General features: G+C 72.6%; 52 protein-coding genes and 1 tRNA gene (1 of these 53 only partly in view). 27 read left to right on the plus strand and 26 right to left on the minus strand.

Features of this window, described 5'->3' with window-relative positions:
• The 3 genes from ACIP4Z_RS01555 to ACIP4Z_RS01565 all read right to left on the minus strand — a co-directional run.
• Positions 1–231 carry the beginning of a 3-oxoacyl-ACP reductase gene (locus tag ACIP4Z_RS01555; protein ID WP_401304179.1) on the minus strand. It extends 708 nt beyond the left edge of the window, so 231 of the gene's 939 nt are visible here — the first part of the coding sequence; the start codon lies at positions 229–231; its stop codon lies off the left edge, out of view.
• Positions 232–245: 14 nt separating this feature from the next.
• Positions 246–1,331, minus strand: coding sequence for a Zn-dependent alcohol dehydrogenase (locus ACIP4Z_RS01560; RefSeq protein WP_355345335.1), 1,086 nt, complete (start codon positions 1,329–1,331; stop codon positions 246–248).
• Positions 1,332–1,451: 120 nt separating this feature from the next.
• Entirely contained in the window at positions 1,452–2,327 is an 876-nt protein-coding gene (locus tag ACIP4Z_RS01565; protein ID WP_401304183.1) for a MaoC/PaaZ C-terminal domain-containing protein, read from the minus strand.
• Positions 2,328–2,628: 301 nt separating this feature from the next.
• Here ACIP4Z_RS01565 and ACIP4Z_RS01570 point away from each other — a divergent pair, with 301 nt between their 5' ends.
• From ACIP4Z_RS01570 to ACIP4Z_RS01580, 3 genes are read left to right on the plus strand one after another with little or no spacing between them, the layout of a single operon-like run.
• On the plus strand, positions 2,629–3,672 hold the full coding sequence (locus ACIP4Z_RS01570; protein WP_401304186.1) for an ATP-binding cassette domain-containing protein: 1,044 nt from the start codon (positions 2,629–2,631) through the stop codon (positions 3,670–3,672).
• The gene (locus tag ACIP4Z_RS01575; RefSeq protein WP_355345344.1) at positions 3,669–4,400 is read left to right on the plus strand and encodes an ABC transporter permease; all 732 of its coding nucleotides are present in this window, start codon (positions 3,669–3,671) and stop codon (positions 4,398–4,400) included. The genes ACIP4Z_RS01570 and ACIP4Z_RS01575 overlap by 4 nt, the downstream gene beginning before the upstream one ends.
• Complete coding sequence (locus ACIP4Z_RS01580; protein WP_401304191.1) at positions 4,397–5,764, plus strand: sensor histidine kinase; 1,368 nt, start codon at positions 4,397–4,399, stop codon at positions 5,762–5,764. Before ACIP4Z_RS01575 ends, ACIP4Z_RS01580 begins: the two co-directional genes overlap by 4 nt.
• A 27-nt stretch (positions 5,765–5,791) precedes the next feature.
• Here ACIP4Z_RS01580 and ACIP4Z_RS01585 read toward each other — a convergent pair whose 3' ends face one another.
• The 3 genes from ACIP4Z_RS01585 to ACIP4Z_RS01595 all read right to left on the minus strand — a co-directional run bounded on the left by ACIP4Z_RS01585 (position 5,792) and on the right by ACIP4Z_RS01595 (position 11,174).
• Complete coding sequence (locus ACIP4Z_RS01585; protein WP_355345350.1) at positions 5,792–9,481, minus strand: LamG-like jellyroll fold domain-containing protein; 3,690 nt, start codon at positions 9,479–9,481, stop codon at positions 5,792–5,794.
• A gap of 361 nt (positions 9,482–9,842) precedes the next feature.
• Positions 9,843–10,511: a PRC-barrel domain-containing protein gene (locus ACIP4Z_RS01590; protein WP_401304195.1), complete on the minus strand. Its 669-nt coding sequence runs from the start codon at positions 10,509–10,511 to the stop codon at positions 9,843–9,845.
• A 297-nt stretch (positions 10,512–10,808) separates the two neighbouring features.
• A complete protein-coding gene (locus tag ACIP4Z_RS01595; RefSeq protein ID WP_355345356.1) occupies positions 10,809–11,174 on the minus strand; it encodes a nuclear transport factor 2 family protein in 366 nt (121 codons plus the stop codon).
• Between the two features lie 203 nt (positions 11,175–11,377).
• Here ACIP4Z_RS01595 and ACIP4Z_RS01600 point away from each other — a divergent pair, with 203 nt between their 5' ends.
• Positions 11,378–11,983 (plus strand): response regulator, encoded by a 606-nt coding sequence (locus ACIP4Z_RS01600; RefSeq protein ID WP_391047638.1) that lies wholly within the window; start codon positions 11,378–11,380, stop codon positions 11,981–11,983.
• Positions 11,984–11,987: 4 nt separating this feature from the next.
• On the opposite strand, the gene ACIP4Z_RS01605 is transcribed toward ACIP4Z_RS01600, so the two are convergent.
• Positions 11,988–12,587, minus strand: coding sequence for a TetR/AcrR family transcriptional regulator (locus ACIP4Z_RS01605; RefSeq protein WP_401304198.1), 600 nt, complete (start codon positions 12,585–12,587; stop codon positions 11,988–11,990).
• A 226-nt stretch (positions 12,588–12,813) separates the two neighbouring features.
• Here ACIP4Z_RS01605 and ACIP4Z_RS01610 point away from each other — a divergent pair, with 226 nt between their 5' ends.
• The 4 genes from ACIP4Z_RS01610 to ACIP4Z_RS01625 all read left to right on the plus strand — a co-directional run bounded on the left by ACIP4Z_RS01610 (position 12,814) and on the right by ACIP4Z_RS01625 (position 16,031).
• On the plus strand, positions 12,814–13,812 hold the full coding sequence (locus tag ACIP4Z_RS01610; RefSeq protein WP_401304201.1) for an SDR family oxidoreductase: 999 nt from the start codon (positions 12,814–12,816) through the stop codon (positions 13,810–13,812).
• An 88-nt stretch (positions 13,813–13,900) separates the two neighbouring features.
• A complete protein-coding gene (locus tag ACIP4Z_RS01615) occupies positions 13,901–14,365 on the plus strand; it encodes an SRPBCC family protein (RefSeq protein ID WP_401305016.1) in 465 nt (154 codons plus the stop codon).
• 86 nt (positions 14,366–14,451) lie between these two features.
• A complete protein-coding gene (locus tag ACIP4Z_RS01620) occupies positions 14,452–15,012 on the plus strand; it encodes a hypothetical protein (RefSeq protein ID WP_401304203.1) in 561 nt (186 codons plus the stop codon).
• Between the two features lie 53 nt (positions 15,013–15,065).
• Positions 15,066–16,031: a helix-turn-helix transcriptional regulator gene (locus tag ACIP4Z_RS01625; RefSeq protein WP_401304206.1), complete on the plus strand. Its 966-nt coding sequence runs from the start codon at positions 15,066–15,068 to the stop codon at positions 16,029–16,031.
• Here the strand turns inward: ACIP4Z_RS01625 and ACIP4Z_RS01630 are convergent.
• Positions 15,982–17,436, minus strand: a complete 1,455-nt coding sequence (locus ACIP4Z_RS01630; RefSeq protein ID WP_401304208.1) for an MFS transporter — start codon at positions 17,434–17,436, stop codon at positions 15,982–15,984. The two genes, ACIP4Z_RS01625 and ACIP4Z_RS01630, sit on opposite strands and share 50 nt — an antisense overlap.
• 137 nt (positions 17,437–17,573) lie before the next feature.
• On the opposite strand from ACIP4Z_RS01630, the gene ACIP4Z_RS01635 reads away from it, so the two are divergent.
• The 5 genes from ACIP4Z_RS01635 to ACIP4Z_RS01655 all read left to right on the plus strand — a co-directional run bounded on the left by ACIP4Z_RS01635 (position 17,574) and on the right by ACIP4Z_RS01655 (position 22,265).
• The gene (locus ACIP4Z_RS01635) at positions 17,574–18,161 is read left to right on the plus strand and encodes a hypothetical protein (RefSeq protein WP_401304210.1); all 588 of its coding nucleotides are present in this window, start codon (positions 17,574–17,576) and stop codon (positions 18,159–18,161) included.
• Between the two features lie 87 nt (positions 18,162–18,248).
• Entirely contained in the window at positions 18,249–18,899 is a 651-nt protein-coding gene (locus ACIP4Z_RS01640; protein ID WP_401304213.1) for a class I SAM-dependent methyltransferase, read from the plus strand.
• 149 nt (positions 18,900–19,048) lie between these two features.
• Positions 19,049–20,032: an N-acetylmuramoyl-L-alanine amidase gene (locus tag ACIP4Z_RS01645; RefSeq protein ID WP_355345388.1), complete on the plus strand. Its 984-nt coding sequence runs from the start codon at positions 19,049–19,051 to the stop codon at positions 20,030–20,032.
• A 138-nt stretch (positions 20,033–20,170) separates the two neighbouring features.
• Entirely contained in the window at positions 20,171–21,010 is an 840-nt protein-coding gene (locus tag ACIP4Z_RS01650; RefSeq protein WP_401304215.1) for a hypothetical protein, read from the plus strand.
• Between the two features lie 244 nt (positions 21,011–21,254).
• Entirely contained in the window at positions 21,255–22,265 is a 1,011-nt protein-coding gene (locus tag ACIP4Z_RS01655) for an LLM class F420-dependent oxidoreductase (RefSeq protein ID WP_401304218.1), read from the plus strand.
• A gap of 110 nt (positions 22,266–22,375) precedes the next feature.
• On the opposite strand, the gene ACIP4Z_RS01660 is transcribed toward ACIP4Z_RS01655, so the two are convergent.
• Positions 22,376–22,930 (minus strand): hypothetical protein, encoded by a 555-nt coding sequence (locus ACIP4Z_RS01660; RefSeq protein ID WP_401304220.1) that lies wholly within the window; start codon positions 22,928–22,930, stop codon positions 22,376–22,378.
• A 184-nt stretch (positions 22,931–23,114) separates the two neighbouring features.
• Here ACIP4Z_RS01660 and ACIP4Z_RS01665 point away from each other — a divergent pair, with 184 nt between their 5' ends.
• Entirely contained in the window at positions 23,115–23,402 is a 288-nt protein-coding gene (locus tag ACIP4Z_RS01665; protein WP_188285062.1) for a hypothetical protein, read from the plus strand.
• Between the two features lie 15 nt (positions 23,403–23,417).
• Here ACIP4Z_RS01665 and ACIP4Z_RS01670 read toward each other — a convergent pair whose 3' ends face one another.
• From ACIP4Z_RS01670 to ACIP4Z_RS01680, 3 genes are read right to left on the minus strand one after another with little or no spacing between them, the layout of a single operon-like run.
• Positions 23,418–24,524 (minus strand): prenyltransferase, encoded by a 1,107-nt coding sequence (locus ACIP4Z_RS01670; protein WP_391160146.1) that lies wholly within the window; start codon positions 24,522–24,524, stop codon positions 23,418–23,420.
• The gene (locus ACIP4Z_RS01675; protein ID WP_355345403.1) at positions 24,521–25,303 is read right to left on the minus strand and encodes a class I SAM-dependent methyltransferase; all 783 of its coding nucleotides are present in this window, start codon (positions 25,301–25,303) and stop codon (positions 24,521–24,523) included. The genes ACIP4Z_RS01670 and ACIP4Z_RS01675 overlap by 4 nt, the downstream gene beginning before the upstream one ends.
• Positions 25,303–26,802, minus strand: coding sequence for a glycosyltransferase (locus ACIP4Z_RS01680; RefSeq protein ID WP_401304225.1), 1,500 nt, complete (start codon positions 26,800–26,802; stop codon positions 25,303–25,305). Before ACIP4Z_RS01680 ends, ACIP4Z_RS01675 begins: the two co-directional genes overlap by 1 nt.
• 276 nt (positions 26,803–27,078) lie before the next feature.
• Here ACIP4Z_RS01680 and ACIP4Z_RS01685 point away from each other — a divergent pair, with 276 nt between their 5' ends.
• The 3 genes from ACIP4Z_RS01685 (at position 27,079) to ACIP4Z_RS01695 (ending at position 29,175) form a co-directional block, all read left to right on the plus strand.
• Complete coding sequence (locus tag ACIP4Z_RS01685) at positions 27,079–27,729, plus strand: TetR family transcriptional regulator (protein WP_188285065.1); 651 nt, start codon at positions 27,079–27,081, stop codon at positions 27,727–27,729.
• A 394-nt stretch (positions 27,730–28,123) separates the two neighbouring features.
• Positions 28,124–28,978 carry a helix-turn-helix transcriptional regulator gene (locus tag ACIP4Z_RS01690; protein WP_188285066.1) on the plus strand — a complete coding sequence of 285 codons (855 nt, stop codon included), beginning with the start codon at positions 28,124–28,126 and terminating at the stop codon, positions 28,976–28,978.
• 11 nt (positions 28,979–28,989) lie between these two features.
• Complete coding sequence (locus ACIP4Z_RS01695) at positions 28,990–29,175, plus strand: DUF397 domain-containing protein (RefSeq protein ID WP_188285067.1); 186 nt, start codon at positions 28,990–28,992, stop codon at positions 29,173–29,175.
• 138 nt (positions 29,176–29,313) lie between these two features.
• Here the strand turns inward: ACIP4Z_RS01695 and ACIP4Z_RS01700 are convergent, their stop codons facing one another.
• Positions 29,314–29,550, minus strand: a complete 237-nt coding sequence (locus ACIP4Z_RS01700; RefSeq protein WP_401304230.1) for a ferredoxin — start codon at positions 29,548–29,550, stop codon at positions 29,314–29,316.
• Positions 29,550–31,079 (minus strand): aldehyde dehydrogenase, encoded by a 1,530-nt coding sequence (locus ACIP4Z_RS01705; protein ID WP_355345414.1) that lies wholly within the window; start codon positions 31,077–31,079, stop codon positions 29,550–29,552. The genes ACIP4Z_RS01700 and ACIP4Z_RS01705 overlap by 1 nt, the downstream gene beginning before the upstream one ends.
• 132 nt (positions 31,080–31,211) lie before the next feature.
• Here ACIP4Z_RS01705 and ACIP4Z_RS01710 point away from each other — a divergent pair, with 132 nt between their 5' ends.
• The gene (locus tag ACIP4Z_RS01710) at positions 31,212–32,252 is read left to right on the plus strand and encodes an MBL fold metallo-hydrolase (RefSeq protein WP_401304233.1); all 1,041 of its coding nucleotides are present in this window, start codon (positions 31,212–31,214) and stop codon (positions 32,250–32,252) included.
• A gap of 29 nt (positions 32,253–32,281) precedes the next feature.
• A complete protein-coding gene (locus ACIP4Z_RS01715; protein ID WP_391047311.1) occupies positions 32,282–32,557 on the plus strand; it encodes a hypothetical protein in 276 nt (91 codons plus the stop codon).
• 30 nt (positions 32,558–32,587) lie between these two features.
• Here ACIP4Z_RS01715 and ACIP4Z_RS01720 read toward each other — a convergent pair whose 3' ends face one another.
• On the minus strand, positions 32,588–33,757 hold the full coding sequence (locus ACIP4Z_RS01720) for a steroid 3-ketoacyl-CoA thiolase (RefSeq protein ID WP_355345423.1): 1,170 nt from the start codon (positions 33,755–33,757) through the stop codon (positions 32,588–32,590).
• A 222-nt stretch (positions 33,758–33,979) separates the two neighbouring features.
• On the opposite strand from ACIP4Z_RS01720, the gene ACIP4Z_RS01725 reads away from it, so the two are divergent.
• A complete protein-coding gene (locus tag ACIP4Z_RS01725; RefSeq protein ID WP_391116527.1) occupies positions 33,980–35,227 on the plus strand; it encodes a cytochrome P450 in 1,248 nt (415 codons plus the stop codon).
• A gap of 76 nt (positions 35,228–35,303) precedes the next feature.
• Here ACIP4Z_RS01725 and ACIP4Z_RS01730 read toward each other — a convergent pair whose 3' ends face one another.
• The 3 genes from ACIP4Z_RS01730 to ACIP4Z_RS01740 form a co-directional block, all read right to left on the minus strand.
• Positions 35,304–36,326 carry a hypothetical protein gene (locus tag ACIP4Z_RS01730; protein ID WP_401304238.1) on the minus strand — a complete coding sequence of 341 codons (1,023 nt, stop codon included), beginning with the start codon at positions 36,324–36,326 and terminating at the stop codon, positions 35,304–35,306.
• A gap of 99 nt (positions 36,327–36,425) precedes the next feature.
• Positions 36,426–37,178 (minus strand): hypothetical protein, encoded by a 753-nt coding sequence (locus ACIP4Z_RS01735; protein ID WP_355345432.1) that lies wholly within the window; start codon positions 37,176–37,178, stop codon positions 36,426–36,428.
• Positions 37,179–37,288: 110 nt separating this feature from the next.
• Positions 37,289–39,355, minus strand: coding sequence for a DHA2 family efflux MFS transporter permease subunit (locus tag ACIP4Z_RS01740; protein WP_401304241.1), 2,067 nt, complete (start codon positions 39,353–39,355; stop codon positions 37,289–37,291).
• Positions 39,356–39,538: 183 nt separating this feature from the next.
• On the opposite strand from ACIP4Z_RS01740, the gene ACIP4Z_RS01745 reads away from it, so the two are divergent.
• The 3 genes from ACIP4Z_RS01745 to ACIP4Z_RS01755 all read left to right on the plus strand — a co-directional run bounded on the left by ACIP4Z_RS01745 (position 39,539) and on the right by ACIP4Z_RS01755 (position 42,793).
• Positions 39,539–40,705 carry a peptidoglycan-binding protein gene (locus ACIP4Z_RS01745; RefSeq protein ID WP_401304244.1) on the plus strand — a complete coding sequence of 389 codons (1,167 nt, stop codon included), beginning with the start codon at positions 39,539–39,541 and terminating at the stop codon, positions 40,703–40,705.
• 749 nt (positions 40,706–41,454) lie between these two features.
• Positions 41,455–42,033, plus strand: coding sequence for a hypothetical protein (locus tag ACIP4Z_RS01750; RefSeq protein WP_355349998.1), 579 nt, complete (start codon positions 41,455–41,457; stop codon positions 42,031–42,033).
• 109 nt (positions 42,034–42,142) lie between these two features.
• A complete protein-coding gene (locus tag ACIP4Z_RS01755; protein WP_355349995.1) occupies positions 42,143–42,793 on the plus strand; it encodes an HAD-IA family hydrolase in 651 nt (216 codons plus the stop codon).
• Between the two features lie 74 nt (positions 42,794–42,867).
• Here the strand turns inward: ACIP4Z_RS01755 and ACIP4Z_RS01760 are convergent, their stop codons facing one another.
• Together ACIP4Z_RS01760 and ACIP4Z_RS01765 are read right to left on the minus strand one after the other, a co-directional pair.
• A complete protein-coding gene (locus tag ACIP4Z_RS01760) occupies positions 42,868–43,449 on the minus strand; it encodes a TMEM165/GDT1 family protein (RefSeq protein WP_355349992.1) in 582 nt (193 codons plus the stop codon).
• 322 nt (positions 43,450–43,771) lie between these two features.
• Positions 43,772–44,545, minus strand: coding sequence for an ABC transporter permease (locus tag ACIP4Z_RS01765; RefSeq protein WP_355350004.1), 774 nt, complete (start codon positions 44,543–44,545; stop codon positions 43,772–43,774).
• Positions 44,546–44,946: 401 nt separating this feature from the next.
• Here ACIP4Z_RS01765 and ACIP4Z_RS01770 point away from each other — a divergent pair, with 401 nt between their 5' ends.
• The gene (locus ACIP4Z_RS01770) at positions 44,947–45,627 is read left to right on the plus strand and encodes a VTT domain-containing protein (protein WP_355349989.1); all 681 of its coding nucleotides are present in this window, start codon (positions 44,947–44,949) and stop codon (positions 45,625–45,627) included.
• Between the two features lie 78 nt (positions 45,628–45,705).
• Here the strand turns inward: ACIP4Z_RS01770 and ACIP4Z_RS01775 are convergent, their stop codons facing one another.
• Positions 45,706–45,891, minus strand: a complete 186-nt coding sequence (locus ACIP4Z_RS01775) for a hypothetical protein (RefSeq protein ID WP_188285091.1) — start codon at positions 45,889–45,891, stop codon at positions 45,706–45,708.
• Positions 45,892–46,158: 267 nt separating this feature from the next.
• Between ACIP4Z_RS01775 and ACIP4Z_RS01780 the strand changes: the two genes are divergently transcribed.
• The gene (locus tag ACIP4Z_RS01780; RefSeq protein ID WP_355349985.1) at positions 46,159–47,580 is read left to right on the plus strand and encodes a family 2B encapsulin nanocompartment shell protein; all 1,422 of its coding nucleotides are present in this window, start codon (positions 46,159–46,161) and stop codon (positions 47,578–47,580) included.
• Between the two features lie 137 nt (positions 47,581–47,717).
• On the opposite strand, the gene ACIP4Z_RS01785 is transcribed toward ACIP4Z_RS01780, so the two are convergent.
• Entirely contained in the window at positions 47,718–48,476 is a 759-nt protein-coding gene (locus tag ACIP4Z_RS01785) for a DUF4239 domain-containing protein (protein ID WP_401304251.1), read from the minus strand.
• 106 nt (positions 48,477–48,582) lie between these two features.
• Here ACIP4Z_RS01785 and ACIP4Z_RS01790 point away from each other — a divergent pair, with 106 nt between their 5' ends.
• Positions 48,583–48,816 carry a hypothetical protein gene (locus tag ACIP4Z_RS01790; protein WP_355349979.1) on the plus strand — a complete coding sequence of 78 codons (234 nt, stop codon included), beginning with the start codon at positions 48,583–48,585 and terminating at the stop codon, positions 48,814–48,816.
• Between the two features lie 1,106 nt (positions 48,817–49,922).
• Here the strand turns inward: ACIP4Z_RS01790 and ACIP4Z_RS01795 are convergent.
• The 3 genes from ACIP4Z_RS01795 to ACIP4Z_RS01805 all read right to left on the minus strand — a co-directional run bounded on the left by ACIP4Z_RS01795 (position 49,923) and on the right by ACIP4Z_RS01805 (position 53,692).
• Positions 49,923–51,197, minus strand: a complete 1,275-nt coding sequence (locus ACIP4Z_RS01795) for a sensor histidine kinase (RefSeq protein WP_401304254.1) — start codon at positions 51,195–51,197, stop codon at positions 49,923–49,925.
• Positions 51,198–51,214: 17 nt separating this feature from the next.
• A complete protein-coding gene (locus tag ACIP4Z_RS01800; RefSeq protein ID WP_401305019.1) occupies positions 51,215–53,218 on the minus strand; it encodes an MMPL family transporter in 2,004 nt (667 codons plus the stop codon).
• Between the two features lie 402 nt (positions 53,219–53,620).
• A tRNA-Val gene (locus ACIP4Z_RS01805) sits at positions 53,621–53,692 on the minus strand.
• A 148-nt stretch (positions 53,693–53,840) separates the two neighbouring features.
• Between ACIP4Z_RS01805 and ACIP4Z_RS01810 the strand changes: the two genes are divergently transcribed.
• On the plus strand, positions 53,841–55,082 hold the full coding sequence (locus ACIP4Z_RS01810; protein ID WP_355349974.1) for a hypothetical protein: 1,242 nt from the start codon (positions 53,841–53,843) through the stop codon (positions 55,080–55,082).
• 138 nt (positions 55,083–55,220) lie between these two features.
• Here the strand turns inward: ACIP4Z_RS01810 and ACIP4Z_RS01815 are convergent, their stop codons facing one another.
• On the minus strand, positions 55,221–55,454 hold the full coding sequence (locus ACIP4Z_RS01815) for an FmdB family zinc ribbon protein (RefSeq protein WP_391047336.1): 234 nt from the start codon (positions 55,452–55,454) through the stop codon (positions 55,221–55,223).
• Between the last annotated feature and the right edge of the window lie 166 nt (positions 55,455–55,620).

Raw genomic sequence — 55,620 nt, forward strand, 5'->3', positions numbered from 1 at the left:
GCCGTGGTGGGCGACGGCGCTGCCGCCGGCGGCGGCGATCTCGGCGACGACCTCCTGCGCCGGGGTGGCGGAGGAGGCGCCGGAGCCGTCACGGCCGGGCTGGCCGAAGTCGTTGACGACGACGTGCGCCCCGAGCCGGGCGAGTTCGAGCGCTTCGGCGCGCCCGAGTCCGCGCCCGGCCCCGGTGACGACGGCGGTCCGCCCGGCGAGCGGGAGTTCACCGTTCGGCATTGGCTGATCCCCCATCAGATCGTGATGCTCGTACGCAGCGCGACGCCCGTCCGCATCTGGTCGATCGCCTCGTTGATGTCCTCCAGGCGCACGCGGTGCGTGATCAGCCCTTCGAGGTCGATGCGCCCGGCGCGCCAGAGCCGGATGACGCGGTCGTAGGAGCGCAGGACATCGCCGCCGCCGTAGAGGGACGGCAGGATGCGCTTCTCGTCGAAGAACAGCTCGAACATGTTGATCTGGAGGTTGTCGTCCATGGCGCCCGCGCCGACGATGCACAGGGTGCCGCCGCGCCGGGTGGCGTCGTACGCGGCGCGCGCGGTCGCGGACTTGCCGACCACCTCGAAGACGTAGTCGAAGCCCTCGCCCGCGGTGAGCCGGTTCTTGGCGTCGGCGAGGCCGTCGGGGTCGACGGACTCGGTGGCGCCGAAGCGGACGGCGGCCTCGCGGCGGGACTCGACCGGGTCGACGGCGACGATCTCGGCGGCGCCCGAGGCCCGCGCGCCCTGGATGACGCTGATCCCGACGCCGCCGCAGCCGATCACGGCGACCGACGAACCCGCCTCCACCTGGGCGGTGTTGAGGGCGGCGCCGATACCGGTGGTGACCCCGCAGCCGATCAGCGCGGCGATCTCGTACGGCACATCGTCGGGGATCGGCACCGCGCATCTGGCGTCGACCACGACCTCCTCGGCGAAGGTGCCGGTCCCGGCGAAACCGAAGACGTCGGGTGAAGCGGCGCCGGGGCGGCGGTAGTTGGCGGTGCCCGCGTTGAGGAATCCGGCGATGCACAGCTCGGTCTGGCCGCGCTTGCAGGACGCGCACTCGCCGCACGCGGGCAGCCAGCAGACCAGGACGCGGTCGCCCGCCGTGACGGACGTGACGCCCTCGCCGACCTCGGCGACCTCGCCCGCGCCCTCGTGGCCCGGCACGAAGGGCGCGGGCTGCGGCAGGACGCCGCTCATCGCGGACAGGTCGGAGTGGCACAGTCCGGTGGCCTTGACGCGGATACGTACCTTGCCGGGCCCGAAGCCCGCGGTCTCGATGTCGTCGACGACTTCGAGCTTGTCCTGGCCGGTCTCCTGCTGGATGGCTGCGCGCACGGTACGGCTCCCCTCGGATGGTGCGAAGACGGTGGTCGCTACGGAGGCCCGGCCGACGACCGGGCCGAAAGCTGCTGAGCCGAGAGCCGCCGGGCGCGCGGCCCGGTGTGCCCCACGGGCTCAGGTGTGCTCGATGACGGTGTCCGCCAGGACCGGCGCCTCGTCCCGCTCCACGGCCGACACCGCGGCCACGATCCGGCCGGAACCCGCGCCGCCGCCGTCCCCGTCCGCCCACATCCGTACCCGCAGCGTCTCGCCGGGGTAGACGACGCCCGCGAAGCGCGTCGCGTACGAACGGATCCGGGCGACGTCGCCGCCGAGCAGCGTGTCGGTGACGGCCTTGAGCGTGGCGCCGTACGAGCACAGTCCGTGCAGGATCGGGCGGTCGAATCCGGCGGTGGCGGCGAATTCGGGGTCGGCGTGCAGCGGGTTCCAGTCGCCCGACAGCCGGTAGAGCAGCGCCTGGTCCTCGCGGACGGGTACGTCAACGGCCTTGTCGGGGGCGCGGGTTGGCGGTTCCGGGCGGCGGGAGGGACCGCGTTCGCCGCCGAAGCCGCCTTCGCCGCGGACGAAGATCTCGTTGTCGGAGGACCACAACGGGCCGTCGTCGTCGGCCACTTCGGAGCGCAGCACGATGACGGCGGCCTTGCCCTTGTCGTAAACGGCGGCGACCGATCCGGTCCGTACGGCACGGCCGCTCACCGGCAACGGCCGGTGGAGTACGAGGCGTTGGCCGCCGTGCAGGACGGCGGCGAGGTCCACGTCGATGCCGGGGCCGATCGAGCCGTCCACCGAACCGGGCCCGCCGCCCGCGACGGTGGCGAAACTCGGCAGGACGTGCAGCCGGCTCTCCAGCGTGTAGCGCAGTTCGTCCGCGTCGGTGGCCGGGCGCCCGGCGCCGATCCCCAGGTGGTAGAGGAGAACGTCCTTGTGGTTCCAGGCGATTTCGGTGCGGCGCGGCTCGGCCGCGAGGGCCTTGGCGACGTCGATGGGCATGGTCCCTCCGGGGCACTTCCGGTGGCGGCTACTTCCGGTGACGGGTACTTCCGGTGACGGGTACTTCCGGGACGCTGGCTAGAACATGTTCTAGAGATGGCCCCTGTATAACGCAAAGCCCAGGAAGTGAGAAGAGCTGACACATCGTCAGCTGGAGGGATTCCCGGCCCTCCCGCCCGCCGACGCGGCGGATTCCCGGCCGCCCCGCCCGCCGGGGCACCGCACCCGTGACATTTGTCCTGCCCCCCTGCGGACATTCCCCTCTGCCCGCCGCCCCTCCCCCCTCCGTAGCGTCGTGGCCATGGAGAAAACCCCGTCCACGCCCCGGCCCGGCACCCCGCCCGACACCTCGTCCGACACCTCGTCCGGCGCCCGGCCCGACACCTCGCCCGCCGTCCGCTTCACCGCCGTCCACAAGAGCTTCGGACCGGTCAGGGCCGTGGCCGGGATCGACCTGGAGATCGCGCGCGGCGGCACGATGGCACTGCTCGGCCGTAACGGAGCCGGGAAGTCGACCACCATCAGCCTGCTGCTCGGCCTGGACCGGCCGGACGCGGGCGAGGTGCGGCTGTTCGGCGGCCCGCCGCAGGAGGCGGTCAGGGCCGGGCGGGTCGGCGCGATGCTCCAGGACGGGCGGCCGATCCCGCGCGCCACCGTCAAGGAGCTGGTGACGTTCGTGGCGGCCACGTATCCGCGGCCGATGCCCGTCGCCGAGGCGCTGTCGCTGGCCGGGATCACGGAGCTGGCGGGCCGCCGCGTGGACAAGCTGTCCGGCGGCCAGACGCAACGGCTGCGCTTCGCTCTGGCCGTCGCGGGCAACCCCGAGCTGATCGTGCTGGACGAGCCGACGGCCGCCCTCGACGTGGAGGCGCGGCGGGTGTTCTGGCGGTCGATGCGCGGTTACGCGGCGCGCGGCAACACCGTGCTGTTCTCCACGCACTACCTGGAGGAGGCCGACGAGCACGCCGACCGCATCCTGGTGATCGACCAGGGCCGTACCGTCGCCGACGGCACCGGCGAGCAGATCAAGCAGGCCGTCGGCGGCACGCTCGTCTCGTTCGACCTCGCCGGGTCCGGCTCCGCGGGCCTGCGCACGCTGCCCGGTGTGACCGCCGTCGAGATCCGCGGCGACCGGGCCCTGCTGCGTACCTCCGACTCCGACGCCACCGTCGTCGCCCTCGCGGCGAGCGACCGCGTCCGCCGTCTGGAGGTCGTCCCGGCCAGCCTGGAGGACGCCTTCCTGACCCTGACCGCACCTCACCCGGCGACCGGGACCCCGGCCGCCGAATCCCCGGCGCCGCGCTCCACCCCCGCCCACCCCCTCACGAAGGAAGCCGTCCGATGACCGAGTACGTGAAGCTCGAAGTCCGGCGCGCCCTGCGCGACCCCGGCTTCATCGTCATGGGCTTCGCCATGCCCGTGCTGATGTACCTGCTCTTCACCAACCTCGGGGTCGGCGGCGACGGCCAGGACAAGATCGACTACGCGCGGTACTACATGGTCGGCATGGCGGCGTACGGCGCGCTCGGCGCGTCGATGGGCATCGGGACCGGCGTCGCCGAGGACAAGGGTCTGGGCTGGCTGCGGCAGCTCCGCGTCACGCCGCTCAGCCCGTTCCGTGTGGTGGTCGGCCGGGCGCTGACCGCCGGGGTGACCGTCCTGCCCGCGATCTGCGCCGTCCTGCTGGCCGGGGCGCTGGTGAACGGCGTGCACCTGGCCGCGTGGCAGTGGGTCGCCACCGCCCTGCTGCTGTGGGTGGGCACGATCCCCTTCACCCTGCTCGGCCTCGGCAACGGCTACGGGCTGACCGCGCAGACCACCGGCGTCACGAGCATGGCCTGCATGATGGGCCTGTCGATCGTCGGCGGCCTGTGGATTCCGGTCGACGCCTTCCCGCGCTGGCTCGCCCGGATCTCCCAGTGGACGCCCGCCCAGCGCTTCGGCCAGCTCGGCTGGAGCGTGCTTGACCGGCACGCGCCCGGCGCGGGTACGGTGGCCGTGCTCGGCGGATGGCTGGTCGTCTTCGCCGGTTACGCCGTCCTCTCCTACCGGCGGGGTGCGCGGACCGCATGACGACGACGCGGCAGGCGACCTCCCGCCGGGACACGTACAGCGCGTACCGAACGGGGACGGTGACCGCCATGACGGCGAACAGCGGCATGGCCGACGGCGTGACCGACCGCCCGGCAGGCGGGGCGGACCACCCGGTCGAGAGCACGGACAAGCCGTGCGGCAGGGCCTGGTGGCGGCGCGGCACACCGCACGACTTCGCCCGCGAGATCGAGCACATCAAGTCTCCCGACGGCAACGCGCTCTACCCCTGGCTGCTGATGGTCATCGGCCCCGGCACCGACATCGCCCAGGGCCAGGTCCCCGCCCCCTGGCTCGCGGGCTGCGGCCTCGCGCTGTTCTGCCTCCTGTACGTGTTCACGGTCCGTTCGGCTTTCCACGAGCGGTGGCGCGGGGGGCCGGTCCCGTACCGTCTGCTGGGTGCGCTGGCCGTCTGTACGGCCACGCTGGCCATCGCCTACGGCGGGAATTTCCTGCTGCTGTACACGCTGGTCTCGCTGAGCGTCGGGGCCGTGGCCTCCACCCGCCGCGGCCTCGGCCTGATGCTGACGCCGCTGAGCGCGACCGCCGGAGTCACCGCGAGCACGCACGGCCAGGGCTTCTGGGGCACGGCGGGCCTGGCGTACGGCACCTTCCTGTCCGGCCTGGTCGTCTCGGTGATCATCACGCTCTCCTACGCCGTCGCCCAGCTCAGGGAGACCCGGCAGGAGCTGGCGCGCAGCGCGGTCGCCCAGGAGCGGATGCGGTTCTCGCGCGACCTGCACGACCTGCTCGGGCACACCCTGTCGGTGGTCGTGGTGAAGTCCGAGGCCGCGCGCCGGATCGCGCCGCGCGACATCGACGCGGCGCTCGCCCAGGTCGCCGACATCGAGGCGGTCGGCCGCCAGGCGCTCACCGAGATCCGCGAGGCCGTCACCGGCTACCGCGAGGGCAGCCTGTCCACCGAACTCGACCGGGCCCGGTCCGTCCTGACCGCCTCCGACATCGAGGTCGTCGTCCAGGAGTCGGGCCCGCCTCTGCCCCCGCAGACCGAGGCGCTGCTCGGCTGGGTCGTCCGCGAGGGCGTCACCAACGTCGTCCGGCACAGCGGCGCGACGCTGACCCGTATCGAACTCGCCACCGGGCGCGGCCGGGCCCATCTGACCATCAGCGACAACGGCCGCGGGTCCTGTCCGCCGCCGTCCGGTCAGGACGGCGACATCAGGACCCGCACCGGTACCGGCCTGCGCGGCCTGACCGAACGCCTCGCCGCCGCTGGCGGCTCCCTCACCTCGGGCCCGGCCGCCGACGGCGGCTTCCGCCTGACGGCCGCCCTCCCGGTGGAGGAGGACGCGACCCCGGCCGGTCACGCCGTGTCGGCGCGCTGACCGGCCGGGGCCGCCGTCCGACCGGGGTCAGCCGTCGATGACCGACGTGATCTGGTCGGAGTCGGTCATCGCGCCCGACCAGACGCGGATGTCCTCGATCTGGCCCGCCAGGTAGTGCCCCCAGGTCGCACCGACGTAGGCGCGGCCGCCGGTGAAGTCGCCCGCTCCCTGGACGGCGGTGAAGGGCTGGGTGTCCTGGAGGTTGTCGCCGAGGTAGAGGCTGACCGTGCCGGACTGGGCGTCGAGGACGCCGGTGACCTGGACGGTGCCGTCGGCGCTGCCGCCGCTGGGGTCGTCGTTGGGCGAGACGGCGCCGGTGAAGGTGCCGTCGGTGGCGACGCGGCCGAAGAGCCACTGGCCCTGGGGGACGGTGATGACGTTGCCGTCGTCGTCCAGTGTGGTGGTGGTGCCGGTGTACTTGAACCACACGCCCCACGAGGAGCCGTCGGCCGAGCGCTGCCCCGCGATCTGTTCGGTGTAGCCGACGGGGTGGGTGACCAGGGCCGCCGCGTCGAGCTGGGTGCGGGTGGTGACCGTGAAGGAGCCGGTGTCGTCCACGACGGAGCCGGGCGTGGAGACCGAACCGGTGGCGCCGTCGAGGGCGATGGTGTCGCCGTCGAGGGTGGCGCCGCCCGAGGTGGTCAGGGTGCGGCCGTAACCGGAGGCGGTGTCGGCGAGGGTGGTGCCGGAGGCGCCCGACGGGTCCCAGGCCGCGGTCAGTTCGACCTGGGCCTTGCCGTCGGTGCCGAGCAGCCGCGCCTCGTCGGAGGCTTCCTGCGAGGTCAGCGTCCGCTGCCAGACCTTCACCTCATCGATGCTGCCGGGGAAGTTGTACTGGTACGTCCCCCACTTGTACCGCCCGATCTGGAAGGCGCCGGTCGCCGACCACGAGCCGGTGGTGGTCGCGGTGCCCTGGAGCACGCCGTTCACGTACAGCGCGCTCTGCGAGGTGGCCGGGTCGTAGCTGCCCAGCAGGTGGGTCCACACCCCGGTCCTGGGCGGGGACTTGGCCGCCACTCCGTAGTACGCGGTGCCGGTGTTGGCGTCCTGCTGCTTGACCCCGAAGAACCAGGTGCCCAGGCCGTGGTCGTAGGCGAGGATGAACGGGCTGTACGTCACCCCGTCCTGGGAGAGCACGATGCCGTTGGGCGTGGTGGTGTCCAGCTTCACCCACGCCGAGACGGTGTACGCCGAGCGGGTCTCCAGTACGGGCCCCGCCGTCGAGGCGTACCCCGACGTCCCGTCCAGGTGCAGGCCCTTGTCCGGGGTGCTGCCGCCGTTGCCGTCCGGCAGGTCGCCGCGGCGGCCGTTGGCGTCGCGGACCGCGCCGGTGCCGGACAGCGTCGCGTTGTGCTGCTGCGCCGCCACGGTGGTCGAGGTGTCGACGGCCTGGCCGCCGCTCTCGTCGAAGCTCCACTGCCCGACCGGGCCCGCACCGGCCGCGACCAGGAAGTCCTTCACCGTCTCCGCGCCCCACCGCCCGACGACGTCCTTGGCGCGGACGTCCAGGTGGTACGTGCCGGAGGCGGGCGGGGTGATCGTCGCGCTGGTGACCCCGGCCGCGAGCGCGATCCACGCGTCGGACGAGGACAGCTTGTACTCGTAGGCGGTGTTGGTGTCACCGGACGCGGGCCCGAAGACGACCTTGCCCTCCACGCCGGGACCGCCCGCCGGAACACAGGTGTTGGGCAGGCACTCGCTGTAGGTTCGCGCGAAGGTGACCGTCGGCGCCTTGGGGGCGGTGGAGTCGACCTTGAAGTAACACCAGCCGGTGGTCGAGCCGTTGGACGGTCCCGCCAGATAGCTGCTCTGGTTGTCGTAGTACGAACGGGTCCATGTGCGGTAGCGGTACAGCGTGCCGTCGGTCAGGGTCGGTGCGGTGGCGACGCCGGGTGAGACGTTGTCGCCGACGAATCCGGTCGCGGGCCGCACGATGTCGCTGAACGCGCTCGACCATGTGGCGCTGGACGCCGTGTACTTGTCCATGCTGAAGACCGAACGCAGCCGCGCGCCCGACTCGCCGCCCGCCGCCGTCTGCGGCACCGACGACAGCGCGGGCGTCGGGTCGGAGATCACCGACGGGTCGGCGCTCTTGGTCGAGCACACCACGCCGCTGCCCGTGACCAGACCGATCTTCGTCGGGAGCGCGGGGTTGGCCACGTAGTTGACGGACAGCGCCGCGTTGTTCTTGAACCGCTTCCACGCGGAGGTGTCGGACTCGTCGTGCGCGCGCAGTTCGAGGGTGAGCTTGGCGAATTTGCCCGCGGCGAAGTCCGCGACCGTGGGCGTCAGATTCTCATTCGTCTCGTCCGGGTTGTCGGCGAATTCGATCGGCGCGTCAGGGGAGTTGGGGTCGCAGGTCGAGCCGCGGCCGGCCGAGAAGGAGCGGTCGACCATCAGGTCGAGTTCCTTGGGGCGTGACGACCAGGTCGTGGACGACGAGAAGTTGTTCGTGCGCTCCAGGTCCGTCCAGCGCGCGTCGCACTGGAACGCCCAGGGCGAGGTGACGCGGAAGGTCGCCTTCAGGACCTTCTTGCCCTTGAGGGCGCCGGGGGTGAACTGGAAGTAGAGCCGCTGCGTGTAGCCGGGACCGCAGTAGTAGCCGTTCCAGGAGCCGCAGTGGCCGTCGCCCTCGCCGTTGGTGCCGTTGCCCCAGCCGTAGCTGCTGTAGCCGTCGCTGCGCAGGAGGGTGCGCTGCGGGGCGCCCGAGGCGAGCGACACGTCGGGGTCGATGTACAGCGGGTACGCGGCGGTGTCCTTGGCCGCGAGGAGGTGGGGGTCGGGGACGACGGCGACGGAGGTGCCGGTGACGTCCAGCGGGGTGGTGGCGGTGGTGGCGCCGGGGGCCGGGCCGTCTTCGGGGGCGAGGGCCTCGGCGGCCTCGGCGCTGGGCGCGGCCTTTGTGGTGGGCGCGGTCTTGGCGGAGGGCGCGGCCTTTGTGGTGGGCGCCGTCTTCGCCGTGGGCGCGGCCGGGTTGTCGACCGGGGCGGACGCCGTACCGAGCGAGTCCCACATCTGGGCGGCCGAGGACGTGAACAGCTCCTGCCCGTCGGGGCCGACCGCGCTCAGGCCGCCGCTCGCGGTGTCGCTGACGTCCAGGCCGGAGGCGCGCATCCCGAACTCGATCCGCTTCAGCGCCGGATTGGCCGCCGCGGTCGGCGTCTTGACCACCAGCACCTCGCGGTAGCCCTGCGTGGTCGCCGTCATGCGCAGGTCCACGCCCGGCAGCACGTCGGCGTACACGGCGCTCTCGCCGTCCAGCGTCGGGGCGGGCAGCGTGCCGGGCCAACTGAAGGCCAGCGTGCGGCCGTTGCGCCCGATCGTCACCAACGGGGCGGTGCCGCCGCCGGAGAACGCCAGGTCGACCACGGCCGCCTTCGGGGCCAGGCTCCCGTCGGCCTTCCTGGCCAGGGTCGCGTCCGGCTCGGCCCAGGAGCCGTCCGCCCGCGCGACCCGTACCGGGGCCGTGAACTGGTCGAGTCGCATGGTGATTCCGTCGGGATTCGCGTACGTCGTCGTGTTCTCCGTACGCGCCCCCACCACCTCCACCGGCTGCCCGGACGCCTGCGCCTGGTCCAGATCCCGCTGCGCCTCGGTCTGCGGCACGGGCGCGGGGTCCGCCGTCGCGTCCAGGGGCGTCAGCCCCGCCCACGCCACCGTGGCCGCCGCCCCCACCGCGACCCCCCGCCACGCCAGCTTCCGCGCTCTGCGCCGCATACGAATATTCACAGTCCGCCCCCACCCCGTTCCACCCGAACTCCCCTATGAGCGAAGTGGATTCTGTGTCCATCTAACGAAGCGCGTCAATCCTTTCAGGAAAAAATTAAGTGGAATCCCGCCTTCTGCACCTGCCGCCACCTGCTCCGATACGCACCTCGGGGTTCACGAACCCCGAGGTACGTACAGCCTTTTCCCGCCACCCTTTGCGTCGGCCGGATTCCGGGACGAATTCCCCCCGCAGCCCCTTTATCCGCTTTTCCTCCGGTCAGTCCGCCGCCACAACCCTCGCCCAGTCCAGCCCACCCCGCGCCCCGACCCCGGACGCGTAGCCGCCGCCGGTGAAGAACGGGGTCGATCTCTAGGACCTGTCGTCGGGGGCGGGAGGGGGCGGAGGGGTGGAGGAGGTCGCCTCGGGTGTCGGGGTGGGGGTCTCGGAGGAGGCGGCGGGCTCCGAGGGGGTGGGGGGCTCGGAGGGGGCGGGGGGCTCCGCAGGGGTGGGGGGCTCGGAGGGGGTGGATGCGGGTGGGGTGGTTTCGGCGGGGGTGGCCTTGCGGAGACGGGAGCGGGTGGGGGCGGGGGCCGGGTCGTCGGAGAGTTCCTGGATGTCGTCCATGCCCTCGTCGTGGCCGGTGAGGGGGGCGGTGGGGCGGTCGGCGCCCACGCCCGGGGCGCCGGACGCCTGGCCCTCCGGCGGGAGGAGCCCGTAGTGGGCGTACAACTCCTGCTCCTGGTCGAGTCCGAGGTGCTGCTCGGCGTCCTCGCGCGGCGCGGCCTTGATCGTGTCGAGGTCGTACGCCACCCGCAGCACGCCGCCGCCCGTGTCGCGCCCGATCTCGTGCTCGGCGCCTGCCAAGGGGACGAACGTCTCCTCGAAGCCGTGCATCCCGGTCCTCACCGTCACCCACTGCGGCCGACGGTCCCAGTCGTCCACGTACACATGGCTGACCCGGCCGATGAATTGCCCGTGCCGGTCGTGGATCGTCAGTTCCCTCAATGCCTCGGAACTCCCGAAGACGTCATCCGTCATACGAATTCACTCCTCTACGACGTGCCTGCGGCCCAACCGGAAAAGGTGCGGCACCGTCCTCCCGCGAACCGCGTGCCCGACGAGGCCACCTTCTCCCATCCCGACCGCTACCCCGTGGCGGGACACCTAGGGCTTTTCTTTCAGATCATCGGATCTGCGCGCGAGGTCGTCCCGCCAAGGCGGCTTCCGGCGAGGCGGCTTCTTCCGGCGAGACGGCCGATCCCGGTGCCCTCCCCTGGCACGACGTCCTCGCCGAGGTCACGTCGTGGGGAACTCGGGGGCGGCGGGGGAATCGGCCTACTTGATCTCTCCGGCGAAGACGATGACCTGGTCGATGAGGCTCCGCCGCAGATGGACGACGTCGGTTCCCGTCAGGCGGGGGCCTCCGTCGGGAGTGGTGAAGACCCACTCGTACCGGGCCCACTCGTCGGGCATGTCCACCGCCGAGCAGCGCTCCATCGTGCCGGCCCCCGCCGGATGGCGCCGGATGTCCAGCACGAAGCGCTCGACCGCCTCGATCCCCTCGCTGCGTCCCAACGGCCCCCAGAAGAGGACATCCGAGGTCAGGGCCTGGGAGAGCAGCCCGGTCACATAGGTGTCGTCCGACGCGTTGAACGCGGAGATGAACGTGTCGATCGCGGACTGCGCGGTCTCTTCATGCATGTACCAGTAGTACCAGCCCACTCGCGGCAATAGTCGCCGTGCGAGCCATGTCCCGGACACGGCGGGCGGACCGCGCGGGCGGGGGCTGTCTAGGGTGGCGGCTGCCTAGGGCGAGGGCTGTCTAGGGTGGGGGGATGACCGACGGGGAGACAGGGCAGGGCGGGGAGCGGGGCGGCGAGCACGGCGACCGGCGGGACGGGGCGCTGACGCGGGTGCTGCTCGCGGAGGACCAGGGGATGATGCGGGGCGCGCTCGCGTTGTTGCTGAATCTGGAGGACGACCTGGAGGTCGTCGCGCAGGTGGCGGCCGGGGACCGGATCGTGGCGGAGGCGCTGGAGGCGCGGCCGGACATCGCGCTGCTGGACATCGAACTGCCGGGGCGCAGCGGGCTCGACGCGGCGGCGGAACTGCGCGAGCGGCTGCCGTCGTGCCAGGTGCTCATCCTCACCACGTTCGGACGGCCGGGGTATCTGCGGCGCGCCATGGAAGCGGGCGCGGCCGGATTCCTGGTCAAGGACGGGCCCGTCGAGGAACTGGCCCACGCCATCCGCCGTGTCCTGCGCGGCGAGCGCGTCATCGACCCGGCGCTGGCCGCGGCAGCGCTCAGCGCGGGGCCCAGCCCGCTCACCCCGCGTGAGCGCGACGTGCTCAACGCCGCCGCGGACGGCTCCACCGTCGCCGACATCGCGGCCCGCGTCTTCCTCTCCGAGTCCACCGTGCGCAATTACCTCTCCGCGGCCATCGGCAAGACCGGCACCCGTAACCGCATCGAAGCCGTACGCCACGCGCGCCAGAACGGCTGGCTCTGACCCCTCACGCCAGCGAGGCGAGGAACGCTTCGGCCGCGTCGTCGACGCGGGCGCGGTCGCCGGTGGCGAGGAGGTCGAGGAGCAGGCCGCGAACGGTGGCGATGACGAGGGTGGCCGTACGCACTGCCGACTCGGGTGATACGTCGGGCCCTTGGGCGGCGCACAGGGCGTTCATCCAGTCGGTGACGACGTGGTCGAGGAAGTCGGAGAACTGCTCGGGCGCCTGGAGCGCCCGCCCGTAGACGGCGAAGAAGAGCCGGAACTCGGCGCCTTGGCGCGGGTCCGAGGCGCGTCGCCAGACGGCGCGTACGGACGTCGCCAGATCGGGCTGGTGTCCGGCCGTCTCGTTGGTGGCCTGGAAGATGCGCTCACGCAGGCGCCCGAGGACGGCCTGGAGCATCTGCTCCTTGGTGCCGAAGCGGTGGACGAGGGTCGTGGGCGACACCCCGAGGGCGGCGGCGACCGGCCGCCACGACACCTCGGAGAAGCCGTGCTCGACCGTGTAGTCGACCACCGCGTCGAGCAGTTCCGCGCGCCGCTGGTGGTCGACGGGGCGCCCCGCCATCGCTGCCTCCGGTTGATCGTCGCGGTCGTTCGTGATCATCACGGTCCGTCGTGATCGTCGCGGTCCGTCGCGACCGTCACGGTCCGTGCTGTTCATCGCGGTCCGTCCTGTTCGTCGCGGTCCGCCGTCGGCCATCCTCCCTCGCGCACCGGCCGCCGTCACCGCTTGACTTTTCTTGCACGACCGTACAAAGAATAGAGGGTGACCGCAAGGCCGCCCGCTACGGATCCGCCGGACGGGCGCGCCCCCTTTCTGGAGGTTCCCCATGCGCGTTTTCGTCACAGGAGCGTCGGGCTGGGTCGGCCGCGGGCTCGTACCCGAGCTGATCACCGCGGGTCACTCGGTCGTCGGGCTCGCCCGCTCCGATGCCGCCGCCCGGACCCTGCGGGCCGCGGGCGCCGAGGTCCTGCCGGGGTCGCTCGACGACCTCGGCACGCTGCGGGAGGCCGCCGCGTCGTCCGACGGGGTCGTCCACCTGGCGTTCAAGCACGACATCGCCTTCGCGGGCGACTTCGCCGGTGCCACCGACGCCGACCGCGCGGCGATCGAGACCTTCGGCGAGGCCCTGACCGGTACGGACAAGCCCTTCGTCATCGCCTCCGGCATCCTCGGCGTGCTCGGGCTGGCGCCCGGTGTCGTCGCCACCGAACGCGACGGTCTCGCGCGGGCCGCGAGCACGGAGAGCGACACCGATAGCACCGACGGCGGTGACGGCACTGACGGCACCACCGCCACTGACAGCACCGACGCCCCGATCAGCGGCTCCGGCGGCCGGATCGGCAACGCCCACTACGTGCAGGCCCTCGCCGGCCACGGCGTCCGTTCCAGCGTCGTACGCCTCCCGCCCGCCACGCACGGCACCGGCGACAACGGGTTCATGCCGGTCGCGATCGGCTTCGCGCGCGAGAAGGGCGCCGCGGCCTACGTCGGCGACGGCGCCAACCGCTGGCCGTCCGTCCACCGCGACGACGCCGCCCGGCTGTTCCGCCTCGCGCTCGAATCCGCGCCCGCCGGTTCCGTGCTGCACGCGGTCGCCGACGAGGGCGTACCGATCCGCGAGGTCGCCGAGATCTTCGCCGCGCATCTCGGCGTCCCCGCCGTCTCCGTCACGGCCGAGCAGGCCGGGGAGTACGTCGGCTGGCTCGGCCGCTTCTGGGCCGTCGACGGCCCCGCCTCCGCGCGGATCACGCGCGATCTGCTCGACTGGCGGCCGACCAACCCCGGCCTGCTCGCGGACCTGAAGGACGGCCACTACTTCGGCTGAGCGCCGCGGGATTCCCGCGATGTCCGATTCGTTCAAGAAAACGGCGCCGGTCGGCCGTAGCGTCGCGGTCATGGACAACAGCAACGGCATGGACAGCACAGGCAGGGACGGCGCAGGCAGGGACGGCTCAAGCAGGAAGGGCGCAGGCAGGGAATCCCGGCACCTCGGCATCCGTATCGACCGTCCCGTCAAGGACGTCTACGACTACGCCTCGGACCCGGCGAATCTGCCGGAGTGGGCGCACGGGCTGGGCGGCTCGATCGAGGAGATCGACGGTCAATGGGTCGCGCGATCCGCCCCCTTGGGGCGGGTGACCGTCGCCTTCTCGCCCGCCAACGAGTGGGGCGTGCTCGACCACGACGTCACGTTGCCCTCCGGGCAGACCGTCTCCAACCCGGTCCGGGTGATCGCGGACGGCCCGGCCAGCGAGGTCGTCTTCACGCTTCGGCGACAGCCGGAGACGAGCGACGACGAATTCCGGCGCGACGCCGCGTCCGTCACCGCCGACCTGGCCCGGCTCAAGAGCCTGCTCGAAGCGGCCGGACGGCCGTAAGGCGCCCCCGCGAGTGTCAGTGCCGTGCGATAGACAACTCCTCACAGACTCCGGCGGTAGCGGGAACGAGCGATGAGGGGGCCACCATGGCGGTCGAGGGCGCGGCGGCGGATACGGAGGCCGGGCTGGCCGGGCGTACCGAGGTGGTCGGCGGGATCGAATCGCTGGTCCTCGACGGCCGCCGCCTCTGGTTCGGCTTCGACTTCACCTCCGACCAGGTGCTCTCCCCGCTGATCGACGACGCGGGAGCCATGGCGCGGTTCGCCGCGCGGCACATGCGGCAGCGCACCGGCGCCCACGACGAGGCGTACTGGGCGGAGCTGGTCGCGTCCGCCGTCGACAGCTCGGACCTGGTGTGGCGCGACGAACAGCGCGCCTTCACCACGAGCGCGTTGGAGGCCGGGGACGCGGGCCCGGCGGCCGGACACCTGCTGTACCTGCTCGACGCGGCCACCGAATGGGACGGCCACGCCCCCGCGGACCTCCCAGCAGCCGGCCTCCCGGCCGATGTCCCCGCCGACCTCCCCGCCGACGCGGAAGAGGCCGAACAGACACTGCGCGCCCACCACGCCGTGGGCAACTGGTCCCTGCTCTTCGCCCCCTACATACGCGGCCTCCCGCACACGACGTCCGCCCGCGAGCGGTAGCCAGGGACAGGTTCTCCCTGGCTAAAAGGGCGGCGGGCTCGGAGGATGGGAGGGTGATCGACAGGACAGGGCTGGCCGACTTCCTCCGCCGGAGGCGGGAGGCGCTGCGGCCCGCGGACGTCGGCCTGGCCGAGGGGGTACGGCGGCGGACGCCGGGGCTGCGGCGCGAGGAGGTGGCGCAGCTGGCGGGGGTGTCGACGGATCACTACACGCGGCTGGAGCAGGCGCGCGGCTCGGCGCCGTCCGAGTCCGTCGTGGCGGCGCTCGCGCGTGCGCTGCGCTGCGACCCGGACGAGCGGGACCACCTGTTCCACCTCGTCGGGCTGTCGGCGCCGCCGCGCCTGGCCGGGAACCGGATCCGCCCGGGGCTGATCAGCCTCGCGAGCCGTCTGGTGGACGTGCCGGTGTGCATCTACACCGACCTCGGCGAGGTGGTGTGGACGAACGCGCTCCAGGACGCGCTCACCGGCCGCGACATCACGGGCCCCGGCCGCGAGAACAACATCTTCTGGCAGTGGTTCACCGATCCGGCCTGGCGCGCGCGGGTGCCGGAGGAGGACTGGCCGCGGATGTCGGCGGCGCACGTCGGCGACCTCCGCTCGACGTACTCCCGCCGCGCCGGGCACCGGGGCCTCGCCGACCTGGTGCGGGATCTGCTCGACAGCAGCGCCGAATTCCGCGCGCTGTGGGAGCGGCACGAGGTCGCGGTGCGCCGCGCGGACCGCAAGAACGTGCTGCACCCGCGGGTCGGGCTGGTCCGGCTGCGCTGCGAGGTGCTGCTCACACCGGAGGACGACGTACGGATGCTGGCGTCGTTCCCGGTCGAGGGCACCGACGCCGCGGAGAAGCTCACGCTGCTCCGCGACGACGCGACGGCGGCCCCGACCACAGGCCCGGCTACGGCCACAGGCCCGGCTACGGCTACGGCTACGGCTACGGCTACGGCTACGGCTACGGCTACGACACCTGCTACGACACCGGAACGATCTTCGGAGTCGGCTTCGGCAACAGCGCCGTGAGCGCGGTGCCCACGACCAGGAAGGCCGCGCTGATCAGGAAGGCCAGGGAGTAACCCGAGGTCAGCGCGCGGGCCGCCGACGCTCCCGCGTGCCCGCGGGAGGAGATACGGCTGGCGGCGGCGGTCGCGAGGATCGTGAGCCCGAGTGCCCCGCCGAGCTGGCGGGAGGTGTTGAGGAGGCCGGAGACGAGCCCCTGTTCGCTCATGCCGACACCGGAGGTGGCCGCCGCCGCGATGGGGGTCATCATCAGGCCCGCGCCGAACATGGTGAGGACGCCGGGCCCGAGGATCGAGGTGAGGAAGGCCCCGTCCACGGTGAGCCGGCTCTGCCAGGCCAGGCCCGCCGCCGAGATGAGCCCGCCCGCCGCGCCGACGATCCGGCTGTCCACGTAACTCATCAGCCGGGGCGCCAGCTTGGAGCCGACGATGATGCTGACGGTGTGCGGCAGGAAGGACAGACCCGCCCGCACCGGGCTGTAGTGCAGCACATTCTGCATGTACAGCGACAGGAAGTACCAGGTGGCGAAGGTCGCGGCCCCGGCCGCGAGCAGGACGGTGTTGGCCGCGGACACCGAACGGATACGGAACAGGCGCAGCGGCATCAGCGGCTGGGCGGTCCTGGCCTCGACGGCGACGAAGCCGCCGAGCAGGACGGCGCCCCCGACGATCGGCAGCAGCGCGGTGGCGGACGTCCAGCCGTGCGACTCGCTCTCGGCGATGCCGTACGCGAGGGCGGCGACACCGCCGGTGACCAGGACGGCGCCGGGTACGTCGAGACGGCGGCTCGTACCGCCGCGGCTCTCGGTGAGCCACAGCGCCGCGCCGACGATCACCAGCGCGCCGATCGGCACGTTGACCAGCAGCACCCAGCGCCACGACAGGTAGTCGGTCAGCAGGCCGCCGACCAGGCCGCCCGCCGCGCCGCCGCCCGCGCCGACCGCCGTCCAGGTGCCGATCGCCCTCGTCCGCTCGGGGCCCTCGGGGAAGGACGTGGTGAGGATGGCGAGCGTGGTGGGCGCCAGTACGGCGGCGCCGATGCCCTGGAGGGTGCGGGCGGCGATCAGCAGCCCCGAGGACTGCGCGAGGCCGCCCGCGAGGCTCGCGGCCGTGAACAGGCCGAGGCCGACGAGGAAGACGCGCTTGCGGCCGAAGAGGTCGGCGGCCCGGCCGCCGAGCATCAGCAGGCCGGCGAACGTGATCGCGTACGCGTTCACCACCCACTGCTGACCGGCCTGGCTCAGCGCCAGGTCCGTACGCATCGACGGCAGCGCCACGTTCACGACGGACACGTCGAGCACCACGAGGAACTGGCCCGCGCACACCGCGACCAGCACCGCCCATGCGGGCGGCGCCGGGCGCCCGGTACGGCGGGGGGTTCGTTCGCGCTGTCCGAGGAGATCGCTCATGGGGACCATGCTGCCGTCCCGCCTGTCACGAAAGCATCGGGATTTTGGCCTACGTCCACCCCGCCGGGACCTAGGACATCTTCCGGGGGGCACGTGCTTCGGGACCGGTCCCGGGACAGGTGGGTTTGGCTGTACGCATGAACCATCAGCCTTCCGCGGGCCCGGCCCGTTCCCGTCCGCTCGTCCGTGCCGTGCTGTTCGCGGCCGTGGCCGCCGTCCTCGTATCGTGCGGCGACGGCGGCGCGGGCGGCTCCGGCCGCTCCGACGGCGCGGGCCGGGCCGTACCGGCGTCCCGCACACCGACGACCGCCACGACATCCCCGAGTCCCACGACCCCCAGCCCGTCGCCCGCCCTGACGCTGCCCGTGCCGTCGGACGGCACGGACACGGAGCTGTGCCGGGACGGGCGCTGCGAGGTCCGGGTGACCGAGGGCGACACGATTCCGGTGCCCGCGCGGTCCGGTGTCGGACGGCTCACGGTGACCTCGGTCGGGGGTCACACGGTCATGCTGACCGCGCCGCTGATCCAGTCGCAGTTCGACTCCGACGGCGGCTGCCAGATGAGCGTCACCGGCCCGTCGGACGAGGACTCCGGCTCCACCGACCTGACCTGCGAGGCGGGCACCAAGGGGAGGGTGAACAAGCTGAGTCTCCAGCTGCTCGGCGTCGTGGGCAGGGCCGCCGTGCTGCGCATCGGCCTCGCGGCCTCGGGCACCGGCGCATAAGGCCCCGGCCCGGCCCCCATCCCGGCACCCCAGCCCCGGCCCGGCCCAGGTCCCGGCCCGCGTCCCGGCGGAAATAAGGTGAACCCCATGACGGATGTGGTGGCGGCGTTCGAGGCCGCGAAGGGGTTCATGCCACGGGACGAGGGCCTGGCCCTGTACGCGGCGGCGAAGGAGGTCGCGGCCGGACTCGGGCTGCCGCTGCTGGAGGTGGGCACGTACTGCGGGCGGTCGACGATCCTGCTGGCGGACGCGGCCCGGGGGGCGGGCACGGTGGCGGTGACCGTCGACCACCACCGGGGCAGCGAGGAGCAGCAGCGGGACTGGGGCAACGGCGAGTACCACGACCCGGAGCTGGTGGTGGAGGAGGCGACGGGGCTGATGGACACGCTCCCGTCCTTCCGCAGGACGCTGTACGAGGCGGGCCTCGAAGAGCACGTGATCGCGGTGGTCGGGAGGTCACCGCAGGTCGCCAGGGTGTGGCGGCAGCCGCTCGGGCTGGTGTTCATCGACGGCGGGCACACCGACGAGCACGCGGGCGGCGACTACGCGGGGTGGGGGCCGCTGGTCGCCGAGGGCGGCCTGCTGGTGATCCACGACGTGTTCGCGGACCCGGCCGACGGCGGGCAGGCGCCGTACCGGGTGTACCGGCGCGCGCTGGACTCCGGCGCCTTCGCCGAGGTCTCGGCGACGGGGTCACTGCATGTGCTGCGCAGGCTGCCGGGCCCGTTCGAACCGTAGCCCGCCGCGCCCCGCACAACCCGCGCGGCTTACGGCCGAGCGGCCCACGCCACCCGTCGCCGTCACGACCACCTCGCCCTCCGTAGCTCCCCGGCCGCGCCGCGCGACCGCTCTTCAGCGATGTCCGCGAGGCCGATAGAGTCGCTGGCGTGTTCAGGAACGAGTCGTACGGGGGCGGCAAGCGCCGCTCTCTGATCATCGCCGTCGCCGTGGTCGTACCGGCGTGCCTGGCAGGCGGTCTGGTGTACCACGCGGTGGGCGATTCCGGGGGCTCGGAGCAGGACAGCGCGGTACGGGCCGCGCCGACGTCCTCGCCGTCGGCCTCACCGACCTCGGCGGGTACCGGCGACGACGGCCAGAAGGGCTCGGCGCCCCAGGCGGACCTGGCGGGCACGGCCCCGACCGCGCAGGCGACGGCCTCCCCCCGACCGCTCAACACCGCAGGCGCGATGAGGCCGTTGGCGGGAAAGGTCGTCGTCCTCGACCCCGGCCACAATCTCAACAACGCCAAGCACACGGCGGAGATCAACAAGCTGGTGAACATCGGCACCGCCCGCAAGGAGTGCGACACCACGGGGACGGAGACCAACTCCGGTTACGCGGAGGCGACGTACACCCTGGACGTCGCGCACCGGGTGCGGGCGATCCTGCTGGCGCGCGGCGCGCAGGTGAAGCTGACGTACGACGGCGACCGGGCGTTCGGCCCCTGCGTGGACGAGCGGGCCCGGATCGGGAACGCGGCGCACGCGGACGCGGCCCTGTCGATCCACGCGGACGGCGCGCCCGCGTCGGCGTCCGGCTTCCATGTGATCGCGCCCACGTCGGTGCACGTGGGCATCGCGGACACCCGTAAGATCGCGGCGCCCTCGTATCTGCTGGCCACGACGCTGCGTTCGCGTTTCGCCGCGGCGACCGGCGAGCACTTCGCCGACTACCTCGGCGGCGGTACGGGGATGACGGTCCGCGACGACCTCGGCGGGCTCAACCTGTCCACCGTTCCGAAGGTGTTCATCGAGTGCGGGAACATGCGCAACGCTCATGACGCCAAGTCGTTGACGGACTCCGCGTGGCGGCAGCACGCTGCCCAGGGGATCGCCGACGGCCTCACCGCCTTCCTCGAAGGGAAGAGGTGACAGGGCTGTAGCAGTCCGGTATGGATCGTGCACCAATGGTCATACCTGGCTGTCCGGACATGATCACACCCGTACGATGGGGCACCGCCCGATTGAGTACGGCCGAGTTAACCGAACTGACAAAGGACAGGACCTGACGTGAACATCCGCTCCCTGACCCGAGGAGACGGCGCGGTGATCGGAGCAGCGGTGCTGCTGCTGATCGCCTCGTTCCTGCCGTTCTTCAGCTTCAAGTCGCCGTTCAACGGCGCGGAAAGTTCGCGGAACCTGTGGCACTCGGACTACTTCCCGATCCTGCCTTCGGTGACGCTGGCCGCGCTGATCGCCGCCGCCGCGGTGGTGCTGGCGCGTACCGGTCCGCTCGTCGGGCGGCAGATCCTGGGGCTCTCCCTTGAGCAGTGGGCCGTCGCGATCTCGCTGTTCGTGGGCTGGACCGCCCTGTGGGCGACGCTGTTCGACAACCCGGACGGCGTCGACAAGGGCGCGGGCAACTGGCTGACGCTGCTGTTCGGCGTCGTCATCGCGGTGGCGGCCCCGCTGTCCAACCGTCTTCCCGCGCTGAAGGCCCCGCTGCTCGGCGCCCCGCGGCCCGCGGCCCAGCCGTACGGTCTCGGCCCCGGCCAGCAGCCGTACGCGGCGGGTCCGCCGCAGGCCGGTTACGGGTACCCGGGCGGCGCGCAGTCCGTCGAGACGCCGTACGGTCAGCCGCAGCAGGCCCAGCAGCCGTACGGTGCGCAGCAGTCGGCGCCGCAGCCGGCCGCCGCGCAGGGTCCGTCGTCGGACTTCACCGCTTTCTGGTTCGCGGTGCCGGTGCCGCGCCCGTTGTTCGCGGAGGACAACCCGGGTGCGCAGATCGCCGAACTGACGCCGGGTACCTGGTACTTGGCCGTGGACCAGCGCGGCTCCGCGCTGATCGCGCAGACCCAGGACGGGCGGCGCGGTGTGCTCCAGGACAGCAGCGGCATCCAGCGCGGCTGATCGTTTCTCCTTCCGGTACGCGACAGCGGCCGGTCCCGCTCCGGACCTCCGGACGCCGGGACCGGCCGCTGTTCTTTTCCGCCCGCCCGCCTGCTCGCCCCCCCAGGCCGTCACCCGGCCCCCAGCCGCCCGCTGCCTGCGAACGCCCCGCGCCCGGCCGCCGGTCTTCCGGCCCGCGGCGGGCGCGCGTACCCTCCCATTATTCCTGACGCACCGTCAGATCACTTGCCCCCAGGAGGCGTTCATGCGGCTCGGACTCGCGCTCGGTTACTGGGGCCGCGGCCCGGACCCCGGCCATGTGGGGCTGGCGCAGGAGGCGGAACGGCTGGGCTACGACTCGGTGTGGACCGCGGAGGCGTGGGGCTCGGACGCCTTCACCCCGCTCACCTGGATCGCCGCGCACACCAGCCGGATCAGGCTGGGCACGGGTATCGCGCAGATGGCGGCCCGCTCCCCCGCCGCCACCGCGATGCAGGCGCTCACCCTCGACCACCTCTCCGGCGGGCGGATGCTGCTCGGCCTCGGCCTGTCGGGACCGCAGGTGGTGGAGGGCTGGTACGGCCGCCCGTTCCCGAGCAGCCCGCTGACCGCGACCCGCGAGTACGTGGACGTGATCCGCCAGGTGCTGCGCCGCGAGGCGCCGGTACGGCTGGACGGCCGTTTCCACGCGCTGCCGTACGCCGGTCCCGACGGCACCGGGCTCGGCCGCCCGCTGAAGCCCATCACCCACCCGCTGCGCGCCGCCCTGCCGGTGCTGCTGGGCGCCGAAGGTCCCAGGAACATCGCCCAGACGGTACGGATCGCCGACGGCTGGCTGCCGCTGTACTGGTCGCCGTTCCGTACCGACGCCTACGACGCGCCGCTCGCCGACGCGTCGAAGGACTTCATGGTCGCCCCGCTGGTCCGCGCGCAGGTCTGCGCGGACCCGGCCGACGGGCTGCTCCCGGTCAAGGCGATGCTCGGCTTCTACATCGGCGGCATGGGCGCGCGCGGCCGTAATTTCCACGCCGAGCTGATGGGCCGGATGGGGTACGAGGAGGAGGCCGGGCGGATTCAGCGGCTCTTCGCCGAGGGCCGCCGGGAGGAGGCGGTGCACGCCGTGCCGGACGCCTTCGCCGACGAGATCTCGCTGGTCGGGCCGCGTGAACGGATCGCCGACCGGCTCGCGGCCTGGCGGTCGGGCCCGGTCACCGACCTGCTGGTGACCGCGCCCGACCGGGAGACGCTGCGGGTGCTGGCGGAGCTGAACGCCTAGCGGGCGGCCCGGCGGAGGGCTCCGAACGCGTCAGCCGACGATGTCCTGAGCCGACGATGTCCTGAGCCGCCGCCGCCCTCAGCCGACGATGTCCTGAGCCGCCCCTGCCCTCAGCCGCCGATGTCCTTGAGCGACGGCACGTTGTCGGTGACGTCCGCCCCCGCGCTCTTGCCCGCTTCCTTGACCTTGTTGATCACGTCGTCGAAGCTATTCGCCGCCTGGTCGGCGGAGTCGCCCTTGCGGAGCTTGGCCGGCAGGTCCTTGAGCGCGTCGATGCCCGCCGTCAGCGGTGCCACCGCCTTGCTCAGCGTGGGGTCGGCCTTGGCGTTCCCGGCCGCCGCCTTCAGCCTGTTGTAGGCGAAGGTGCCCGCGAGACCGGCCTTGACCAGCGCGAAGGTCCGGCCGCTCGCGCCCTTCTTGAACTTGCCCGCCTTGTACGGCTTCACGATCCACTGGTACGTGGCCCCGGCCGCGAGGCCCGCGTTGGCGACGAAGCGCGTCTTGGCCAGCTTCTGCTTCTCGACGGTGCTGGTCGGCGACGCGCTCGGGTCCGAACTGCCGGTCGACATGGAGTCCGTGGACTTGCCGCAGGCGGTCGCCGTGAAGAAGGTGACGGCGAGCAGGAGCGCGACGATCGTCCGGCGCAACGGGATGCGTGTCGGCACGGGGACCTCCGGGGTGGCATACGGGCTACGGGTGCGGGGCGTGCGTGATCTTTGGCAGCATCACCCGGCCCCGGTCCGCCCGCCACTCGGGAGTTCTGGCCAGATCCTCACGCTTCGCGAGGGCGCGCCGTCACCGCGGAATCGAAAGGAGTTTCAATCGCCGGAGCCGGGCAATGCGGTTGTCATGGCCAGACGGTATGGCGGTAACCCCGCCGCGGCGATCATCCTCATCGTCGCAGACATCGCTGCACTGATCCTGATCCTGTGGATCTTCTTCTTCGTGTTCGACGCCAACCGGGCGAACGACCTGGTCAACTGGGTCCATCACTCGGCGAATTGGCTCGCGGGCTGGTCGAAGGACCTGTTCACGGTGGACAACGCCAAGTGGCGCACCGTGCTCAACTACGGTCTGCCCGCAGCCGTCTACCTGCTGGTCGCGCACGCGGTGGCAGGCCGGGTCAACCGCGCCTGACGTACGGCACGCGTCTCAGCAGCAGCCCGTCCTGCCGGACGCCTCGGGTTCCAGCCCGACCGGCAGCCGTTCCCCGCTGAATACGGCGGTGGTCGCCTCGTCCCCCCCGAGCGCGGCCACCGCCAGCAGCACGGCGGCGGCGGTCCACGCGGTGCGCTCCACCGGCCAGACGGCGTCGTCGTCGTAGACGTACCCCGTCCAGTACAGGCCGTCGTCCGCGCGCAGGTGCCGCATGTCGGCCAGCAACTGTACGGCGCGGTCGGACTCGCCCACCGCCCAGAGCGCCAGGGCCAGTTCGGCGGTCTCGCCGCCGGTCACCCACGGGTTGGGCACCACGCAGCGGACGCCGAGGCCCGGCACCACGAAGCGGGACCAGCCCTCCTCGATCCGCTCCAGCGCGCGCGGCCCGCGCAGCGCGCCGGACAGCACCGGGTAGTACCAGTCCATGGAGTAGCGGCTCTTGTCCAGGAACCGCTCCGGGTGGCTGCGGATCGCGTGCCCCAGCGCGCCGGTCGCCAACTCCCAGTCCGGCTGCGGCTCTTCGCGGTGCTCGGCGATGGCCAGCGCGCAGCGCAGCGCCTGGTGGATCGACGAACTCCCGGTCAGCAGCGCGTCGGTGACGACTCCCCCGCCGTGCTCGGCCGCCTCCCGCTTCCAGCCGATCTGGCCGCCGGGCTGCTGGAGCCCCAGCACGAACTCCACCGCCGCGTAGACCGTCGGCCACAGCCGGTCCACGAACGCGTCGTCCCCGGTGGACAGATAGTGGTGCCACACGCCGACGGCCACGTACGCGCAGAAGTTGGACTCCTGGCCGCGGTCGGTCGGCCGCTGCGGGTCGCCGTCCTGGTAGGCGGCGTACCAGGACCCGTCCTCGTTCTGGTGCCTGGCCAGCCAGTCGTACGCGGCCCGCGCGCGCTCGTGCTCGCCCGCCGCGTCCAGCGCCATCGCCGCCTCGACGTGGTCCCAGGGGTCGAGGTGGTGGCCGCGGAACCAGGGGATCGCGCCGTCCTCGCGCTGGACCGCCGCGACGGCGTCCACCGTCTCCGCGGCCTGCTGGGCGGTGAGCACACCGGGCAGCGCCAGCCGCTCCGTGCGGTCCGGCCTCCGGCTGGGATACGTCACTTGGCGGCGCCCGGGGCGGCTGTGACGTCGGTGTCGTCCGCGGACGGCGAGACGGCGTCCACCGGCAGGTGCGGCTTGGTCGCGTAGGCCACGAAGCTCTTGCCGATCAGCGGGTTGAGCGCCTGTTCGGCGACCCTTGTGGCCAGCGGTTTCTTCATGATGTCCCAGACCAGCAGCTTGTGGTACAGCTTCACCGGCAGCGCCTTGTCGTTGTCCACGCCGACCGCGCACTTGATCCACCAGTACGGCGCGTGCAGCCCGTGCGCGTGGTGCGTGCCGTACGGGCGCAGGCCCGCCTCCCGCATCCTGCCGAGCAGTTCGTCGGCCTTGTAGATGCGGATGTGGCCGCCCTCGACCTCGTGGTAGGCGTCCGACAGCGCCCAGCAGACCTTCTCCGGGCCGTAGCGCGGCACCGTGACCGCGATCCGGCCGCCGGGGCGCAGCACCCGCACCATCTCGGCGAGGACGCCCTTGTCGTCGGGGATGTGCTCCATCACCTCGGAGATGATGACGACGTCGAAGCTCTCGTCGGGGAACGGGAGTTGGAGGGCGTCGCCCTCCATCGCCACCGCCGACGCGCCCTCCGGCGCCTCGCCCTCCTCCTTCATCGCCGCGAACCAGCGGGCGACTTCGCGGATCTCCTCGCCGTTCCTGTCCAGCGCCACCACGTGCGCTCCGCGCCGGTAGCACTCGAAGGCGTGGCGCCCGGCGCCGCATCCGAGGTCCAGCACGCGGTCGCCTGCGGCGAGCGGGAAACGGGTGAAGTCGACGGTCAGCATCAGCGGTTGCTCCCTACCGGGCCGGACTCGGTCTCGGGGGGCACGTCCCCCATACGTTCACCTTGCGCGAGGGCGCGCCCTTCAGGGGCGCGGGGCACCGCGTGCCCGGCCGGTGCGGCGCCGCGGCTCACCGACCGCCCCAGCGGGGCGGACGCGGTCGGTTCCGCGACCACCGGCCCGGTGGCGGCTTGCTCGCGCCCACGCGGCGGCAGCCGCACATCGGACACAGGCCCGCGAGCCCGCGGGGCGGAGGCGATCGCTTCGCGGTACAGGGCCACCGTCGCCTCGGCGGCCCGCTCCCACGTGAAGTGGGCCAGGACGCGGGCGCGGCCGGCGGCGGCGAGCCGCTTGCGAAGGCCGGCGTCGTCGAGAACACGTTCAAGCCCAGCGGCAAGCGCACCGGCGTCGCCCGGGGGCACGGCGAGGCAGGTCTCGCCGTCGGGCCCTGCGACCTCGGGGATGGCGCCGCCGGTGGTGGCGACCAGCGCGGTGCCGGTGGCCATCGCCTCGGCGGCGGGCAGGGAGAAGCCCTCGTAGAGCGACGGCACGCAGGCGACCTCGGCGCCGCGCAGCAGGTCGACCAGCTCGGCGTCGCTGATGCCCTTGACGAATTCGACGGCGTCCGCGAGGCCGAAGTCGGCGATGGCCTCGGCCACGGGCCCCTTCTCCGGCCGTTTGCCGACGACGACGAGATGGGCGTACGGCCGCTGCGCCCGTACCTTGGCGAGCGCCTCGATCAGGAAGACCAGGCCCTTGAGAGGCACGTCGGCGCTCGATGTGGTGACGATCCGGCCGGGCACCTCGGCCACGGAGGGGTCGGGCGAGAAGAGCCGGGCGTCGGCGCCGATCGGGACGGCGCGGATGCGGTCCGGCCGTACGCCCAGGTCCTCGATGATCTCGTCGCGCGAGGAACCGGAGACGGTCACCACGGACGGCAGGCGGCGGGCCACCCGCTTCTGCATCTGCGTGAAGCCGTACCAGCGGCGTACCGACAGCCGTCGCTTCCAGCCCTGCGCGGCGGCCAGGTCCAGGCGGCGGTCCACGGTGATGGGGTGGTGGATCGTGGTGACCAGCGGCAGGCCGAGGCCGAGCAGCCCGTAGCCGAGCGTCTGATTGTCGTGGACGACGTCGAACTCGGCGCGGCGGGCGGCGAGATGGCGCCGGGCACGCAGGCTGAAAGTGAGCGGTTCAGGGAAGCCGCCGGTCCACATGGTGGCGACCTCGAGGGCGTCGACCCAGTCGCGGTACTCGCCGCGCTTGGGGGTGCGGAACGGGTCCGGCTGCCGGTACAGGTCGAGGCTGGGCAGCTCGGTGAGGGTGACGCCCTCGCCGACCGCGTCCAGCACGGGGTAGGGCTGCGCGCCGATCACCTCGACGCTGTGGCCGAGCGCGGCCAGCTCGCGGGACAGGTGCCGGACGTACACGCCCTGGCCGCCGCAGAAGGGATTTCCCTTGTAGCTGAGCAGGGCAATCCGCAGCGGCCTGGCCTGTGAGGTCACTCCGGCCCCCTTCTCGGTCGCGATTGAGCCGGAGCGTAACCGCTGTCGCGCTAATCTAGAACAAGTTTCAGACTTGATGGTACAGAAAGCCAGTCCACCGGCCGCCGGACGGTCGGATCACGCCGCCGGGGGCGGGGCCCGGTGCGGGCCGAGGGTGACTCGCACCACGTCACCCGCCCTGCCATCATGCACGCAGCGCGGGACACCGGCGGCACGGGCCGACCGGCCCGCGGACCGGCACGCAAACGGGTACGGGAACGGCACGGGATGGGACACATGAGCACTGACTCCAAGCCGTCCAGCCCGCCGCTCCCGCGCGTACCGTCGCACTCCCCCGCGCCGCACTCGCCGCCGCTGACGGAGCGGCAGGAGGCCCGGCGCCGCCGCATCCTGCACACCAGCGCGCAGCTCGCCTGCCGGGGCGGTTTCGACGCCGTGCAGATGCGGGAGGTCGCCGAGACCTCGGGCGTCGCGCTCGGCACGCTCTACCGCTACTTCCCCTCCAAGATCCATCTGCTGGTCGCGACCATGCAGGACCAGCTCGGGCAGTTGCACGGGACGCTGCGCAAGCGGCCCCCGGTGGCGGCCGAGCCGGCCGACCGGGTCGCGGAGACCTTGATGCGGGCCTTCCGCGCGATGCAGCGCGAGCCGCATCTGGCCGACGCGATGGTGCGCGCCCTCACCTTCGCCGACCGTTCGGTCAGCGCCGAGGTCGACACCGTCTCGCGGCTGACCACGGCGATCATCCTGGACGCGATGGGCCTGGACGCGCCCCCCACGGCCGAGCAGCTCTCGGCCGTCCGGGTCATCGAGCACACCTGGCACTCCGCGCTGGTCACCTGGCTCTCCGGCCGGGCCTCGATCGCCCAGGTGAAGATCGACATCCAGACGGTCTGCCGTCTGATCGACCTGACGTCCCCCGAGTAGCGCCCGCGCGGGCGCTGCCCGGCGCGCTCCCGGCCGAGGGTCACGGGCGAAGATCACGGATGAAGATCACGGGCGAAGATCACGGGCGAAGATCACGACCGTGGCTGGCCGCCACCGCCCGGCGACCGGGGCCCCACGACCCCTTCACGGGAACTTCACCGGGCCCTCGCCGACCCGTCGCCCGTCGTACCGTCGGAGCGGGATCGCCGGTAACCGGATACCCGGTCAACACACTTACACCTCAAGGGAGTTGACTGTCCGCGTGCGCGTAAGCGCGCGCAGCATATGGGGCAATAATGCCCCACTGCAACCTTGTCTCCGAAATTTCCAGAAACGATCTGGACCCCGCGTGAGCGGAACGGCAGACTCGGAACCACCATTCAGAAGGGACACCATGCCGCTCAGAAGCACCGCAACCGCCCGCCAGGAGCGCCTCGGTGCGGAGCTACGGAAAATGCGGGAAGCCGCAGCGATCACCGCGCGGGACACCGCGCGGCTGCTCGGCACCGACCCGGCGAAGGTGAGCCACATCGAGGCCGGGCGGCTCGGCGTGAGCGAGGAGCGGTTACGCAGACTCGCGGCGTTCTACGAGTGCGGCGACACCGCGCTGATCGACGCGCTCGTGGTCATGGCCAACAGCCAGGGCCGCAAGGGCTGGTGGGAGACCTACCGCGGCGTCGTACCGGCCGGGCTGCTGGACATCGCCGAGCTCGAACACCACGCCACCCGGCTCCGTACCATCCAGATCACCCACATTCCGGGTGTGTTCCAGACCGAGGACTACACCCGCACGGTCTTCGGCTACGCCATCCCGCCGTTGCCGGACAACGAGCTGGAGGCGCGGGTGGCCCAGCGCATGGAGCGTTCGGGAGTGCTCTACCGGGAGACGGCGCCGCCGTACGAGGCGCTGATCCACGAGGCCGCGCTGCGTATGCGGTTCGGCGGCGGGAAGGTGGCGCGCGCCCAGCTCGAACACATCCAGGAGCTGAGCCATCTGCCGCACATCAGCGTGCGGGTGATCCCCTTCGCGGTGGACGGTCACATAGGTTCCGGCCACGCGATGCTCTACGCGAGCGGTCCGGTACGGCCGCTCGACACCGTTCAGATCGACTCCGCACACGGCATCAGCTTTCTGCACGCGGCACCGCATCTGTCCAATTACCGCGTGCTCTACAACACTCTCGCGGAGGTTGCGCTGGATCAGTCCCGGTCACGGGACTTCATCCGCGACATCTCCCAAGACCTCTGAAAGGCCCGCCGATGATCGCGCCCGCGCCGCTCGTTTGGCAGAAGTCCACGTACTCGCAGGAACAGGGCGAGTGCGTCGAGCTGGCCGAGGACGGCGGCGCGGTCCTGCTCCGCGAGAGCGACGACCCAGGGGTCGTGCTGTGTACGACGCCGACCGCGCTGGCCCGCTTTCTGCGGGCCATCAAACGCGGCGGGTGAGGCGGGGACGGTTCCGGGCCGCCGCGCCCGGTCCGGGCCAGTCCGGCCCGGCCCGGCCCGGCCCGGCCCGCAAGGGTGACGACGGGTAGCCCGGCCGGGTGATTCCGGCCGGGCGGGCTGTTCACACCGTCCGTCCGGTCACTCCTCCGGCGGGAAGACCGGCTCTCCCGACCCCTGCACGGTCAGGGTGATGGCCTCCACCGGGCAGCTCTCGGCCGCCGCGAGGAGGCCCTCCGAGGCGTCCGCCGCCGCCTCCACCGCGCGGGACTGGCGGGGCACGCCGCCCAGCACGAAGGCGCCGGGGGCGCCGATCGCGCACAGTCCCGAGCCGATGCAGACGGAGCGGTCCACGTCCACGTGCCAGCGGTCGCCCATCAGTCGGTGCCGCCCGCCGTGCCCGCTGCCCCGGCGGCCTCCCGCGCCGGGGCGGCCGGGTAGTCGGCCGGGAGGTGGATCATCTTGTGCTCCAGGTACTCGCTGAACCCCTCGGGCCCGAACTCCCGCCCGAGACCTGAGTCCTTGTAGCCGCCGAAGGGGCCGAGCATGTCGAGGCTGAAGGTGTTGACGGAGTACGTGCCGGTACGCACCTGGCGCGCGATGTCGATGCCGTGCTCGGTGTCGGAGGTCCACACGCTGCCGGACAGGCCGTAGTCGGAGTCGTTGGCGATGCGTACGGCGTCGGCCTCGTCGTCGTACGGCAGCAGGCAGATCACCGGGCCGAAGATCTCCTCGCGGGCGATCCGCATCCCCGGCGCGACGTCGCCGAACAGCGTCGGCTCGACGTACCAGCCGGTGTCCAGGCCGCTCGGCCGGCCGCCGCCGGTCAGCACCTTGGCGCCCTCGCGCTGGCCGATCGCGATGTAGTCCAGGGAGCGCTGCCGCTGGCGTTCCGCGACCAGCGGGCCGACCTCGGTGGCCGGGTCCAGCGGGTCGCCGACCACCAGCGCGGAGGCCGCCGCCGCCAGCCGCTCGGCGATCTCGTCGTAGTGGGTACGGGGGGCCAGGACGCGGGTCTGGGCCACGCACGCCTGGCCGTTGTTCATCCACGCGTTGGGCACGATCCCGGCGACGGCCGCCGTCAGGTCCGCGTCCGGCAGGATCACGGCCGCCGACTTGCCGCCCAACTCCAGTGTCACGCGCGTGAGATGGCGCGCGGCCACCTCCATCACCCGCTTGCCCGCCGCGACCGAGCCGGTGAACGACACCTTGTCCACGCCGGGGTGGCCGACCAGGTACTCGCTGACCTCGCGTCCGGCGGGCACGATGTTCAGCACCCCGTCCGGCAGCCCGGCCTCCCGCGCGATCTCCGCCAGCAGATACGCGTCGAGCGGCGACTCCGGCGACGGCTTGAGCACCGCCGTGCACCCGGCGAGCAGCGCGGGCCCGAGCTTCGCCGCCGCCGTGAACTGCGGTACGTTCCACGGCACCACGGCCGCGACGACGCCGACCGGCTCGCGCCGTACCAGGATCGGCCCGAGCGCTCCGGCCCGCCGCTCCTCGTAACGGAAGTCGCGCGCCACGGTGATCGCGGCGTCCCAGACCATCATCGCGCCGAGCGCCTGGGCCAGGACGCTCCAGGAGACCGGTGAGCCGTTCTCCCGGCTGATCAGCCGGGCTATCTCCTCGTGCCTGACCAGGACGGCGTCCTTGATCCGGCCGACGACCTCGATCCGTTCCGCCAACGTCGAGCGGGGCCAGGGCCCTTCGTCGAACGCGGTGCGGGCCGCCGCCACCGCCCGGTCCACATCCGCCCGCGACGCGTGCGGCACCCGTCCGAACACCCGCTCCGTGTGCGGCGACACGACCTCGATCGTCCCCCCGTCCCCCGCCGGATCGACGAACGCCCCTCCGATGAACAGCTTTCCGTGCTCGATGAAGTCGGAACCAGGACCGGGATCGTTCATCGCTGTCGCCTCCGCCGCTCTCGCTGTCTCCGCTCGAACCATTTCTGACGCTCAGTCAGAACTGATACCAGTTCTCGTTATAGTGGGCAATGGACGCGGCACGCCCGGCGGCGGCCGGAGAGGAGCCATCCCATGGCGGACCACGGCACGGCCGGCCGGCGGCAGGAGCGGGGGCGGGTGGTCGACCACGGCGGCGGGGTGTGGAGCGTGCCGGTGCCGATTCCCGACAACCCGCTCGGGTACACGCTGGTGCACCTGCTCGACACCGACGACGGGCCGGTGCTGGTGGACAGCGGGTGGGACCATCCGGACTCGTTCGCGGCGCTGGAGCGCGGGCTGCGGGAGGCGGGCACGTCGGTGGGTGACGTCCTGGGAGTGCTGGTGACGCACCACCATCCCGACCACCACGGGCTGAGCGCGCGGGTGCGGGAGGCGTCGGGGGCGTGGATCGCGATGCACGCGGCCGACATCGACGTGGTGCGGCGCACGCGGGAGGCCGAGCCGGGTGTGTGGGTGGAGTACCTGCTGGCGCGGCTGGCGGCGGCGGGCGCGCCCGAGGAGCACCTGGCGCCGCTGCGCGAGTACGGCGGGCAGGCGCTGCCGGGACGGCCGCCCGCGCTGCCGGACCGCGAGATCGTCCCCGGCGAGCGGCTGCCGCTGGCGGGCCGCCGGCTGCGCGCGGTGTGGACGCCAGGACACACGCCGGGGCACGTCTGCCTGTATCTGGAGGAGAGCCGCCGGCTGTTCTCCGGTGACCACCTCCTGCCGGAGATCTCGCCGCACATCGGCCTGTACGAGGACCCGGACGCCGTCGTCGAGACCGACCCGCTCGGCGACTACCTCGACTCGCTCGAACGCATCGCCCGCCTGGCCCCCGCCCAGGTGCTCCCGGCGCACCAGTACGCCTTCGCGGGCGCCGCCGGCCGGGTCGGCGAACTCCTGGAGCACCACGCCGCGCGCCTGGCCGAGCTCCTCGCCCTCATCACCCCCGGCCCCCGCACCCCCTGGCAGCTCGCCGAGGCGCTGCCCTGGAACCGTCCCTGGTCGCGCATCCCCGCGTCCTCGCGGACCATCGCCGTCTCCGAGACCGAGGCGCATCTGCGGCGGCTGACCAAGGCGGGGCGCGCCGAGCCCGTGCCGGGGTCCGACCCGGTGACGTACCGGGCCGTCTAGCGCGGCACCGGGACGTTAGGGTGTTCCTCATGCTCCTGCGCCGCCGCGCCACCACCGTGGCCACCGTCGCCGTCCTGGCACTGGCCGCCCTGACGGCGGCGCCGTCCGCCGTCGCAGCGTCGCCCGACACGCGGTCGCGCGTGACGGCGGCGAGCGCGACGGCCTCGCCCAGCCCGACCGGTGACACGAAGAAGGACGGCGGATCGGCGGGCACCAGTACGTGGCTGATCGTCAGCATCTTCTTCGTCGCGAGCGTCGGCGTGGGCTTCCTGCTCAGCGGCCGCAAGGGCCGCAGGCAGCGCTGACTCCCGCGCGGGGCTCGTCCGGGCGGTGCTTCACAGCCGCTGGATGATCGTGCCCGTGGCGAGCGCGCCGCCCGCGCACATCGTGATCAGGGCGAACTCCTTGTCGGCGCGCTCCAGTTCGTGCAGCGCGGTGGTGATCAGCCGGGCGCCGGTGGCGCCGACGGGGTGGCCGAGCGCGATGGCGCCGCCGTTGACGTTGACCTTTTCGAGGTCCTGGTCGAAGACCTGGGCCCAGGACAGGACGACGGAGGCGAAGGCTTCGTTGATCTCGACGACGTCGATGTCCCGCAGCGTCATCCCGGCCTTGCCGAGGACGGCGCGAGTGGCGTCGACGGGTCCGTCGAGGTGGAAGTGCGGGTCGGAGCCGACCAGGGCCTGGGCGACGATCCGGGCGCGGGGGCGCAGGTGCAGGGCGCGGGCCATCTTCTTGGAGGCCCACATCACGGCGGAGGCGCCGTCGGAGATCTGCGAGGAGTTCCCCGCGGTGTGGACGGCGGTGGGCATGACGGGCTTGAGCCCGGCGAGCCCGTCCATGGTGGTGTCGCGCGGGCCCTGGTCGCGGTCGACCAGCCGCCACATGCCGAGCCCGGCGTGCTGCTCGTCCTCGGTGGTGGGCACCTGGACGGCGAAGGTCTCGCGCTTGAAGCGCTCCTCGGCCCAGGCGCGGGCGGCGCGTTCCTGCGAGATGAGGCCGAGCCGGTCGACGTGCTCGCGGGTGAGCCCGCGGCGGCGGGCGATCCGTTCGGCGGCCTCGAACTGGTTGGGCAGGTCGACGTTCCACTCGTCGGGGAACGGCTTGCCGGGCCCGTGCTTGGAGCCGCTGCCCAGCGGCACCCGCGACATGGCCTCGACTCCGCAGCCGATGCCGATGTCGATGACGCCCGCGGCGACCATGTTGGCCACCATGTGGTTGGCCTGCTGCGAGGACCCGCACTGGCAGTCGACGGTGGTCGCGGCGGTCTCGTAGGGCAGGCCGACGGCGAGCCAGGCGTTGCGCGCGGGGTTCATGGACTGTTCCCCGGCGTGGGTGACGGTGCCGCCGACGATCTGCTCGACGGCGTCGGCCTGGATGCCGGTGCGGCCGAGCAGTTCGCGGTAGGTCTCGCCGAGCAGGTAGGCGGGGTGGAGGTTGGCGAGCGCGCCGCCGCGCTTGCCGATCGGGGTGCGTACGGCTTCGACGATGACGGGTTCAGCGGCCATGAAGCTCGTCCTCTTCTCAACTAAACTAGTACGCGTTCTAGTTCTTCCCGCAGTCTTATTACCCGCGGTACGGCGCGCGCAAGAGTCGCGCACGGCCCACGTCGTTCCCGTACGTGATCCACACGCCCGCGGCCCTTGCGACTTGTGGAACTCGTTACTACCTTCGGTCGTATATCTGATGGACCGTCAGACAACTTATGACACGTCAGACCTGGAGTGCCGATGCCCTGTCCCGCGCTTCCCGAAGGCTTCGACTTCACCGATCCGGACGTCTACCAGGACCGCGTCCCCCTCCCGGAACTGGCCGAACTCCGGCGGACCGCCCCGGTGTGGTGGAACGCCCAGCCGCACAACACCGCGGGTTTCGGAGACGACGGCTACTGGGTGGTGACCCGGCACGCGGACGTCAAGGCGGTGTCGACCAACCCGGAGGTCTTCTCCTCGTACACCAACACCGCGATCATCCGCTTCAACGACCGGATCAGCCGCGACCAGATCGACGTGCAGCGCTTCATCATGCTCAACATGGACCCGCCCGAGCACACCCGGCTGCGGCAGATCGTCCAGCGCGGCTTCACCCCGCGGGCGATACGGGCCCTGGAGGACGCGCTGCGGGCCCGCGCCCAGCGGATCGTGACCGGCGCGGCGGAGGCGGGCCGGGGGAACTTCGTCACCGACGTCGCGTGCGAACTCCCGCTCCAGGCCATCGCCGAACTCATCGGCGTGCCGCAGGACGACCGGCTCAAGCTCTTCGACTGGTCGAACAAGATGGCCGCGTACGACGACCCGGAACTCGCCATCACCGAGGAGATCGGCGCCGAGTCGGCGATGGAGCTGATCTCCTACGCGATGAACATGGCCGCCGCCCGCAAGCAGTGCCCGGCCGCCGACATCGTCAGCAAACTCGTCGCCGCGTCCGACGAAGGCAGCCTGACCTCCGACGAGTTCGGCTTCTTCGTGCTCGTGCTGACCGTCGCGGGCAACGAGACGACGCGCAACGCCATCACCCACGGCATGCACGCGTTCCTGACCCACCCCGAGCAGTGGGAGCTGTTCAAGGAGCGGCGCCCGGACACGACATCGGACGAGATCGTCCGCTGGGCCACCCCGATCGTGTCCTTCCAGCGCACCGCCACCCGGGACACCGAACTCGGCGGCGCGAAGATCAAGGCGGGCGACCGGGTGGGGATGTTCTACTCCTCCGCCAACAACGACCCCGAAGTCTTCGACGACCCGGGCACGTTCGACATCCTGCGCGATCCCAACCCGCACCTCGGGTACGGCGGCGGGGGCCCGCACTACTGCCTCGGCGCGAATCTCGCCAAGCTGGAGATCAACCTGATGTTCAACGCCATCGCCGACAATCTGCCGGACATCCGGCTGCTCGGCGACCCGCGGCGGCTGCGCTCGGCGTGGATCAACGGGGTCAAGGAACTGCGCGTCGACTACGGGGGCCCTCACCGTAGGTGAGAGCCCCCGTCCGTCCGCTGTCGTCAGCCGTCGGCCGCGCGCCTGCGCCCGCGCGCGGTCCGGTCCGGCTCCGGCGTCAGATGCCGGTCGTCAGCAACTGCCGTGTCATGTCGCGGTACTTGGTGAGCGCGATCCGCAACTCCTCGGTCCCGGTGCCGTCGCTTCCGTCGTCACCGTGCCACGACCCGCGCAGCGCGGTGCGCCGCTCCTCCAGCAACCGGGTCAGCCGCGCCGCGGCCTCGTCCAGTACGGCGTCCGCCTCGCGCACGGCGCGCTTCGGGTCGTCCACGAAGCCGCCGACCGCGCGGTCCATCCGCCGGCTCAGCCGGTCCACTTCCTCGGCCCCGCCGTCGGCCGCACCGGACGTGCCGTCCGTCGCGGTCGTGGACGTGTCCGTGTCCGTACGTATGGACGCGGGCGTGGACGTGTCCGTACGCGTGGCCGTGGTCTCCGTCTCGGAGGCGGTGCCGGGCTTGGTGGCGAACGCCGAGGTCCCGGTGCCGGGACCGGACGTGCGCTCGGCCTCCGGCTCGGTCGCGGTGGTCCCGGTCGTCGACTCGGCGGGCGTACGCGGTGCCGGTACGGACGTGCTCGCGCTGGTACCCGTACCCGTGCCGGTCGTCGCCCGCCCGGTGTCGGAGCCGGAGGTCCCGGCAGCCTCAGCGGTTTCGGCGGCCTCAGCGGTCTCGGAGGACTTGGAGGCCCCCGAGGTCCAACGGGCCGACGTGCCCGAGCCGGTGGAGGAAGCCGCTTCGGGCTCCTTCTCCCGCTGTTCGGAGAACTCGGACCTGTCCAGTCTGCCGGGCCGGTCGGTCCCGGACGACGCCTTGGAGGCGGCCCGGCTCCCGGTGCCGGTCTCGGCCTTGTCGGCCTCGGACTCGGACCCGGTCCCAGTGCCGGTCCCGCTCCCGGTCCCGTACGTGGTCGTCCGGGTCTTGCCGGACCCGATCCTGTCCGTGCCGTTGCGCTCCGTGCCGGTCCGGTCCGCGCTGCTGCGGTCCGTGCCGTTCCTGTCGGTGCCGGTCGCGGCCTTCTCCGCCTCGGTCTTCTCGGCCTCGGCCCGGTCGGTACCGGTCTTCTCGGTGTCGCGGTCACTCATCGCTTCATCTCCCTGTCCGTGGTCCTGCTGAGCCGACTCGTCCGGCCGGCGCAGGGTGGTGCACCCCGCTTGGGGGGTCGAGCGGCGCCCAGCCGAACGTCACAGACGTTCGTCCGCGTCGTCGTGCTCCCGCCGCCCGCCGCTAAGGGCCGCGAACCGGCCGCCGAGCGCACCGCGCCGACCGCCCGCCTTCGCGTCCTCGTCGGCCGCGGCGTCGTGCTCCACGACGGGCTCGTCGGCCTCGTCAGCCCGCTCCGTGGTGTTCTTCGTTCCGCGCGCGCTCTCGGTCATCAGCTCGTCGAAGAGCCCTCGCGCGCCCAGCAGCGCCTTGCGCAGGTCTTCCGTGGACTGCCGCTTCTGCGGCGCCGCGGAACCGGGGGCCCCTACGGAGTCGACCAGCGTGTGGGCCTGGCGGTAACCGTGCACCGCGTGCGGGTGGTGGACGGACAGCGCGTCGAAGTGCTCCGGCTCCCGCGCGGCCGGGAAGCCCCGGTCGGCGGCGATCTCGCCGATCAGCGCGTCGGCCTGGCCGACCGCCGCGACGGGCTCGTCCACGAACCGCGCCTGGAGGGCGGTCCAAGCGGCGGTGTACCGCTCCCGCTCCTGCTCGGAGACGGGTCGCAGTTCGAGGTCGCCGTGGCGCTTGACCCGCTCGGCGAGTTCCGCCCGGGTGGCCTTCACATCGCCGTCGTGCCGTTCGAGCACGCGGTCGTACTCGGGTCCGAAGCGATGCTTCAGCCGCGCTCCCGAACCCACACCTCCCGTACCGTCGCCCCTCATCACCAGGGTCGCGATCAGCGCCAGGACAATCAGCGCCACTACGACGATGGCTACAGTCGCTCCGGTGGACATGGCGTGCCTCCCGTTCCTACGGGTCGTCAGACAGTGACGTTCTCTCCCTGCTCGGCTTGCCACTGCCAGGCACCGCAAACGGACGGCTTCAGGACGACGGGCTCGAACCCTCAGGCCGGAGGCGTACCGCCGGCCGCCGGCTGGTGCCGCGTACGGCCCTCGGGGCGGTCCCCGTCGCCGCCGCACAGTTCGCCGCTCAGCTTCGTGACCAGGGCGGCCAGGTCGGCGTGGGCGGCCGGGTCCCAGTCGCCGAGCAGATCGGCGAGGACCGTGCGCCGCGCCTCGGTCAGGCGTCCGGCCAGCGCGTGTCCGGACGCGGTGAGGACCAGCGGACCGCCGTCGCGTACGGCGAAGCCGCGGGACAGCGACTCGTCGGCCGCCGCCTCGATGACCTCGGCGGGCACGGTGGTACGGGCGGCCAGCTCGGCCGGGTCGCCCTCGCCGTCGTGGGCCAGCCGCAACAGCAGCCAGCCCGTGGCGGGGTGGATGTCGAGCCCGGCCAGACCGGTGATCCGGGTGTAGAGGTCGCGGCGGGCTTCCCGGCTGCCGAGCAGCGAAAGGCAGCGGGCGATCTCGTCGAGCGAGGACCGCTCCACCGGGTTGGTGCCGAGCGTCTCGCTGGCGTCCGGCACGGTCACCGTGCCCCGCAGCGGCTGCTCCTTGAGCAGCCACGCCAGCAGGAAGCCGACCAGCACGATCGGCACCGCCCACAGGAAGACGGTGGTGATCGAGTTCGAATACGCGTGCAGCACGGGCCCCTTGACGGCCGCGGGCAGCTTGCCGACCGCCGTCGGGTCGGCCTGGAACTGCGCCGGATTGACCCCGGCGGGCAGCGACTTGCCCGCGAAGGCCGATGTCAGCTCGTCGGAAAGGCGGTTGGCGAAGATCGTGCCGAACAGCGAGACGCCGAAGGACGCGCCGATGGAGCGGAAGAAGGTGGCGCCCGAGGTGGCCGAGCCCAGGTCCTCGTACCCGACGGCGTTCTGCACGGCCAGCACCAGCACCTGCATCACCAGGCCGAGACCGAGGCCGAAGACCAGGAAGTACAGGCTCATCACCCAGGTGCTGGTCGTCTCGTCCAGGGTGTGCAGCAGGACGAGTCCGACGGCGATGACGCCGGTGCCCGCGATCGGGAAGACCTTGTAGTGGCCGGTGCGGCTGACGATCTGCCCCGACACCGTGGACGACAGCAGCATGCCGATCACCATCGGGATCATGTGCACGCCGGACAGCGTGGGCGAGAAGCCGTGCACGACCTGGAGGAAGGTCGGCAGGAACGTCATCGCGCCGAACATCGCGAAGCCGATGATGAAGGAGATCACCGAGCAGAGCAGGAACGTACGGTTGCGGAACAGCTTCGGCGGCAGCACCGGCTCCTGCGCGCGGCGCTCGATCGCCACGAACAGCGCGATGAGGACGACTCCGGCGACCGCGAGGCCGATGATCCCGGCCGAACTCCACGCCCAGGTGGTGCCGCCGAGCGAGGTCATCAGCACCAGGCAGGTCGCCGCTGCGGCGATCACCGCCATGCCGAGGTAGTCGATCCGGTGGGCGGTGCGGCGGACCGGGATGTGCAGCACCGCGGCGATCACGGCGAGCGCGATGATCCCGATGGGGAGGTTGATGTAGAACACCCAGCGCCAGGAGAGCTGCTCGGTGAACACCCCGCCCAGCAGCGGCCCGAGGACGCTCGCCGCGCCGAACACCCCGCCGAACACGCCCTGGTAGCGACCGCGGTCGCGCGGCGGCACGATGTCGCCGACGATGGCCATCGACAGCACGATCAACCCGCCGCCGCCCAGGCCCTGGAGGGCCCGGAAGGCGATCAACTCGCCCATGTTCTGGGCGATTCCGCAGAGCACGGAGCCGATCAGGAAGATCACGATGACGGTCTGGAAGAGCCGCTTCCTGCCGTACATGTCGCCGAGCTTGCCCCACAGCGGGGTGGCCGCGGTCGACGCCAGCAGATAGGCCGTCACCACCCACGACAAGTGGTCGATGCCGCCCAGTTCGCTGACGATCGTGGGCAGCGCGGTGGACACGATGGTCTGGTCGAGGGCGGCCAGCAGCATGCCGAGCGCCAGGGCGCTGATCGCGATCCGCACCGCTCGCTTGTCCTGGTGCTGCCCCGGCTCTGCCGCCGCCGGGCCCGCGGCGGTCGTGGTGTCCTGGGCCATGGAACGGCTCCTCGCGTCATCCCCCGACGGTCGGAACCTTATATTCCCACCATTTGTACGACTTTGGCCTCCGATACTCGCCCACTTGTGCGGTCAGCGGGCTGCGCTCGCCGCCGGAGGTCGGCATAATCGGCACGTCTTTGCGAATATGCGAAATGCGAACGACGGCCGGGAGGGGAACCAGTGGCGCCGCAGCCGGACGCTGCCCGCGAGGTGGACGCCGAGGCGTCCTCGGCGGGGATACCGGTCGTGCCCGGGGTGCCGCACGCTTCGCCCGAGGTGACCGCCCCGCGGCCGCCGGCGCCGCCGCCGAGCGAGCTGGTGCCGCCGGGGGCCCTGGTCACCTGGGACGACTCGGCCGAGCCGGGCTCGCCCGGCCTCCCCGGCGAGCAGGACGAGGGCGGGGAGACGCGGGCGGCGGAGCGTTCCGCCGCGCGGGCCGCCGCGCTCGCCGCCACCGAGGGCTTCCACCCGCTGCGGATGCGCCCCTACGTCGCCGAGCCGGACGGCGAGGCGGGCGAGACGACCGTACGGCCGCTGCTGGCGCCCGGCGACAGCGGTCCCGAGACCGCCGATGTCGGGCTGTTCGCCGCGCTGTACTCCGGCGTGGAGTACGCGCCGCGGGGGGACGCCGAGGCCGGGACCCCGGCCGCGTTCGCCGGGGCGGCGGCCGGGACGGGGCTGTACCAGGACCGGGGCAGGCACCGGCGCCGCAGACGGGGCCTGGTGGTGGCCGCGGCCGCGGTCGCCGCCTCCGCGCTGGCCGCGGGCGCCGTCGCCGTCACCGGACAGGTCATGGGCGACGAGCCGCGCACCGACCGGGCGCTGCCGCCGGACCGGACGTCCTCGATGCCGGACGTCGAGCTGCCGACGGAGTCCACCGCCGTCGTGGGCACCGTGGCCGTCGGCGCCCCGCGCCACACGCCCGCGCCGACCACGACCTCCGCCGCGCCGGTGGTGCCCGAGACCGCCACGGCGCCGCCGTCCCCATCTACGACGGCTCCCGCCGCCACCGGCTCCACGCCGTCGGCCCCCGCCGCGCCCGCCACGACCGGCTCCACGCCGTCCGCCCCCACCGCGCCGGCCGACCCGGCCCCCACCACGCCCCCCGTCACCCCGACCTCCCCCGCCTCCAAGATCCTCCAGCTCGGCGACACCGGCGCCGCCGTCTCCGATCTCCAGCAGCGGCTCCGCGACGTGTGGGTCTACCACGGCCACGTCAACGGCTCCTACGACCAAGGGGTTCGCGAGGCCGTCGCCATGTTCCAGATCTGGTACGGCGTCCGCGGCGACCCCATCGGCGTCTACGGCCCCCAAACCCGCACCACCCTCGAACACCAAACCAGCTAGCGCCGCTTTCCGAGTATCGGGCGCCCCCTCAAGACCCCGGGCTCCGCCCCGACGCTCCCGCACCTCACCACCCGCCCCAGCGGGGCAGACCGGTAATCCCCGGACCACCGGCCGGTGGGGGCTGGCCGCGCCGTTCCCCGCGCCCCTGACGGGGCGCACCGCCTTTCGCCGGGGCGGCGAGCCGGTCTTTTAAGGGGCGCGGGACTGTGTTTAATCTGCGGCTGCCGCCGCGTGGGCGCGCTCAGCCGAAGCGCTCCCGCACCTCACCACCCGCCCCAGCGGGGCAATCCGGTTGTCCCCGGACCACCGGCCGGTGGTGGGTTACCCGCGCCGTTCCCCGCGCCCCTGACGGGGCACACCCACTTCCGCCCAGGCGGCGAGCCGATCTTTCAAGGGGCGCGGGACTGTGTTTAATCTGCGGCTGCCGCCGCGTGGGCGCGCCCAGCCACGACGCTCCCGCACGTCACCACCCGCCCCGGCGGGGCAGACCGGTTGTCCCCGGACCACCGGCCGGTGGGGGCTGGCCGCGCAGTTCCCCGCGCCCCTGACGGGGCGCACCTCTTTCGCCCGGACGGCAAGCCGATCCTTTAAGGGGCGCGGGGAACTGCGCGACAAGCCACGACGCTCCTGCACGTCACCACCCGCCCCGGCGGGGCAGACCGGTTGTCCCCGGACCACCGGCCGGTGAGGGCTGGCCGGGCGGGCGAGGGCGGCGCCCCGCCGGGGGGCGGAGGTTCTAGGGTCGAGGGATGGTCACGCAGGCGTTCGGGGTCGCGGAGTTCCAGCTGGTGCTGCTGCGAAGAATGGCGGACCACCAACCGGAATTGGTGGACGAGGCGCTCCGGTCGCTGGGAGCGACACACGCCCAGGCGCGTGAGGCGCACAAGAGGTGGCAGGCGAGAGTCCACTCGCGCACGTTCCCGACCGGTGAGCGGAGGTACAGGACGGCGCTGGGCCCCCCGGAGACGGAGGAGGAGCGGCGGATCGGCGACCTGACGTGCCGGGCCCTGCGCTGGCCGACGCCCCTGTGGCCGGACCTGAGATTCGAGGTGCTGTGCGCACCGGGCGGCGGCTCGGCGGTGTGGAACGAGTGGCTCGTACGGGCCCCGGAAGCGCCCGCGCCAAGGCTGCGGGAGGTAGCCGACCTGACGCCGTGGTCGTGCACGGTGGACGACGCGGCCAGGGCCTTCCCGCCTGCGGAACCGCTGCCGCCGGACGCGCCGAGCCGTACCCGCGTGGCGCTGACACCGCCCGGCGGCGGCGCGAGGGTGGTCGCGCACTTCACATGGGGCCTGTTGCAGTACGTGGACCAGGGGGACTGGCGCTGAGCGCCCCACTTTTGTACCGTGAGGGAACAAAGTGGTTCCGCCCGCTTCCCTGACCGGCGGGCGGAACCACGTTGCCGTTGATCACCGATGTGCCGAGGAGCCCCAGAACATGCCCGTCCTCTCCGCGAAAGCCCTGCTGCTGGACATGGACGGAACGCTGGTGAATTCGGACGCCGTCGTGGAGCGCTGCTGGCGCGCCTGGGCCGGCCGCCACGGCCTGGACGCCGACGCGGTGCTGAAGGTCGTGCACGGCCGCCAGGGCCACGCGACGATGGCCGTCCTGCTCCCCGACCGCCCGATGGCAGAGAACTACGCGGAGAACGCGCTGATGCTCGCCGAGGAGACCGCCGACACCGACGGTGTCGTGCAGGTGCCCGGTGCCACCGCCTTCCTGGCCTCGCTCGACGGCCGCCCGCACGCGCTGGTGACCTCGGCGAGCGAGGAGCTGGCCACGACCAGGATGGCCGCCGCGGGCCTGCCGCTGCCGCCCGTCATGGTGACCGCGGAGCGGGTGAGCGCGAGCAAGCCGGACCCCGAGGGCTTTCTGAAGGGCGCGGCGGAGCTGGGCTTCGCGCCCGAGGACTGCGTGGTGTTCGAGGACGCCGAGGTCGGCATCGCGGCGGCGCGGGCCGCCGGAATGCGCGTGATCGGCGTCGGCCCGCGCGCCGCGGTCCACGCGCCCACCGCGCACGTCGACTCACTGGAGCGGGTACGGGTCGAGGCCGTCGCGGACGGCGGCCTCCGTATCGTCGTCGACTGAGACCTACGGACGCGACGTACGGGCCGGACCCTCGTCAGGGTCCGGCCCGCCGTGCCGTACGGCCCCGCGGAACGTCAGCCCGCGGCGGCCTCGTACAGGCTGAACCCGGCGAGCACCACCATCACAGCTGCCGCGATCTTCGTGATCAGCGCCAGCGGCACCCGCTTCATGAGCAGCCGCCCGCCGAAGATGCCCAGGGCCGCGACCGCCCACAGGCCGAGGACGGCGCCGATGCCGACCGAGACCGGGTCGTCGTAGCGGGCGGCGAGGTTGGCGGTCATGATCTGCGTGAGGTCACCGAATTCGGCGACCAGGATGAGCATGAAGCCGGTGCCCGAGACCTTCCAGAAGCTCTGGTTGGCGGGCTCGCGCACCTCCTCCTCGTCGTCGCCCTTGGAGAAGAGCAGCATGGCCGCGCCGCCGAGGAAGAGCAGTCCGACCACGCCCTGGACCCAGCGGTGGGGCAGCAGGGTGAGCAGGCTGCCCGCGGCGATGGCGAGGGCGACGTGGACGACGAAGGCGGCGGCGACGCCCACGAAGACGTACGAGGCGCGGTAGCGGGTGCCGAGCATGAGCCCGGCGAGCGCGGTCTTGTCGGGGAGTTCGGCAAGGAAGATCACGCCGAAGACGACGGCGATGACGGTCAGGCTGAGCACGGGGTCTGGTCCTCAATCGGTCGGGCGCCGCACCGAGAGATCCAGGGGAACGTCAAGCCGTATCTGAGATCGCTTCGGCACGGCAGCGTCGGAACACTGCGGCCGAAGGTCTCGCTGGCGGGCTGTACGCGCATCGCGCGGCACATCCGCCTCCGGGCGCCGGCTCAGAACAGCGAACTGCGGCTGAACTGAGCAGTATGTCGACGGTCCGGCGAAGAGCTACTCCCCTTCTGCTCCGACGAGTCTACGCGACGCCCGAACGGGGTACCGCACCGCGAGGTCGCGAGGTCGCGGGGCCCGGTCCCCCGGTCCGAAGGCCCGGTCACAGGGCCGGAACGCGGGTGATGCGGCCCCGCGCGACCAGTTCCAGGACGACGGAGACCGCGACCGCCTGGACGGCCATCAGCGCGATGAGGACGAAGAACTGCACGGCCCCGGCCGACACGGGGCTCGCGCCGCCCAGCAGCATGCCCACGAAGGCGCCGGGCAGGGTCACCAGGCCCACCGTCCTGGTCTGGTCGAGGCCGGGGACCAGCGCCCCGGAGGCGGCCGGTCTGGCGATCTCCAGGCGCGCGTCGCGGTCGGAGAAGCCCAGCGCCATCGCGGCCTCCACCTCGCCCGCGCGCAGCTTCAGCTCCTCCAGGGCGCGCCGCCCGCCGAGCACGGTGGCGGTGAGCGCGCCGCCGATGAGGATTCCGGCCACGGGGATGAGCGCGATCCCGTCGATCGGCACCAGGCCGGTCAGCACGAGCACGACGACCACCGGCAGCGCGCCCGCCGCGACGGGCACCGCGGCCCACCACCAGGTGCGGTTGCGGGTGATCCGGCGCCCCGCGGTCCGCGACGCGACCGCGAACATCAGCGCCACGAAGCCCAGCAGCGCCGCCTGGTGCTTGACGACCCAGCCGATGAGGGCGGCGACCACCGCGAGCTGTACGGCCGCCCTGAGGCCCGCCAGGGCGATGCCGCGCGCGTAGTTGTCGTGCTCGTCTGCGAGCCTGGCGTACGCGGCGACCCCGGCGGCCGCCACGAGCAGCGCGGCGAGAACGAAGCCGAGGGTCTTGTCGACCGGCAGCAGGGAGGAATTCGAGGCCAGCGACGTGGACAGCGTCTCGTGGGTGGACACTGGAGGAGCGGGTGCGGAAGCCACAGCGTCACTGTAGGCGGGCGCCCGCCCGGCGCCCCCGCCGATTCCCGCGCGGATCGTACGGATTTCCGATCAGTTCTCTGATCAGCGATGAACGGTCCCGGCGGAAAGTATTCTCGTAGTGATGTCTACTACGTCACGTGCCCTCGCCGGTTCCGGCGGTGCCCCTTGGCGTACGCTGTACGGCTGACGGTGGATGAAGATCTTCGACCACCGGACAGCACCCCTTCAGGACCCGGTTCGACGAGGCGGAACGCCGACGGAGAGCCGGACAGCACGGCAAGTACGAGGTGCCCGGCATCAGACGGGCGCTCCACGGGTACGAATTCGGCCAAGGACGAGGAGGCGCGGTGCTGCAAGGCCTGGGCTCCCTTTTCGACTGGCCCTGGATCTACGTGCTCGTGGCGAGTTCCGTGATCCTCGACGTCTTCGTGCCGGTGCTGCCGAGCGGTGTGCTGGTGATCAGTGCCGCCACCGCCGGGACCGCCAGCTCACGCGACGACATGCTCGACGTCTTCGCGCTGCTGGTGTGCGCCGCCGTCGCGTCCTGCCTCGGCGACCTGCTGGCGTACCGGCTGGCCTTCCGCGGCGGGGACTGGTTCGACCGGAGAGTGGCGTCCTCGCGGCGCCTGGCGGGCGCGCACGAACGGCTCGGACAGGTACTGCACCAGGGCGGCGGCGCCCTGGTGATCCTCGCCCGCTTCGCACCGGCCGGCCGCAGTGTGGTCAGCCTGGGCGCGGGCGCCGCCCGCCGCAGCCCGCGCGAGTTCCTGCCCTGGTCGGCGCTGGCCGGGGTCGCCTGGGCGACGTACAGCGTCGGACTCGGCTGGATCGGCGGCAAGTGGCTGGGCGCGAGCTGGCTCGGCACCCTGATGTCGTTCGTCGCGCTGCTGGGCGCCGGCGCCTTCGCCGCGTACGTCTTCCGCCGGGAGCGCCGCAGCGCGCTGGCGGCGGCGCTGGCCGCCGTGCCGCTCACCATCCCGCCGCAGGTGACGCCCCCGGACCGCGGCTCGGTCGTCGAGGCGCTGTAGCCGCCGCGGCCTCCGCGAGCGGTGGTTCCTGACCGCCGCGTGGCCGCCGCCTCACCTCGGGTGCGGTCCCGCACCCGGTCAGCGGCGACGACGCCGTCTGCTGGGGACCGCCCAGCCCGATCCGACGCCCGCCAGGTGCAGTGCGACGAAGACCAGTCCCGCGAGCAGCAGACTGATCGGCGTGAAGCCCGCGTCCGTGCTCGTGCTCGTGGCGTTGATGATGTACGCGATGGCGAAGATGACTGCCCCGATTGCGGCGAACATCCCGGACCTCCTGTAAGCCGGCCCTCGGGGCCGGCGGTGCTCGTGCGGTGCGGCGGCGCCGGGTGGCGTCCCCACCCACCGGTTGCCCCCGAACTCCCCCCTGACGCACACGGGTTCGAGCGCGCGCGGGGTCGCGCGCCCTGTGCGCCCCACCAAAAGCCGCGATCCGGATTTTCGGAAAGTATTCTCACTCGTTTCGGCAATAGGCAGCACTCTGCGTCACGGAAAGAATGAGGCCGTATCACCCGCTTACGGGAAGGACAGCACATGTCGGTTGATGCGGGCCAGGACACCGCACTCGGCAATCCGCACGACGACCAGGCGCGTACGAGTCTGGACACGTCGGCCGCCAGGAATCTGGCGACGACCACCAAGTCCGCCCCGCAGATGCAGGGCATTTCCTCCCGGTGGCTGCTGCGCGTACTGCCCTGGGTGCAGGTCAACGCGGGCACGTACCGGGTGAACCGCCGGCTGAGCTACTCGGTCGGCGACGGGCGCGTGACCTTCGTGAAGACGGGGTCCGAGGTCCGGGTGATCCCGCAGGAGCTGGGCGAGCTGGCCGCGCTGCGCTCGTTCAACGACGTCGGCGCGCTGACCGCGCTGGCGGACCGTTTCGTCCAGCGTGAATTCGCGCCGGGCGAGGTCATCGCCGAAGCCGGGACGCCCGCGGACACCGTCTATCTGCTGGCGCACGGCAAGGTCGAGAAGCTCGGCGAGGGATCGTACGGCGAGCCGACCCGGCTCGGAGTCCTCGCCGACGGCGACCACTTCGGCGACCAGGCGCTGCTCGGCGCCGACGGCGAGTGGGAGTACACGGCCCGCGCGGCCACCGTCACCACGGTGCTGGCCCTGCCCCGGCAGGAGCTCGAACCGCTGCTCGGACAGTCCGAGGCGCTGCGCACGCACCTGGAGGCGCACCGCGCGATCCCGCGGCAGCGGGTCAACAAGCGCGGTGAGGCCGCGATCGAGCTGGCGTCGGGCCACAAGGGCGAGGAAGCGCTGCCCGGCACCTACGTCGACTACGAGGTCAAGCCGCGCGAGTACGAGCTGAGCGTCGCCCAGACCGTGCTGCGCGTCCACAGCCGCGTCGCGGACCTCTACAACGAGCCGATGAACCAGACCGAGCAGCAACTCAAGCTCACCGTCGAGGCGTTGCGCGAGCGCCAGGAACACGAGCTGATCAACAACCCCGAGTTCGGGCTGCTGCACAACGCGGACTACGACCAGCGCATCCAGCCGCACGCGGGCCCGCCGCTCCCCGACGACCTCGACGAGCTGCTCAGCAGGCGCCGCGGCACCAAGTTCTTCCTCGCCCACCCGCGGGCCATCGCCGCCTTCGGCCGCGAGTGCACCAGGGCGGGCCTCTACCCCGACCCGGTGGAGGTGCACGGCCACACCGTTCCCGGCTGGCGCGGTGTGCCCATCCTGAGCTGCAACAAGATCCCGGTCAGCACCGCCCGTACCAGCGCGATCATCGCGGTCCGCAGCGGCGAGGACAACCAGGGCGTCATCGGTCTCAACCAGACCGGGCTGCCCGACGAGTACGAGCCGGGGCTCAACGTCCGTTTCATGGGTATCGACGACAAGGCGATCATCAGCTACCTCGTCAGCACGTACTTCTCCGCGGCCGTCCTGGTGCCCGACGCGCTCGGCATCCTGGAGAACGTGAACGTGTCCAACTGGCGCTGACCGCACGGCGGTTCTCCTGAAAGCGGCTCCCCTGCCCGGCCTGGCAGGGGAGCCGCTTCGTTGTGTCCGCCGGACGCGTTCCCGGCCGCGTCCGCCGTGCGCGTTCCCGGCCGTGTCCGCCGGGGCGCGCGCCCTGGTCAGCGGCGCAGTACGAGGTCCCGGAAGACGTCGGCGGAGACGGCGAGTCCGCCGCCGAAGGGATCGTCGAGGTCCCAGATCAGGAACAGCAGGAAGGCGATGAGCGCGCTGAACAGACCGGCGAGCAGCAACTCCTTCGGTGAGCGCCGGATCTGGAGGGTGAAGATCAGTCCGACCGTCACCAGCGCGCCGGTGATCAGGCCGAACCACACCATCCCCGGCATCGTCGCGCCCACGCTCTGGCTGCGCGACGTGCGGGCCTCGTCGACGGCGGCGACCTCGTCGACCAGCGGCTGGTACGCCTGGGCGCCGAGGTCGGACGTGGGCGCGTACTGCGAGACGTCCTTGCGGAGCGTGTCGAGCAACGCGTTGCCCCGCGGATCCAGTTCGCCGTGGTTCTTCATGTACGGCCACTCCTTGTCGGCCACGAACGCCGCGTAGGCGTTCACGTCCGCGCGGATCCGGTCGCGTACGTCAACGGGATACACCTGCGCCCGCGCGCTCACCTCGTGCAACGCCTGTGCCTCGGCGAGGACTTCGGCCTGTGCCCCGCTCCTCCCCTCCCAGACACCGGCGATGGCAAGACCGAGCACGATCGCGTAGACCACGCCGATCATCATGACCATGTACTCGATGACGTCGGGTGTCTCCGACGGATCGTCGTCCGCGTGGACCTTGCGCGTACGCAGGACGACCACGCCGAGGACCACAGCGCAGACCGCGGCCATCGCGATCACCAGCGCCAACCACTGCGACATGCGGAAATCCCCCTTGTTTCACGTTCAGTTGTTCCTGCTGCGACCGGAGTTGGAGCCGGAGGAGCCGGGCCGCAGGACGGCGACGGCCAGCACGGCGGGCACGGTGGTGAGCATCATCGTGATCATCAGTGACCGGCGGTGCTCCTTCGGCGCCGCGACCGGCGCCGGCGCCTTCTCCGGCCAGTGCACCGCCACCGGGGCGGCGGGCGGCGCGGGTTGGGACCGCGGCACCGGCGCGGGAGCCGGTACGGGTGCGGCGGTGGGTACGGGCTGCGGTACGGGTGCGGGCGCCGGGGGCTTCGGCGCGGGTCTGGGACGTGGCGTCACCGCCGCTTTCTGACTCGGCGTGGGAGTCGGGGTCGGAGTGGGTGTCGGCGTGGGCGTGGGGGTCGGAGTCGGTGTCGGGGTCGGTGTGGGCGTGGGCGTAGGAGTCGGGGTGGGGGTGGGAGTCGGCGTGGGGGTCGGTGTCGGGGTCGGGCACGGCTTCGGATGGTGGTGGTGGCGGTGGCAGAGCCACGTCCAGGGCCACTGGTCCGGCCAGTACCCGCACCAGGGCACATACGGGTCGGGGTGGTGGTAACCGGGCCCGTGATGATCGGGCCGGTGCCGTCCGGGGTCGTGGTCCGCGGGGTCGTGGTGCCCGGGGTCAGGGTGATCCGGGTCAGCGTGGTCCGGGCCGTGATGACCGGGGTCGTGCCATACGGGCTCGTGGTGCGTCGGCTGGTGCCGTACGGGCTCGTGGCGGTCGGGCACACGGCTGGGCGCGGGCGAGGTCGTCGGCGCGGCCGTGGGCTCGGGGTCGGTCCTGTGGGTGGGAACAGACGTGGGCGCGGCCGTACGCGTCGGTTCGGGCGCGGGCGCGGGTGTGGTCGTGGGAGCGGGATTGGGTGTGGGTGCCCGGGTGGGCGGGGATGTGGGACCGGGATCGGGCCGGGAGGGCCGCGTCCGTGTCGGTGCGGGTGTGGGTGTCGACGTCCGGGTCGGTTCCGGACCGGGCGACGCGCGGTGCGCCGGCGCGGGCGACGCGGCCTCGGACGGTACGGGCGACGCGTGGTGCGACGGGTGACGGGACGGCTCGGCGGGGCATGACTCCGCTCTGCCGTGGCCCGCTCCCGCCGGGCACCGCGCGCGCGGCTCGGCCGAGGCCACCGCGCCGAGTCCCCACGATCCTGCCGCCATCGTCACGACAAGCAGCGCCGTCCAACCGCGGACGCGCCTCCCCCTAGAAGTGGTCACCCTTCATGGTCAGCATGCGCGCGGCACGTGCCGACGCTTCCCGCGACCGTTCCCCCAAAGGAGTAACGAAGGCGTCAAACCCTCGATTTTCCGCGCGAGTCAGGGCCGCCCGCACCGGCCGCCGCGCGGGCGTGACCGGACCCGACTCGCAGCGGTTGAGGACCAGTTGGGCGCGGTCGCGGGCGCCGGTCCCCCGCGCGGCGGGGCGCGTCAGGCGGGGTCGTGCGGTGCGGCGGCCCCGTCCGTACACGCGTCCGCGCGGGGGGTCAGCGGGAGGTCGGCCGCGACCCGGAATCCGCCTCCGGCGAGGGGGCCCGCCGTCAGGGTGCCGCCGACACTGCGGACGCGTTCGCGCATGCCGATCAGGCCGAAGCCGGGGCCGAGGTCGGGCCCGTGGGCGGGGCCGTGGGCCGGGCTGTCGTGAGGGCTGTCGTGGGGGCCGAGGTGGAAGGTGGGTCCGGGGCCGGGCCGGGGACCCGAGCCGACGGCCGCCCCGCCGTCGTCGGTGATCTCGACCAGCAGCGAGCCGGGGCCGACGCGCACGGTCACCTCGGCCCGCGCCCCGGCCCCCGCGTGCCGGGTGGTGTTCGTCAGGGCCTCCTGCACGATGCGGTACGCGGCGGCCTCGACGGCGGGCGGGATGTGCGGGTCCGCGCCGCCGGAGGAAGCACCTCGCGCCGTAAGCACGTTGAGCCGGGCCCCGGCCGGGCGGGCGAGGTCCGACAGCGCGGCCAGACCGGGCAACGGCCCCTCGTCGGCGGCCCGTTCGCCGTACCGCAGCACCTCCAGCGTGGTGCGCACCTCGACGCGGGCCGCGCGGCAGGTGTCCGCGATGCCGTCCAGCGCCTTGGACACCGCCGCCCGGTCGAACTCCTCGGGCGCCACCGTCATCACGTGCGCGGCCACCGCCGTCTGCACGCCGATCAGCGTGATGCTGTGCGCGAGCAGGTCGTGCAGGTCACGGGCGATCCGCAGCCGTTCCTCCGCCACCCGCCGGGCCGCCACCTCCTCCCGCGTCCGCTCGGCGCGCTCGGCCCGCTGCGTGGTCGCGGCCACCAACTGGCGGTGCACGCGCACGGTCGCGCCCGCCACCAGCACCGCCGCGATCCAGCCCGAGGTCCGCAGCGTGTCCACCGCTCCCCCGGCGTCCGAGACCCAGTCCGCCGCCACCGTGCCGCCGACGACCACCGTCCCGATGGCCGCCGCCCGCCACACCGGGCTCGTGGCCGCCGCCGTGAACAGCAGCGTCATCGAGCCCAGCACCGGCGCCGCGTGCGGATACCCGAGCGCGTGGTACGGCCCGAGGAACGCGACCGTCACCACCAGCGCGGCCGTCGTGTGCGTCCGCCGCCACAGCAGCGGGATCTGGCACCAGACCAGCAGCGTCCAGCCCAGCGCGTCGGGACGCGTCCCCGGCGTCAGCAGGGCCAGCGGCACCGACAGCGCCGCCAGCCCCGCCGCGAGCGCCGCGTCCTGGCGCGTCACGCGGCGCCCTCGCGGGCTCACCCCCGTTCGCCCGGCGCCGGGCGGCTCAGGGCGCCGGGCCACCAGACCCGGCGGCGCAGCAGCAGCGCGGCCGAGGTCACCAGGAAGGTGCGGACGAGGAAGGTGTCGAGCAGGACGCCCACCGCGATGACGAAGCCGAGTTCCGCGAGCTGGACGAGAGGCATGTTCATCAGGACGGAGAAGGTCGCGGCCAGGACGACACCGGCCGAGGTGATGACGCCGCCCGTGGAGTGGAGTGCGCCGAGGGTGGCTTCGCGTGGGCCTGCGCCGTTGAGCGCCTCTTCGCGCATGCGGTGCATGAGGAAGATGCCGTAGTCGACGCCGAGGGCGACGAGGAAGACGAAGGAGAGCAGCGCGAGTCCTGGATCGGTGCCGTGGAAGCCGAGGACCGGGCCGAAGACGAGGCCGCCGATGCCCAGGGCGGCGCCCCAGACGGCGACGACCGCGGCGACGAGCAGCAGCGGCGCGACGAGGGACCGCAGCAGGAGGACGAGGATGAGCAGGACGGCGGCGAGGGTGATCGGGATGACGATGCCGCGGTCGCGCTGGTTGGTGTGCTGGAGGTCGAGCTGCTGGGCGCTGGGGCCGCCGACGTAGGAGCCGGGGAGTCCGGCGCGCAGGGCCTTGATGGTGGCGGTCTCGGCCGCGGTCTGCGGCGGGCCCGCGGTGGTGACGAAGAATTCGCTCCAGCCGTCGGCGGTGCGCCCGGCGCGCACGTCGGTGACGCCTCGGGTGGAGCGGGCGGCGGCCCGCGCGGCCTCGGCGCGGTCGGCGGGCGCGATGACGGCGACGGGACGGCTGCCCTGGTCGGGGTAGGCCGCGCCGAGAATCCGCATGGCGGTGATCGCGTCGGGCTCGCTGCTGAACATGTCCTGCTGCTTGACGCTGCCGGGCAGGTTGAGCACGCCGACGGCGAGGGCGCCGAGCAGCAGCACACCGCCGACGAGCACCGCGACCGGCCTGCGGCCGACGCCGTCACCGATCGCGACGAAGGCGCCGCGCCGCTGCTTCGGCTCGCTGCCGTGGGCGGGGATCAGCGGCCAGAACACGCGGCGGCCGAGGACGACGAGGACGGCGGGCAGCAGCGTCACCATGGCGAGCAGCGCGCAGACGACCCCGACAGCGGCCGTCGGGCCCATGCCCCGGCTGCTGTTGAGGTCCGCGGCCAGCAGGCAGAGCATGCCCGCGGCGACGGTTCCCGCGGAGGCCAGGACCGCGGGCGCGGCTTTGCGCAGGGCGGTGCGCATGGCGTCGTACGGGCGCTCGGTGCGGCGCAGTTCCTCGCGGTAGCGGGCCACGAGCAGCAGCGCGTAGTCCGTGCCGACGCCGAAGACGAGGATGGTCATCACACCGGAGCTCTGGCCGCTGACGGTGACGCCGAACGCCTGGTTGAGGCCGTAGGTGACCGCCATCGACAGCACGTCGGCGGCGCCCGCGCAGATCAGCGGGATCAGCCACAGCACGGGGCTGCGGTAGATGAGGATCAGCAGGACGGCGACGACGAGGACCGTGGTGTAGAGGAGCGGGCCGCCGAGCGCGCTGTAGACCTCCGCGCTGTCGGTGTCCAGGGCGCCCTGTCCGCCGACCTTCACCGTCAGCCCAGAGCCGCCCTTGGCGACGTCCCTGACCCCGTCCACGAAGTCGGTTCTGGCCTGGGAGTCCTGGCCCGGCGCCGTGGTCGACATCGGGTACATCAGCGTGGTGCCGTCCTTGGACGGCACGGCCCGCGGGGTGTCCCCGGTGAGCCGGTTCGTACGGGCGATCTCGGCGGTCTGCCGCGCGGCGGTGGCCCGGTCGGCCGCGGTGAGGCCGCCGTCGCGGTGGTAGACCACGACGATGTCGGTCGTCTCGCCGCCGGGCAGCGACGCCTGGATCTTCGCCGCCCGCGTGGAGTCCGCGCTGTTCGGCAGGTAGTCCACGACGCTGTCGCGCTGGACGTCACCGAGCCTGGCGGACAGCGGTATCGCGACCGCCAGCACCCCGACCCACAGCGCGAGCATCAGCCACGGCAGCTTCCGCGCCCGGCCCCCGCCCGCCCCTGCGCCCGGCGGCGCGGCGCCCCCGTCACGTACCCCGCTGACCTGCTCCGCGGTCCTCATCCCGGCCTCCCCTTGCGACGAACGACTGATCGCCTCCATCGTCAAGGCGTGACAGCCACGGAACGTCGCGCCAGCGGCGGACATCGCCGTACCCCCGCGGGCGGTACAGGCCGCGCCGTTACATCCACGGGAGTACGGACGCGGCCCGGTCGGCCGGTGTCCCCGGCCCGGTGTCAGCGCAGGTGATCGGGGAGTGCCGCCTTCGCCGCCTCGAACAGCAGCGGCCAGGGCGGAACACGGAGCGGGACAGGGAAGAGGCCCCTGTCCAAGGACGCTGGACAGGGGCCCGGGGGCTTCCGAGGGTGGGCGTGGACGGTTTCGAACCGCCGACATCCGCCTTGTAAGGGCGGCGCTCTACCACTGAGCTACACGCCCTCGGTGAGTTCGACGTCACAGGTTACCCTGCCCTGGGGCGTGATCAGCAACCACGGGGCCGTGGGGACCGGGCGGTGTGTTCGGGGCGGCCTGGTGGGAGGATGGGTCCGACGGTGGTCGGCGGCGATCTGCGGGAGAGAGTGTCACGGTGACGACGGCACGTTCGTGGTGGCGACGCGGCGACAATCACCGTGCGGAGGCGCAGGCGGCGAAGGACGCCGCGTCACAGGCGTTCTACGAGCTGGACACGGCGCAGCGCGATCTGGAGATCTCGATAGAGACGATCTCGGCGGTGGACGACTCCCCCGAGGCGCGCCGGGCGCTGGCCGGATTCCGGTCGCTGGGCGAGCGCATCGACCAGGTGAGCGCGGCCTACATCAACACCGTGGACGCGCACGACATCGACCGGGACGAGCTGGACGCGGGCACGGCGGCGCGGGCGCGCACCGAGCTGACGAAGGCCAAGGACGAGCTGGACAGGGCCAAGACCGAGCTGGAGCGTTTCTCCGCGGGTCTCGCGCCGCTGCTCGGCAAGGCGGAGACGCAACTCGCCCGGCTGGCGCCCGCCGTGGAGCGGGCCAAGCAGTCGCTGCTGGCGGCGACGAACGCGCTGGACGGGGTCCGCGCGGTCGGGCTGAAGGCGGACGACCTCGCGGCCCGGCTGGCCGCGCTGGCACCCGAGCTGACCAGGCTGAACGAGGGCGCGAGCAAGCACGGCGTGCAGGAGACCGTCCAGCGGGCCGACGATGTGCGCCGCAAGGCGGACGCGGTGCGGACCGAGGCGGAGCGGCTGCCCGAGCAGGCCAGGGAGATGGACAAGCGGCTGGTGTCGCTGCGCACGCGGGTGCAGGCGCTGGCGACGCGGGCCGAGGGCGTGGACCCGGTGCTCAGCGAATTGCGGCGGCGGTTCTCGCTGGCGTGCTGGCAGGACCTCCAGCAGGTGCCCGAGCGGGCCGCGCAGGCGGTACGGCAGGCGGAGACGGCGCTGGCCGAGGCGCGCAAGGCGCGGGACGAGCAGCGCTGGCCGGACGCCACGTCACGGCTGGCGACGGTCAGGGCGCTGATGGACGACGTGGAGGGCGCGGTGTCCGCGGCCGGTGACCGGCTGCGGCAGCTCAACGAGGTGAGCAAGGACCCGAAGGGCGAGGTCGAGAAGACCCGCTTCGCGATCCGGGACGCGCAGCGGCTGGCCATGCAGGGGCGTTCGACGCCGGAGCCGCGGCACGCCCGCCCGCTGGACGACGCGGTGGCGCGCCTCGACCGCGCGGTGGCCGCGCTGGAGGGCAGGCACCCGGACTACTGGGCGTTCCTCACCGAGACCGCAGCGGTGCGCGAGACCGCGAACCGCGTGGTGGCCAACATCCGTGAGGACCGCGCGGCCGGGCGCTGAGCACCCCTGGCCGGTCTCCTGCTCCGGCGACCGGCGCTACGGCCGGACCGGCGTTGTACGGCCGGACCAGCGTTCATACGGCCGGACCGGCATACGTACGATCCGACCGCCGCCCGTACCGGCCCCCGTCCCGTCCCTTCAGCTACAGCAGCCGCCACCGCAGCATCCGCCGCCGCCGTTGCCGCTCGCCGGGGCGGGACCGGCCGACGACGAGGACGAGGACGACGAGGAGCCGACCGCGACCGTCGAGAGCAGCTTCACGGTGTCGTCGTGACCCTTGGGGCAGACGGTCGGGGCGTCCGACTGGGACATGGGGCGGCGCAGCTCGAAGGTGGAGCCACAGGTCTTGCAGCGGTACTCGTAGCGAGGCATGGGCCCAGGGTAGCGGGGACGCGGCCCGCGGAGGGCGTTCCTCCACAGGTCACCCCGGCGTCGCCGGCCGCCGGGAACGATGTGCCGGACTTCGCGCACTGCCGCCCGCTGCCGCAAGCCTCGCGCCGCCGGCCCGTGACCCGGGGTGACCCGCGCGGAGCGCCGG

This window comes from Streptomyces sp. NPDC088910, assembly GCF_044749865.1.
Taxonomy (GTDB): Bacteria; Actinomycetota; Actinomycetes; order Streptomycetales; family Streptomycetaceae; genus Actinacidiphila.

Bases quoted from the DNA above. Each gene is read 5' to 3' on its own strand.
- ACIP4Z_RS01815 (WP_391047336.1), bottom strand. From the start codon at position 55,454: ATGCCTCGCTACGAGTACCGCTGCAAGACCTGTGGCTCCACCTTCGAG.
- ACIP4Z_RS01750 (WP_355349998.1), top strand. From the start codon at position 41,455: ATGGTCACGCAGGCGTTCGGGGTCGCGGAGTTCCAGCTGGTGCTGCTG.
- ACIP4Z_RS01655 (WP_401304218.1), top strand. From the start codon at position 21,255: ATGCGGCTCGGACTCGCGCTCGGTTACTGGGGCCGCGGCCCGGACCCC.
- ACIP4Z_RS01730 (WP_401304238.1), bottom strand. From the start codon at position 36,326: ATGAGTGACCGCGACACCGAGAAGACCGGTACCGACCGGGCCGAGGCC.
- ACIP4Z_RS01575 (WP_355345344.1), top strand. From the start codon at position 3,669: ATGACCGAGTACGTGAAGCTCGAAGTCCGGCGCGCCCTGCGCGACCCC.
- ACIP4Z_RS01775 (WP_188285091.1), bottom strand. From the start codon at position 45,891: ATGTTCGCCGCAATCGGGGCAGTCATCTTCGCCATCGCGTACATCATC.
- ACIP4Z_RS01690 (WP_188285066.1), top strand. From the start codon at position 28,124: ATGCCGCTCAGAAGCACCGCAACCGCCCGCCAGGAGCGCCTCGGTGCG.
- ACIP4Z_RS01735 (WP_355345432.1), bottom strand. From the start codon at position 37,178: ATGTCCACCGGAGCGACTGTAGCCATCGTCGTAGTGGCGCTGATTGTC.
- ACIP4Z_RS01585 (WP_355345350.1), bottom strand. From the start codon at position 9,481: ATGCGGCGCAGAGCGCGGAAGCTGGCGTGGCGGGGGGTCGCGGTGGGG.
- ACIP4Z_RS01755 (WP_355349995.1), top strand. From the start codon at position 42,143: ATGCCCGTCCTCTCCGCGAAAGCCCTGCTGCTGGACATGGACGGAACG.
- ACIP4Z_RS01615 (WP_401305016.1), top strand. From the start codon at position 13,901: ATGGACAGCACAGGCAGGGACGGCGCAGGCAGGGACGGCTCAAGCAGG.
- ACIP4Z_RS01780 (WP_355349985.1), top strand. From the start codon at position 46,159: ATGTCGGTTGATGCGGGCCAGGACACCGCACTCGGCAATCCGCACGAC.
- ACIP4Z_RS01725 (WP_391116527.1), top strand. From the start codon at position 33,980: ATGCCCTGTCCCGCGCTTCCCGAAGGCTTCGACTTCACCGATCCGGAC.
- ACIP4Z_RS01710 (WP_401304233.1), top strand. From the start codon at position 31,212: ATGGCGGACCACGGCACGGCCGGCCGGCGGCAGGAGCGGGGGCGGGTG.
- ACIP4Z_RS01630 (WP_401304208.1), bottom strand. From the start codon at position 17,436: ATGAGCGATCTCCTCGGACAGCGCGAACGAACCCCCCGCCGTACCGGG.
- ACIP4Z_RS01785 (WP_401304251.1), bottom strand. From the start codon at position 48,476: ATGTCGCAGTGGTTGGCGCTGGTGATCGCGATGGCCGCGGTCTGCGCT.
- ACIP4Z_RS01640 (WP_401304213.1), top strand. From the start codon at position 18,249: ATGACGGATGTGGTGGCGGCGTTCGAGGCCGCGAAGGGGTTCATGCCA.
- ACIP4Z_RS01800 (WP_401305019.1), bottom strand. From the start codon at position 53,218: ATGCTCGCGCTGTGGGTCGGGGTGCTGGCGGTCGCGATACCGCTGTCC.
- ACIP4Z_RS01740 (WP_401304241.1), bottom strand. From the start codon at position 39,355: ATGGCCCAGGACACCACGACCGCCGCGGGCCCGGCGGCGGCAGAGCCG.
- ACIP4Z_RS01595 (WP_355345356.1), bottom strand. From the start codon at position 11,174: ATGCATGAAGAGACCGCGCAGTCCGCGATCGACACGTTCATCTCCGCG.
- ACIP4Z_RS01685 (WP_188285065.1), top strand. From the start codon at position 27,079: ATGAGCACTGACTCCAAGCCGTCCAGCCCGCCGCTCCCGCGCGTACCG.
- ACIP4Z_RS01635 (WP_401304210.1), top strand. From the start codon at position 17,574: ATGAACCATCAGCCTTCCGCGGGCCCGGCCCGTTCCCGTCCGCTCGTC.
- ACIP4Z_RS01715 (WP_391047311.1), top strand. From the start codon at position 32,282: ATGCTCCTGCGCCGCCGCGCCACCACCGTGGCCACCGTCGCCGTCCTG.
- ACIP4Z_RS01590 (WP_401304195.1), bottom strand. From the start codon at position 10,511: ATGACGGATGACGTCTTCGGGAGTTCCGAGGCATTGAGGGAACTGACG.
- ACIP4Z_RS01580 (WP_401304191.1), top strand. From the start codon at position 4,397: ATGACGACGACGCGGCAGGCGACCTCCCGCCGGGACACGTACAGCGCG.
- ACIP4Z_RS01720 (WP_355345423.1), bottom strand. From the start codon at position 33,757: ATGGCCGCTGAACCCGTCATCGTCGAAGCCGTACGCACCCCGATCGGC.
- ACIP4Z_RS01565 (WP_401304183.1), bottom strand. From the start codon at position 2,327: ATGCCCATCGACGTCGCCAAGGCCCTCGCGGCCGAGCCGCGCCGCACC.
- ACIP4Z_RS01700 (WP_401304230.1), bottom strand. From the start codon at position 29,550: ATGGGCGACCGCTGGCACGTGGACGTGGACCGCTCCGTCTGCATCGGC.
- ACIP4Z_RS01570 (WP_401304186.1), top strand. From the start codon at position 2,629: ATGGAGAAAACCCCGTCCACGCCCCGGCCCGGCACCCCGCCCGACACC.
- ACIP4Z_RS01605 (WP_401304198.1), bottom strand. From the start codon at position 12,587: ATGATCACGAACGACCGCGACGATCAACCGGAGGCAGCGATGGCGGGG.
- ACIP4Z_RS01620 (WP_401304203.1), top strand. From the start codon at position 14,452: ATGGCGGTCGAGGGCGCGGCGGCGGATACGGAGGCCGGGCTGGCCGGG.
- ACIP4Z_RS01705 (WP_355345414.1), bottom strand. From the start codon at position 31,079: ATGAACGATCCCGGTCCTGGTTCCGACTTCATCGAGCACGGAAAGCTG.
- ACIP4Z_RS01675 (WP_355345403.1), bottom strand. From the start codon at position 25,303: ATGCTGACCGTCGACTTCACCCGTTTCCCGCTCGCCGCAGGCGACCGC.
- ACIP4Z_RS01695 (WP_188285067.1), top strand. From the start codon at position 28,990: ATGATCGCGCCCGCGCCGCTCGTTTGGCAGAAGTCCACGTACTCGCAG.
- ACIP4Z_RS01665 (WP_188285062.1), top strand. From the start codon at position 23,115: ATGGCCAGACGGTATGGCGGTAACCCCGCCGCGGCGATCATCCTCATC.
- ACIP4Z_RS01610 (WP_401304201.1), top strand. From the start codon at position 12,814: ATGCGCGTTTTCGTCACAGGAGCGTCGGGCTGGGTCGGCCGCGGGCTC.